Source organism: Streptomyces sp. NPDC005722, assembly GCF_040630935.1.
Lineage (GTDB): Bacteria > Actinomycetota > Actinomycetes > Streptomycetales > Streptomycetaceae > Actinacidiphila.
On the sequence record NZ_JBEXYN010000022.1, the window covers coordinates 54,811 to 110,617 of the forward strand.

Below are 55,807 nucleotides of genomic sequence, written 5' to 3' on the forward strand. Positions count from 1 at the left end.
GCCCCTCGGGGGGCGCGGGAGGAGGTCAGCAGTGGGTGCCGGGCGGCTGGGGGTCGTGCGCCAGCCGGCAGCGGCGGAAGGTCTGCTGCGATTCCGTGAGCATGGAGGTGTGCGGTCCGTTGCAGGAGGGGCGGGTCTCGCTTCGGGGCACGAGACTCAGATGGCGTGGGCCCTCAGCGTGCACACATTCGACACATACGACGAACACCGGGCGTCATCGCCTCGGTCGCGCGGCAGCGGCGGTTCGTCGTGGTCATGGGCCCAGTAAAGCAGACGGCCGAGCGGTGTACCAATATCCGGTCCGGCAGTCCGGAATGTGGACAACCAGGGGGCCGCGGACCGCCGGCTCCGGCCCGTAATAGAGTCGCGCCATGCTCGACGCGCTCACGATCGTGGTCTCGGCCACGGCGCTGCTCCTGGCCGCCTGGTGCGGCTTCGCGGCCTTCCGCGACCAGCCGACCAAGGACTGGCACTTCATCGGCATGGTCCTGGTGGCGGTGCTCGCGCTCGTCCAGCTGGTGATAGGTGTGGTCAAGCTCACCGGCGGCGAGAAGCCGGTGGACGGCACGACGATCTTCGTGGCGTACCTGGTCGGCGCCGCCTGCACCGTCCCGGCGGCGGGCTTCATGTCGCTGACCGAGCGCACCCGCTGGGGTTCGGCGATCGTGGCCGCGGGCGGGGTGATCCTGGCCGTGCTGGAGGTGCGGCTCCACGACATCTGGGGAGGCGTCAGTGCCTGAGAGCACGAAGGACACCGCAGCGCCCGCGACCGCCGGGCCCGGCATCGGCCGCGGGCCGGGCAGGCTGTTGCTCTCCCTGTACGGCGTCTTCACCGTCGCCGCGCTCTCCCGCGCGATCGTGCAGATCAGCATGCAGTTCGACGAGGCGCCGCTGGCCTACCTGCTCTCCCTGCTGGCGGGCGTCCTCTACGCGGTGATCACGGTGGCCCTGTGGCGGGGCGGCGAGGGTGCCCGGAAGGTGGCGCTGGTCAGCTGCGCGCTCGAACTGGCAGGTGTGCTGACGGTGGGCACCCTGACGCTGGTCGACTCCGGGGCGTTCCCCGACCAGACCGTGTGGTCCGACTACGGCATGGGCTACCTGTTCCTGCCCGTCGTCGTGCCGGTGACCGGCCTGCTGTGGCTGCGCCGGCAGGCGCGGCCACAGCAGGCCTCCGAGCAGGACCCCGCGTCCTGACGCGAGGTCAGGCGCTCGCGGCGTAGGTCTCGGGCCGGGCGGCCGGCTTCTCCATGTGCACCAGGCTCAGCTGCCGGGTGACCGGTTCGACGCTGCCGACCTGCGCGTACCCCAGCTTGCGGTACAGCCGCAGGTTGAACTCGCTGCGGTGCCCGGTGAACAGCCGGTACCGCTTGGCCTCGCTCTCCTCGGCCAGGCGCTCCTCGATGGCCCGCAGCAGACGGCCGCCGAGTCCGTGCCGCTGCATGCGGGGGTGGACGATCAGCTTGGCGATCCGCGCGGTGCCGTCCTCGTCCACGGAACCGCGGACCGAACCCACCACCTCCTCGCCCAGCCGGGCCACCACCACGATCCCGCCCTCGAGTTCGGCGCGCAGCGCCTCGAGGGTCTGGGTCAGCGGTTCTATGCCGTAGTCCCCGTACAGTGCGGCTTCGTCCTGGTAGCAGAGGTACTGCAGTTTGAGGATCTTCTCGGCGTCGTCGCCGGTAGCCGCAGAGATGGTCACGCTCATGCCCATGTGCGCTGGCCTCTCCTTCGAGTCCGCCCGGGCCGCGGGGGGTGAGGGTGCGGCGCGGGACGTTGCCCTGAATCGTTTCCGGAAGGCGGCGCGGCCGTGCACAAGCGTCCATACGCCGACTGTTTACGGTGCATTACCCCGTCGTACGGGTGATGCAACCCCGGTTCCGAGGATCGTACGCAGGCAACTCAGGCACCGGGAACGCATCGGGCCGAGGCTGCCCTGTGAGATACCCAACTCCCGGGAGATTTCCCGGTACGTGGGGTCGGAACGGGAGATCAGGGCGGACACCAGTTCCGGGCAGCGGCCGGGCAGCCGGCGCGCGGCGGCCAGCAGGGTGCGGCGCTGCTCGGCGGCGAGCACCTGCTGTTCGGTGCTCGGCAGGGCCTCGGCGGCCAGGTGGCGGCCGGGGCCGTACGGCGTCTCCCGGCGGGCCCGGCGCACGGCCAGGCGGGCCTCGGCCCGCACCGCCCGGCGCAGCCAGCGGGCGGGGTCGGCGGGCGGCTCGGGGAGCTCCAGCAGCCGCAGCCACACCGACTGCTCGAGGTCGGCCGCCTCGACGCAGGCGGGGACCGCCTCGGCCGCGGCCTCGGCGGCGAGCAGCGGGCGGATGGCGGTCAGTTCTTCGTGTCGTACGCGCGGGGTCATGCCCGCCGGGACACCCGTGCCGCGCCGGGTGGTTGCCCCCTGGCGGGGGAACCACCCGTGCGCGGGAGGAGGATCACCCGGTGTTGACGATCACCTCCGGGCGAGGAACTCCGCGCGGGCCAGGAGCGCGGTGTCGCAGTTGTCCGAGAAGATGCCGTCGATGCCCTGCTCGAAGTAGACCTTGAAGGCGCCGAAGGCGTCGCCGTAGGCGTTGGGGTCCGTGCCGACCCGGAAGTCGGCGGGCAGGAAGCTGTTCTCGTTGCGCATCGTGTAGGGGTGCAGGATCAGCCCGGCCTTGTGGGCGTCGCGCACCAGGGTGGTGGGCTTGCCGAGCTTGCCGGCCGCGTCGCGCGGGATGATCAGGTTCAGGGTGGGGCCGATGCCCTGCGCGAAACCGGCGATCCACTTCAGGCCGGCCGGGGTGACCAGGTCGGCGACGGTGCGCGGGTCACCGGCGGCGACGAAGTCGTACGGGCGGGTGGTCGCCGCGTCCAGCAGGACGACCTTGGGGTTGCGCAGGCCGAGCGCGCCGAGCCGCTGGATGCTGCCGGGCTCGAAGGACTGCAGGAACAGCGGCGAGTTGCGCTTGTCGCGGCCGTAGCGGCGCAGCAGCTTGGCGAGGCGCTCCTCCAGGCCGAGGCCGATGCCGCGGAAGTAGGTGGGGTGCTTGGTCTCGACGTGCAGCCACACCGCCTTGCCGCGGCGGCGGCCCTGCTCGTCGGCCCAGCGCAGCACCTCCTCGAAGGTGGGCACCTCGAAGTGGCCGTTGTAGAGGGTGTTGTGCTGCCGCTGTGCGGGCAGGCGCTCGACCGCGCGCAGGGTCTTCAGCTCGGCGAGGGTGAAGTCCTCGGTGAACCAGCCGGTGGTGGCTACCCCGTCGATGGTCTTGGTGGTCCGGCGGGCGGCGAACTCGGGGTGGTCGGCGACGTCCGTGGTGCCGCCGATCTCCGGCTCGTGGCGGCAGACGAGGTGGCCGTCCTTGGTGGGGACGACGTCCTGCTCGATGACGTCCGCGCCGAGGTCCAGGGCGAGCTGGTAGGAGCCGAGGGTGTGCTCGGGGCGGTAGCCGCTCGCGCCGCGGTGGCCGACGACGGTCGGGACCGGCAGCGGGAGGACGGGGACGGAACCGTGCGAGGAGCCGTGCGAGGAGTTCCGCTCGCCGGCCGCGGCGGTGCCCGCGCCGCCGAGCACGGTGACGCCGGCGCCGAGCGCCGCGGCCCCGATCAGCGCCCGGCGCCCGGGCCCCCTGCCCTGCTCCCGGCCGGCCTGCTGCTCGTGCGTCATGTGCGCTCCCTCGTGTCGGGCCGAACGTTCGTCCGGAACCTGCCAAGCGACGGGCGCATCGTAGGCGGGCCCGTGTTGCCCGCGGGCGGCGAGCGACGGAACGTGACGGGAACGCACGTCAACAATGCGTACCGGTCGTGTGAACCCGGTGTGCGTGTCGCGCCGTGGCGGAAGTATCGTCCTCACCGGGGGAGGCGCACACTGGTGAGCGAAACCCCGCGGGCGTCCGGCCGACTCCCGCCGACCACGACCGGAGGACCCGTTGTTCCGCATCATCCTCAAGGCACTGCTCGGAGTACTGATGCGCGTACTGTTCCGCCCCAGGGTCGAGGGCGCGGAGCACATCCCGGGCGACGGACCCGTGATCCTCGCCGGCAACCACGTCACCTTCATCGACTCGATGTTCCTGTCGCTGGTCGTGAAGCGTCAGGTCTTCTTCATCGGCAAGGACGAGTACGTCACCACCCCCGGGGTCAAGGGCCGGCTGATGGCGGCCTTCTTCACCTCGGTCGGCATGATCCCCGTGGACCGCGACGGCGGGCACGGCGGGGTCGCCGCGCTCATGACCGGCCGTCGCATCCTCGACGAGGGCCGGGTCTTCGGCATCTACCCCGAGGGCACCCGCTCCCCCGACGGCCGCCTCTACCGCGGCCGTACGGGCGTGTCACGGCTGGCGCTGATGACCGGGGCGCCGGTCGTCCCGTTCGCGATGGTCGACACCGACCGCATCCAGCCCGGCGGCGCCGGCGTCCCGCGGCTGCACCGCTTCACCGTCCGCTTCGGCAAGGCGCTGGAGTTCTCCCGCTACGAGGGCATGGACCGCGACCGCTACGTGCTGCGCGCCGTCACCGACGAGGTGATGAGCCATGTGATGCGGCTGTCCGGCCAGGAGTACGTCGACATCTACGCGACGAAGGCGAAGGCGACCAAGGCCGGGGACCACGCGACGGCGGCGTAGCCGCCACCGTTTCCGCCGCACCCCCGCGCGCGACCGCACCGCCCCCTGCCCCGCTCACAGACGCGGCATCCGGCCGGCCGGCCCGTTGCCGGCGGGCGTCCGCGCCGGGGTGAGCGCGACCTCTCCGCGCGGGCCCCGGGAGATCTGCCCGATGCTCGCGGACAGGTCGGCCTCCATCCCGCCGGGCAGCTTGAGCCGGATCAGCACCGGCAGCAGGAAGCCGACCGCGATGAGGCCGGCCAGCACCGGGGTGAGCGTCGTGAGCATCACGGCGGTGACGTGGTGCTTCCACAGGAAGTCCACCCAGGCCGCGCCGAGCACGGCGGTCGCCACCAGCACCAGGACCGCGCTGCTCAGCCGGCTCCCCCGCGCGGCCCTGGCGTCCTCCTCCAGCAGCCGCAGCGCCCGCTGCGCGTCCTGGTGCGCCGGGTCGAGACGGCGGCAGCGGGTCAGGAAGCGCTGGGCCCGGCGCCGGTGCAGCAGTTTCAGCCGGACGTCGACGGTCTGCGTGCCCAGGCGCTGCTCCACGACGCCCGCCACGAAGTGCGGTTCGGCCTCGCGCTCGGCCAGCCGGATGGCGGCGCGGGCCTCCTGGCCGGCGTCGCGGTAGCGGTCGGCGTCCTGCTCGGCGTCGCCGGCCTGCACCAGCAGGCGCGCGAGGGCGAGCCGCAACTGCCAGGCCGGCTGGTCCCGCACCCCGGGCCGGGCGAGCACCCGCCGCAGTTCCTCCTCGGCGGCGCCGAGGTCACCGGTGCCCTCCGCCAGTGCGACGGCGAGCCCGAGGGCCGCGCTGCCGCTGTCCGGGTCGACCGCGACGGCCCGGCGGAACTCGCCGGCCGCCTCGGCCGTCGCCGCCGCGCCCCCGCCCTCCCGGGCCCGGTGCAGCGCGAGGCTGCCCAGTTCGACGTGGGCCTGGACGTCGTACCAGTCCAGCCCGACGGCCCGGCGCAGCACGGTCTCCGCCTCCGCGTACCGGCCGAGCTGCACGAGGAGGGCGCCCAGTTCGGTGTGCGGGCGCCCGTACGGGTCCAGCTCGACGGCGCGGGTGAAGTGCCGCTCGGCGGCGGCCGGTTCGCCGCGCCGGTGCGCGATCAGCCCGAGGCAGGTGTGGGCGGCGGCGCTGCGCGGGTCCTCCCGGGCGACCGCACGGCAGTGGGCGGTGGCGTCGGCCAGGCGCGCCTGCGCCTCGGGGGTGCCGGGGCCGAGGTCCGCCAGGCGTACCAGCGACCAGGCTCGGCCGATCCGGAAGTCGTGGTCGTGCGGCCACTCCCGCAGGACCTCCGCGAAGGCGTCCGCCGCCTCCAGCGGCCGCTGGTCCATCAGCGCGACCCAGCCGGTCGCGGCCCGGGCCTCCGCCCGCCCGAGGGGGCCGGAGGCGGATTCGAGGAGTTCGTCCAGGACCTGCCGGGCCGCGCCGTGGTCGCCGCGCTCCGCGTGCACCGCGGCCAGCTGGAACCGCAGCGACACCAGGTGCGGGCGGGCGCGGGTGAACTCCTCGGCGCGGCTCTCGGCCTCGTCCAGGCTGCCGCATTCGCGCAGGGTGGTGACGTGCTGGTCGTGGGCGGCCACGCTGTACGGGGCGTCGGCCACGGCGCGTTCGCACTGGGCCAGGGCCTCGTCGTACCGGTGCCGGGCGCGGAGCACGGCGGCGAGCCGGCACCGCACGGACGTCGCGTCCGGGACCCTGCCGAGCAGCGCCTCCGCGGCCTGTTCCGCCTCCTCGAAGCGGCCCAGCGCGGCGAGGGTGTCGACCAGCAGCCGGGTCGCCCACTCGTGCCGGGGGTCGAGCTGCAGGGCCCGTCTCAGGTGCGGCAGGGCCTCCTCGCGGCGGAAGGTGTCGGCGAGCACCTGGGCGGTCGCGACGTGCGCGGCGGCGATCTCCGGACGGCTGCCGCGCGCCTGGCGGGCGACGGCCTCCGCCTCGCTCCAGCGCCGCAGCGAGCACAGCACCTCCACCTTGAAGGTCAGCGTACGGACGCGGTCGGGCCGCAGGGCGAGGGCGCGGTCCACGCTCTCCAGGCACTCCGTGTCCTTGTCCTGGTCCCAGAGGCAGTAGGCCAGGTCCATGTGGGCGTCCGGCGCCGTGGGACGCCGGTCGGCGACGCGCCGCAGCGTCCGCTCCGCCTCGTCCCAGCGCCGTGACCGGCGCAGCAGCCAGCCCAGCAGGTCGACGGCGTCGGGGCCGTCGTCGGTGAGTTCCGCGGCGCGCCGGGCGAACGGCAGGCCCTCGCCGGGGCGTTCCATCGCGGCGTGGAGCCGGCCGACGGCGATCAGCACCTCGGGGTCGTCGGGCCGGAGCCCGGCGGCGTCCCCGGCGGCCCGCTCGGCGTCCTCCCAGCGTCCGAGCGCCCGCAGGGCGGCGAGCCTGCCGAGCAGCGCGTCGCGGTGGTCCGGCTCGCGCCGCAGCGCCTCCTCGTACGCCTCGCACTCCTCGGCCCTGCGGTCCTGCTCGCCGAAGCACTGCGCGAGCAGCGTGGGCCCCGCCCCCGAGCGGGGCGCCGCGGCGGCGGCCCGGCGGGCGGCCACCTCGGCCGCGGGCCAGTCGGCACGGCCGACGTGCGCCGTGGCGATCAGCTCCAGCGCCTCGTCGTCGTCCGGGCGCAGGCGCAGGCACTCCTCGGCCGCGGCGAGGGCCGCGTCGTGGTCGTCCCGGCCGAGGGCCGTCCTGGCGCGCTGGACGGCCACCACGTCGGCGGGCACGCCCCGGCGTACGGCCTCCTCCAGGGCGTCATCGGCCTCGCTCCAGCGTGCCGCCGCCCGGAGGCCGTCGAGCCTGGCGACGTGGGGCTCCAGTGCGTGGGCGTCGAGTCGCAGGGCGCGGTCCACGACCGCGAGTGCCTCGTCGGTGCGCTCGGCGGCGAACAGGACCGTCGCCAGGAGCGCGTGCGCCCGGGGGTCGTCGGCGGCGGCGTCGACGCCCTCCCGGGCGGCGGCTTCCGCGTCGGCGAGCCGGCCGAGGGCGTGCAGGGAACGGACGCGCAGGCGGGCCGTGAAAGCGCGTCCCGGTTCCGCCCGCAGTGCGGCCTCGCACTCCTCCACGGCCCGGGCGTGATGCTGCCGCGCGAAGGACAGGCAGGCCTGCTCCTCCAGGAGCAGCCCTTCCAGGCGGCCCGTACGGTCGGCGGCGCGCAGCGCGGCGATCGACTCCGCCGCGTCGTCCCAGCGGTGGGCGCCGCGCAGCAGGGCCAGCGCACGCTCCATCAGGGAGGTGTCGGACGGGTCGAGTTCCCTGGCGCGCGTGACGGCGTCCAGCGCCTCGTCGTACCGGCCGGCCGCGCCCAGGACCCCGGCGAGGGCGGCCAGTTCCTCCGGGTCGGCGGGCCGCAGCGCGGCACTGTGCCGGGCGACCGCGACCGCCCCGTCCACGTCGCCGCCGCGCAGGAGCAGTTCGGCCCGGACGCTCAGCCCCCAGCGGGAGCACGGGTCGAGTGCCAGGGCCTCGTCGGTGAGGGCGAGGGCGCGGTCGAGCGCCCCGACGGCCAGTTCGGCGAGGGCGAGTTCCAGCCGGACGTCGGCCGCGTACGGGCACTCCCGCACCGCCCGCCGTCCGGTCGCGCGTGCGGCCTGCGGGTCACCGCCCCGTCGCTGGGCCTCGGCCCGGCACTCCCACGCGAGGTCGGCGCGGGGTGCGAGCGCCAGCGTCCGGTCGCAGGCCGCGACCGCCTCGTCCGTGCGTCCGAGGCCGATCAGGCGGCGGGCGTGTTCGACGTGCGCCTCGGGCCGTCGCGGGTAGCGGGCGACGAGGCGCTCGGCGGCCTCCAGCGCGGCCCGGGCGTCCCCGCGGCCGCTCTCGTACCGGACCTGCGCCGTCAGCACGGCGACGTCGTCGGTGTCGAGGGAGCGGGCGGAGGCCATTTTGGCGTCGGCGAGTTCGTTCCCGCCCCGGCCCGCCGCGATCCGTACGGCGGCGCAGCGGACCTCGACGGGGTCGGCGAGGGCGCGTTCGGCGTCCTCCAGGCCGCGCAGGGCGGCCGCGGTGTCGCCGAGTTCGACGCGGGTCCATGCGGCGCCGATCCAGCCCTCCGCCTGGCGCGGTCCGGCGGCCGTGGCCCGTTCGAAGGCCGCCAGTGCCTCGTCCCAGCGGCATGCCCGGTGGTGCAGCCAGCCGAGCGCCGTGTGGACGTCCGCGGCTTCCGGGAGCCGCGCCGCGGCCGCCGTGCCCTCGGCCAGGGCCTCGTCCCGGCGGCCCATGCGGTCGAGCGCCGCGACGCGCCACCCCGCGGCGGGGCCGCATTCCGGGTCGTGGCGCAGGGCCTCGGCGAACTCGTCCAGCGCTGACCGGTGTTCGTGGCGCCGCAGCCGCAACCGGCCGCGGGCGACGTGCAGTCGGGCCGTCCGCACCGGGTCGTCCGCCGCGCGGGCGAGTTCGGCGCCGATGAGCGCCTCGGCGTCCTCGTAGCGGCAGTCGAGGGTGAACTCCCTCAGGACGGCCAGGGCGTCGGTGTCCTGACCGGGCCGTGCGTCCGTGCTCATGGCGCTCCCTCCCCCGCGGCGGGTACCGGCAGCATACGGAGTCGACCGGGCGCCGTGCGGCCGGAGTCGGGGCCGGCGGCCGCCGCAACCCGCCGACCGGCGCGGAGCGTCCTCCCGGATGACGGATCCACCGGGGCGGGGGGGGACCTGTGCAGTACATAGAGGTCACGGAGCTGGCGGGGGTACGGTCGGCGGTCATCCGCTTCCGCAGCCGCGGGACGGCGCTGGTCTTCGAGCTGTACCCGATGATCCATCTGGCGGAGCCGGCCTTCTACGAGGCGGTGACGGCCCGTCTGCGCGCCACGTGCGACCTGGTGATCGCCGAGGGCGTCCGGGGGAGCACGGTGACGCGTGCCCTGACCCGGTCCTACCGCAGCCTCTCGGGCAGCGAGCGTCTCGGGCTGGTCGTCCAGGACATCGACTTCACGACGCTCGGTGTGCCGGTGATCTGCCCGGACATGAGGGGCGAGGAGTTCGACGAGCGGTGGCGGCGGCTGCCGCTGCGGGAGCGGGCGGCCATTGCCGCGCTCGTGCCCGCCTACGTCGCGGGCATGCGGCTGCTGGGCACCCGCCGTTTCCTCGCCCGGCACATGCGGCTGGAGGACCTGCCGGTCGACGACGAGGAGGAGACGGAGCTCCGGACGGACGACCTGGTGCTGCACCAGCGCGACCGCCTGCTGATCGACGCCGTGACCCACCTGCACCGCTCCCGCGCCGGCCGTACCGAGCCGTTCACGGCCGGGATCCTGTACGGCGCGGCGCACATGCCCGCGGTGACCACGGCGCTGATGGACCTGGGCTACACGCCCGCGGGCGGGCAGTGGCTGACGGTCTTCACCCTCGACGACCCCGGCGGCGGCTGAGCCGGCCCCGGGCAAGGAGCGGCGGCTCCGTCCGGGGCCGCCCGGCCCTCAGGGGCCCACCGGGACCCGCCGCTCGGCCAGCCGCTGGCCGCGCAGCAGGCGCCAGGCGGCGCCGGCGGCCAGCAGCAGGACGGCGCCGCCGGCCCCGGACGCGGCGCGCAGGCCGTCGGTGAAGGCGGCGGGGTCGGCCGCGGCGGGACCGCCGGAGATGCCGGTGACGACGGAGCCCAGGAGGGCGATGCCCAGGGCCGCGCCGAGTTCGTACGCGGTCTCCGAGACACCCGAGGCGGCACCGGCCTGCTGCGGCGGGACGCTGGAGAGGATGACGTCGGCCGTGACGGTGAACGACAGCCCGGCTCCGGCGCCGACGACCAGGAGCGCGGCGCCGAGGAGGAGGTACCCCGTGCCGGGGCGCAGGGCCAGGAGCGCGAGCAGGGCGAGTCCGGTGGCGACGAGTCCGCCGGCGGCGGCCACGCGGACCGACCAGCGACGCGCCACGGCGCCGGCGGCGAGACCGGTGGCGGCGGCGCCGAGGGTCGCGGGCAGTTCGCACAGGCCCGCCTGGAGCGGGGAGCGGCCCTGGACGAGCTGGAGGAACTGGGAGAGGAAGAAGACGCTCCCGGCGAGGCCGAGCACGGTGAGCAGGTCGGCCAGCACCGCGCCGGAGAAGCCGCGGTGCCGGAAGAGCCGTACGTCCAGCAGCGGCTTGGGCAGGGCGAGTTGCCTGCGGACGAAGGCGAGCAGGCAGGCCGCGCCGAGCAGGCCGGCGCCGGCCGCGCCGGGGCCGGGGCCGTGCACGGCGAGCTGCTTGACGGCGTAGACGACGCCGAACATGCCGACCAGCGAGAGCAGGACGCTGGGCGGGTCCCAGGGGCCGGGCGCGGGGTCGCGGGACTCGGGCAGCAGCCGGGCGCCGACGACGAGCAGCAGTGCCATGACGGGCAGGTTGATGAGGAAGACCGAGCCCCACCAGAAGTGCTCGAGGAGGATCCCGCCGACGACCGGTCCGAGGGCGGCGCCCGCGGTCGAGACGGCGCCCCAGACGCCGATGGCGAAGCTCCGTTCGCGCGGGTCGGGGAAGAGGGTGCGGATCAGCGCGAGCGTGGACGGCATGAGGGTGGCGCCCGCGACGCCCATGAGGGCGCGGGCGGTGATGAGCATGCCGGGGCTCGTGGCGTACGCGGCGAACACGGAGAGCGCGCCGAAGGCGGCGGTGCCGGTGAGCAGCAGCCGCTTGCGGCCGATGCGGTCGCCGAGACCGCCCATGGAGACGAGCAGTCCGGCGATGACGAAGGAGTAGACGTCGCCTATCCACAGCAGTTGGGTGGAGGTCGGCCGCAGGTCCGCGCTGAGGAAGGGCACGGCGAGACCGAGCACGGTGGCGTCGACGGCGATGAGCAGCAGCGCGAGGGTGAGGACGCCGAGGGCGAGCCAGCGGGCGGGGTGGCCGCGGTCGTCGTGGCGCGCGCCCGTGACGGGTGCGGCGGTGGTCATGATCCGCTCCGGGGGTGGCGCAGCATCCCGCCGAGCAGCAGTTCGGTGACCATGCGGGCCGAGTCGAGGCGGGCCGTGCGGCCGTCCTGGACGGACCAGGCGGAGGCGGCGATGAGCGCGTACAGCGCCTCGACGAGCCAGGCGGGGGTCAGGTCGTAGCGGAAGGCGCCGGTCTCCTGGCCGCGCCGGAAGAGGGCGGCGACCCGGGCGTCGATGCGTGCCCAGCCCTCGTTGATCTCGGCGAAGTCGTAGATCTGGTTCTCGCCGTAGAGGAAGGCGAGGAAGCCGGAGACGGGCCCGGCCTCGGCGATGAGCCGGCGGACGGCCTCGACGGGGTCGCCCTCCTCGATCCGCGCCGCGTCCAGGCGCTCCTCGGTCTGCTCGATGCCGAGCAGACCGAGGGCCCGCACGAGCGCGTCCCGGCCGGGGAAGTGCCGGTGGAGCGTGGCGCGGCTGACGCCGGCGGCCTTGGCGATCTCGTCCATGGAGGCGGTGGCGCGCCGCGACAGCAGGTCGGCCGCGTCCCGCAGGACCTGCTCACGATCGAAGCTCATGAGACAAGGGTAACCCGAATGAGACATTGATGTCTCATCCGAGAGGACGAAGAAGCCCGGCCGGGTGGACGGACCCGGCCGGGCTCCCCGACTGCGGGATCAGCCCTTGGCCTGTGCCCAGGCGAGCTGGACGGCCAGGTCCCGCTTGACCTCGGCGAGCTGGACGACGACCGCCGACGGCGCGGTCCCGCCGCGGCCGTCGCGGGCGGCCAGCGCGCCGTGGACGTCGAGCACGGTGCGCACCTCGGCCGTGAGGTGGGGCGAGATCTTCGCGAACTGCTCGTCGGTGAGCTGGTCCAGCTCGATGCCCTCGGCCTCGCAGACCTTGACGCACTCCCCCGCGACCTCGTGCGCGACACGGAAGGGCACGCCCTGCTTCACCAGCCACTCGGCGATGTCCGTGGCGAGCGAGAAGCCGGCCGGGGCAAGTTCCTCCATGCGCTCCCGGTTGACGGTGAGCGTGGCCATCATGCCCGTGAAGGCGGGCAGCAGGACCTCGAGGGTGTCGCAGGAGTCGAAGACCGGCTCCTTGTCCTCCTGCAGGTCCCGGTTGTACGCCAGCGGCAGCGCCTTCAGCGTGGCGAGCAGGCCGGTCAGGTTGCCGATGAGCCGCCCGGACTTGCCGCGCGCGAGTTCGGCGATGTCCGGGTTCTTCTTCTGCGGCATGATCGACGAGCCGGTGGAGAAGGCGTCGTGGAGGGTCACGAAGGAGAACTCCTTCGTGTTCCAGATGATGACCTCCTCCGCGATCCGCGAGAGGTCGACGCCGATCATGGCGGTGATGAAGGCGAACTCGGCGACGAAGTCGCGCGAGGCCGTGCCGTCGATGGAGTTGGCCACCGAGCCGTGCTCGAAGCCGAGGTCCCTGGCGACCGCCTCCGGGTCCAGCCCGAGCGAGGAGCCGGCGAGCGCGCCGGAGCCGTACGGCGAGACGGCGGTGCGCGCGTCCCACTGCCGCAGGCGCTCGGCGTCCCGGGACAGCGCCTGGACGTGGGCGAGCACGTGGTGGGCGAAGAGCACCGGCTGGGCGTGCTGCAGATGGGTGCGGCCGGGCATGGCGACGTCCCTGTGCGTCTCGGCCAGCCGGACCAGGGCCTGCTGCAGCTCGGCGATCAGGCCCCCCACGATCCGGGCGTGGTCGCGCAGGTACATCCGGAAGAGCGTGGCGACCTGGTCGTTGCGGGACCGGCCGGCGCGCAGCTTGCCGCCGAGGTCGGGGCCGAGGCGCTCCAGCAGTCCGCGTTCCAGGGCGGTGTGGACGTCCTCGTCGGCGATGGTCCCGGTGAAGGAGCCGTCGGCGACGTCGGACTCCAGCTGGTCGAGGCCGGCGAGCATGCGGGTCAGCTCGACCTCGCTCAGCAGGCCGGCCTTGTGCAGCACGCGCGCGTGGGCGCGGGAGCCCGCGATGTCGTACGGCGCGAGCCGCCAGTCGAAGTGGACGGACGCGGAGAGCTTGGCCAGCGCCTCCGCGGGGCCGTCGGCGAAACGCCCGCCCCAGAGCCGGACGTCGCCGCTGTTGGTGGTCACTGCTCTGCTCGCTTCCGTCGGGGGTGGATGTGCGGCCGCCTCCCCGCCACGGGGGCGGGGAGGCGGGCTGCCGTGGTCGAGGCTACGGGCTAGGCCAGGTCGCGCTTGGCCGCGATCTTCGACGACATGCCGAAGATCTCGATGAAGCCCTTGGAGAGGGACTGGTCGAACGTGTCGCCGGTGTCGTAGGTCGCCAGGTTGAAGTCGTACAGGGACTCGGCGGACTTGCGGCCGGTGACGACGGCGCGGCCGCCGTGCAGGGTCATCCGGATGTCGCCGGTGACGTGCTGGTTGGCCTCCTCGATGAAGCCGTCCAGGGCCCGCTTGAGCGGGGAGAACCACAGGCCGTCGTAGACCAGCTCGCCCCAGCGCTGCTCCACCTGCCGCTTGTAGCGGGCGAGTTCGCGCTCGACGGTGACGTTCTCCAGCTCCTGGTGGGCGGTGATCAGGGCGATCGCGCCCGGGGCCTCGTACACCTCGCGGGACTTGATGCCGACCAGGCGGTCCTCGACCATGTCGATCCGGCCGACGCCCTGGGCGCCCGCGCGCTCGTTGAGCTGCTGGATCGCCTGCAGCACGGTGACGGGCTTGCCGTCGATCGCGACCGGGACGCCCCGCTCGAAGCTGATGACCAGCTCGTCGGCCTCGCGGGGCGCGGCCGGGTTCTGGGTGTACTCGTAGACGTCCTCGATCGGGGCGTTCCAGATGTCCTCGAGGAAGCCGGTCTCGACGGCGCGGCCGAAGACGTTCTGGTCGATCGAGTAGGGGGACTTCTTGGTGGTGGCGATGGGGAGGTTCTTCTCCTCGCAGAACGCGATCGCCTTGTCCCGGGTCATCGCGTAGTCGCGGACCGGCGCGATGCAGGTCAGCTCGGGGGCGAGGGAGGAGATGCCGGCCTCGAAGCGGACCTGGTCGTTGCCCTTGCCGGTGCAGCCGTGGGCGACGATCGAGGCGCCGTGCTTCTCGGCGGCCGCCACCAGGTGCTTGACGATGGTCGGCCGGGAGAGCGCGGAGACCAGCGGGTAGCGGTCCATGTAGAGGGCGTTGGCCTTGATCGCCGGGAGGCAGTACTCGTCGGCGAACTCGTCCCTGGCGTCGGCGACCTCGGCCTCGACCGCGCCGCAGGCGAGCGCCCGCTTGCGGATGACGTCCAGGTCCTCGCCGCCCTGGCCGACGTCCACGGCCACGGCGATGACCTCGGCGCCGGTCTCCTCGGCGATCCATCCGATGGCGACGGAGGTGTCCAGTCCGCCCGAGTAGGCGAGTACGACGCGCTCGGTCACGGGTCTCTCCTTTGGTGCGCGAGGTCGAGTGCGTATGGCGGTGGTGATGATGCATACGCTGTTGGGTATAAGTATGCACTCCTCTGCATGCTTCGTCAATCGGCGATGTCCTCGCAGGTCACCGGCGTGTCGGCGGGCGGCCGCGGCAACCGTGCCGAGGACGCCGCCGACCGCCCCGGCACGGCCGCTCCCCGGTGCGCGCGGCAATACCACAACGGCGCGCGCCACATGGGGAGAACCCGGGCTTTGAGCGGCGGCGCGGGGCCGTGCGTACCCATGCGCATGGCGGCCACGACCACGATGATCCACAACAGCAGGGCGGGCAGGCGGCAGGCCATGCGCCGGATCCGGCCCCGCCGTTCCCCCGCGATCCCGCTGCTCCTCCTGGCCTGGGCGGGCGCCGCCGGGGTCGTGTGGCTGTGGTGGGGCAACACCCCCTACGTCCAGCCGACCGCGGCCGGCCGGCTCACCGCCACGGGCCGGATCACCGGGCTGCTCGGCGGCTACGCCATCGCCCTGGTCGTCCTGCAGATGGCCCGGGTCCCCGCGCTGGAACGGCGCGTGGGCAGCGACCGGGTGGCCCGCTGGCACGCGATGAGCGGCCGCTACGCCGTCTCGCTGGTCGTCGTCCACGTCGCGCTGATCCTGTGGGGCTACTCCGAGCAGTCGGGGCAGCCGATCGCGCAGCAGTCGGTGTCCGTGGTCATGGACTACCCGCGGATGATCGAGGCGACCGCCGGCACCGCGCTGCTGCTGGTCATCGGCTTCGTCTCGGCGGGGGCGCTGCGCCGCCGGATGCGCTACGAGACCTGGTACTACGTCCACCTGCTGACCTACGCCGCCGTCTACCTGACCTTCTGGCACCAGCTCGCCACCGGCGCCGAGTTCGCGGGCAGCGCCACCGCGCGCGGCATCTGGTACGCGCTGTACGGGTCGGTGACGGCGCTGGTGCTCTGGTACCGGGTGCTGGTGCCGGTCCGGCTCAACATGCGGCACCGGATGCGGGTCGCGGAGACCGTGGAGGAGGCGCCGGGCGTGGTCTCGGTGCTGATCACGGGACGCCGGCTGCACCGCCTCGGCGCCGAGCCCGGCCAGTTCTTCCGCTGGCGCTTCCTCGCCCCGCGGCTGCGCTGGAGCGCCAACCCGTACTCCCTGTCGGCACCGCCGCGGCCCGACCTGCTGCGGATCACCGTCAAGGCGGTCGGGGGCCACAGCTCCGCGCTCGCCTCGCTCGAACCCGGCACCCGGGTGTGGGCGGAGGGCCCCTACGGCGCCATGACGGCCTCCCGCCGCCGCGGCGGCAAGGTGCTGCTGCTGGCGGGCGGCGCCGGGATCACCCCGCTGCGGGCGCTGTTCGAGACGCTGCCGGCCGCGCCCGGCGACCTCACCCTGCTCTACCGGGCCCGCAGCCGGCAGGACCTCGCGCTGTGGGCCGAGCTGGAGGAGATCGCGGCCGAACGCGGCGCGCGCCTGGTGTACGCGGTGAACGGACCCGACGGCGCCCGCCCGGAGATCACCGCCCAGGGACTGCGGCGGATGCTGCCGGACATCGACCGGCACGACGTGTACCTGTGCGGCCCGCCGGGGCTGGCCGAGGAGTCGTACTCCGCGCTGCGCGAGGCGGGCGTGCCGGAACGCCGTATCCACCACGAGTCCTTCGAGATGTGAGGTCCGAGTGAAGAAGAAGCACCCGCTGCGCCGGATCCTCCTGAGCAGCGTGACGACCGTCTCCGGGGTCGTGCTGCTGCTCGCCCTGAAGCCGACGACGGCGCCCTTCACCTCGCAGGCCGGCGGCCCGGCGCAGCCGTTGCCGCCGGTCTCCGCGGCCCCCTCGCCCGCCGGCCCCGACCCGTCGGTCCCGGTGGCCTCGGCCCCCGCGGACGGCGGCGGCTCCGGCGGCGACGGCGGTGCGCGGAAGCCGGGCGGGCAGGACGGGCAGGGCGGCGCGCCCGCGCGGAGGACCGTCACCGGCGACGTCGCGCAGACCAGCTACGGGCCCGTCCAGGTGAAGATCACGGTCGAGGGCGGGCGGATCGTCTCGGCGGCCGCCGTCCAGGCGCCCGCCGGCACCCCCACCAGCGACCAGCTGACCGCCACCGCCGTCCCGGAGCTCAACCAGGCCGCGGTGACCGCCCAGAGCGCGCAGATCGACACCGTCTCCGGCGCCTCCTTCACCAGCGAGGGCTACCGGAAGTCGCTGCAGAGCGCCCTGGACAGGGCCGGTGCCTGACGATGCCCGAGAACCCGCCGCGCCTGCGGCACGTGGAGCACTGCATGGGGACGGTGTTCTCCTTCGACGTGCGCGGCGCCCGCGACCCGCGCGTCCGGACCGCCCTGGACGCGGCGGTGGCGGGCCTGCATGCGGTCGACGCGGTGTTCTCCACCTTCCGCGCCGACAGCGAGGTCAGCCGGCTCGGCCGCGGTGAACTCGCCCTCGCCGGCTGCTCCGCCGAGGTGCGGGAGGTCCTGGAGCTGTGCGAGGACGCCGAGCGCCGCACCGGCGGCTGGTTCACCCCGCGCTACGCCGGCCCCGGCACCGCGCCCGACCCCACGGGCCTGGTCAAGGGCTGGGCCGTGGAGCGGGCCGTCCGGACGCTCACGGAGGCGGGCGCCGGGAAGGTCTGCCTCAACGGCGGCGGCGACGTCCAGCTGACCGGCGGCCCCTGGCGGGTCGGCATCGCCGACCCGCTGCGGCCGGGCGGACTGGCCACGGTGGTCGAGGCGGAGGGCGGACTGGCCGTCGCCACCTCCGGGCCCGCCGAGCGCGGCTGCCACATCCTCGACCCGCACACCGGCGCCCCGCCCGCCGGGGGACTCGCCTCGCTCACCGTGGTGAGCGCCTCCCTCACCGAGGCCGACACCTGGGCCACGGCCGGGTACGCCATGGGCGGCCGGGCCCGCGAGTGGCTGGAAGCACTCCCCGATGTGGAGGCCTTCGCCGTCGTCCCCGACGGCACGACCTGGCACACCACGGGATTCGGGCGTTTCGTGGCGAAGTTGAGCGCTTGACGATCAGCTGTTCCCAGTGGCAAGAATGCGTCACATGGATCTGCAACTGAACGGCAAGGTCGTGCTGGTCACCGGAGGGTCCGACGGACTCGGCGCGGCCCTGGTCCGACGGCTGGCCGCCGAGGGCGCCAAGGTGGCGCTGTGCGGACGTGACCCCGAACGCATCGAGCACGTGGTGAAGGAACTCGGCGCCGGCGGCGCCGACGTGCTGGGCGTACCCGCGGACGTCACCCGTCCCGAGGACCTCGAGCGCTTCGTCGCCGCCGCCGACGGGCGCTGGGGACGGATCGACGCCGTGGTCAACAACGCGGGCCGCAGCGCGGCCGGTTTCTTCGAGCGCCAGGACGACTCGGTGTGGGAGGAGGACCTGCAACTGAAGCTGCACGCCGCGGTACGGCTGACCCGGCTGGCCCTCCCCCACCTGCGCGCCGCGGGGGGCGGCGGCGTCGTCAACACCCTCGCCGTGTCGGCCAAGGCGCCCGGCGCCGGCAGCACCCCGACCTCCGTCTCCCGCGCGGCCGGACTCGCCCTGACCAAGGCGCTGTCCAAGGAACTGGGGCCGGACAACATCCGCGTCAACGCCGTCCTCGTCGGCCTGGTGGAGAGCGGCCAGTGGACCCGGCAGGCCGAGGAGCGCGGCATCCCCCTCGAGGAGCTGTACGCCACGATGGGCCGCGACTCCGGCATCCCGCTGGGCCGGGTGGGCCGCGCCGAGGAGTTCGCCGACCTGGTGGCGTTCCTGCTGTCCGACCGGGCCGGCTACGTGACCGGCACCGGCATCAACTTCGACGGCGGCCTGAGCCCCGTCGTCTGACCGCACCCCGGGGAGCCCCCGGACACGGCGGTTCCACCGGCTTCCGGCCGGGGGAACCGCCGTACGGCCCGGGGCCGGCCTAGCTGCCCGCGGCCAGGCGCAGCAGGTGGTCGGCGACCGCCTGCCCGCCGGACGGGTCGCGGCTGATCAGCATGACCGTGTCGTCGCCCGCGATGGTGCCGAGGATGTCGTACACCTCGGCCTGGTCGATCGCGGACGCGAAGAACTGCGCGGCACCGGGCGGCGTGCGGACGACCACGAGGTTGGCCGAGGCCTCCGCGGAGATCAGCAGCTCGCCGGCGAGGCGGCGCATCCGCTCCTCCTTCACCGACTCCCCGAGCGGCGCCATGGGGGTGCGGAAGCCGCCCTCGCTGGGCACGGCGTAGATCAGCTCGCCGTTGTTGGTGCGGATCTTCACCGCGCCCAGTTCGTCGAGGTCGCGGGAGAGCGTCGCCTGGGTGACGCTCAGCCCGTCGTCAGAGAGCAGCTTGGCGAGCTGGCTCTGGGACCGCACCGGCTGCCGGTTCAGGATGTCCACGATCCGCCGGTGGCGTGCCATCCGGGTCTGCGGTACGGCGGCGGCTCCCCCGCCGGCCTGCTGCTGCGCCTCGCTCATCGTCGTGTCATTCTCCGGATCGCGGTTCCTCTGCGGCGTGTACGGCGTCGAGGACACCCGGCAGCGCCCTCAGGAACGCGTCCACCTCGGCGTCACCGAGGATCAGCGGCGGGGCGAGCCGCACCGTGTCGGGTACGGCGGCGTTCACCAGGAGTCCGGCGTCCTGGGCCGCCTTCTGCACCTGCGCGGAGAACGGCCCGGTGAGCACGATACCCAGCAGGAGGCCCGCACCGCGCACGTGATCGACCAGAGGGTGGCCCAGCGCCTCGACGCCCTGGCGCAGTCGCTCGCCCTGGCGCTTGACGTTCTCCAGCACGCCCTCCTGGGCGATGGTGTCCAGGACGGCGAGCGCCGCGGCGCAGGCGACCGGGTTGCCGCCGAAGGTGGTGCCGTGCTGACCGGGCGTCAGGAGGTCGGCGGCGGGGCCGAAGGCGAGGGTGGCGCCGATGGGCAGTCCGCCGCCGAGCGCCTTGGCGAGGGTGACGACGTCCGGCTCGACACCCTGCGCCTGGTGCTCGAACCAGTGGCCGGTGCGGCCGATGCCCGTCTGCACCTCGTCCATGACGAGCAGGGTGCCGGTGGCGCGGGTGATCTCCCGCGCGGCGGCCAGGTAGCCGGCGGGCGGCACGATGACACCGTTCTCGCCCTGGATGGGCTCGAGCATCACCAGCGCCGTCTCCTCGGTGACGGCGGCGCGCAAGGCGTCGGCGTCGCCGTACGGCACATGGGTGACGTCACCGGGCAGCGGGCGGAAGGACTCCTGCTTCTTGGGCTGGCCGGTGAGCGCGAGCGCGCCCATGGTGCGGCCGTGGAAGGCGCCGTCGGTGGCCACCATGTGGGTGCGGCCCGTCAGGCGGCCGATCTTGAAGGCGGCTTCGTTGGCCTCGGCGCCGGAGTTGCAGAACAGCACGCGGCCGGGGCGGCCGGACAGCTGGAGCAGCCGCTCGGCGAGGGCGACCGTGGGTTCGGCGATGAAGAAGTTCGAGACGTGGCCGAGCGTCGCGATCTGCTCGGAGACGGCACGGACGACCGCCGGGTGCGCGGTGCCGAGGGCGTTGACGGCGATGCCGCCGAGGAGGTCCAGGTACTCGTTGCCGTCGGCGTCCCAGTACCGGGCGCCCTCGCCGCGGACCAGGGGCAGCCGCGGGGTGCCGTAGTTGTCCATCAGGGAGTCCTGCCAGCGCCGTGTGAGCGCCTCGTTCCCCTGGTTGCCGGTGCCGGTCATGCCCGTCCCCCTCCGTTGCGCGATGTGGTGCCGCGCGCGGCGTCGGCGCCGTCGGGCAGCACCATGGTGCCGATTCCCTCGTCGGTGAAGATCTCCAGCAGGATGGAGTGCTGGACCCGCCCGTCGATGACCCGGGCGGTGTGGACGCCGTTGCGCACCGCGAACAGGCACCCCTCCATCTTGGGCACCATGCCGCTGGACAGCTCGGGCAGCAGCTTCTCCAGCTCGCTCGCGGTGAGCCGGCTGATGACCTCGTCGCTGTGCGGCCAGTCCTCGTACAGGCCCTCGACGTCGGTGAGGACCATCAGGGTCTCGGCCCCGAGCGCGGCCGCGAGCGCCGCGGCGGCGGTGTCGGCGTTGACGTTGTAGATGTGGCCGTCGTCGGCGCTGCGGGCGATGGAGGAGACGACCGGGATACGGCCGTCGTCCAGCAGGGCCCGGATGGCGCCGGTGTCGATCTCGGTGATCTGCCCGACCCGGCCGATGTCGACGGCCTCACCGTCGATCATCGGGCGGTGCCGGGTGGCGCTGATGGTGTGGGCGTCCTCGCCGGTCAGGCCGACGGCCAGCGGACCGTGCAGGTTGAGCAGGTTGACCAGCTCGCGCTGCACCTGTCCGGCGAGCACCATGCGGACGACGTCCATGGCCTCCGGGGTGGTGACCCGCAGGCCCGCCTTGAACTCGCTGACCAGGCCCTGCTTGTCGAGCTGCGCGCTGATCTGCGGGCCGCCGCCGTGCACGACCACCGGCTTGAGGCCGGCGTGCCGCAGGAAGACGACGTCCTGCGCGAAGGCCGCCTTGAGCTCCTCGTCGACCATCGCGTTGCCGCCGAACTTGATGACGACGGTCTTGCCGTGGTGCCGGGTGAGCCAGGGCAGCGCCTCGATCAGGATCTGCGCCTTCGGCAGGGCGGTGTGCTTGCGGGCGCTCATGAGCTGTAGGCGCTGTTCTCGTGGACGTACTCGGCGGTGAGGTCGTTGGTCCAGATGGTCGCCGTCTCGGTGCCGGCGGCGAGGTCGGCGGTGATGTGGACCTCGCGGTAGCGCATGTCGACCAGCTCGCGGTCCTCGCCGACGGAGCCGGACTTGCAGACCCACACGCCGTTGATGGCGACGTTGAGGCGGTCCGGCTCGAAGGCGGCGGAGGTGGTGCCGATCGCCGACAGCACCCGGCCCCAGTTGGGGTCCTCGCCGTGGATCGCGCACTTGAGGAGGTTGTTGCGGGCGATGGAGCGGCCCACCTCCACGGCGTCGTCCTCGGTCGCGGCGTTGACGACCTCGATCTTGATGTCCTTGGACGCGCCCTCGGCGTCGCGGATCAGCTGCCGGGCGAGGTCGGCGCACACCTGCTCCACGGCGGCGGCGAAGGGCCCGGCGGCGGGGGTGACGCCCGAGGCGCCGGAGGCCATCAGCAGCACCGTGTCGTTGGTCGACATGCAGCCGTCGGAGTCGGCCCGGTCGAAGGTGGTGCGGGTGGCGGCGCGCAGCGCCCCGTCCAGGGCGGCGGAGTCCAGGTCGGCGTCGGTGGTGAGGACGACCAGCATGGTGGCCAGGCCCGGGGCGAGCATGCCCGCGCCCTTGGCCATGCCGCCGACGGTCCAGCCCTCGCCCTCGTGCACGGCGGTCTTGTGGACGGTGTCGGTGGTCTTGATGGCGATGGCGGCCTTCTCGCCGCCGTGGGCGGAGAGTTCGGCCGCCGCCTTGGCGACGCCCGGCAGCAGCCTGTCCATCGGCAGGCGCACGCCGATGAGCCCGGTGGAGCAGACGGCGACCTCCCCCGCGCTGTGCTCGAGGGCGTCGGCGACCGCCTCGGCGGTGGCGTGGGTGTCCTGGAAGCCCAGCGGGCCCGTACAGGCGTTGGCGCCACCGGAGTTGAGGACCACGGCGGAGACCCGGCCGCCGCTGACCACCTGCTCCGACCACAGGACGGGGGCGGCCTTGACGCGGTTGGAGGTGAACACGCCGGCCGCGGCGAGCCGCGGACCGTTGTTCACCACGAGGGCGAGGTCCGGGTTGCCGTTCTCCTTGATCCCGGCGGCGATGCCCGCCGCCGTGAACCCCTGTGCTGCCGTGACGCTCACTGTGTCGTCTCCTTGTGCGCTTCTGGGCCGGCGCACCGCAGGGGCGCGGCCTTCGCCGTGATGTCGGTGTGCGGGCCGGTCACCGGGGCCGTGCCGTGCCCGTCGGCGCCCGCGTCGCAGGGCGCGGCTCGCGTGAGCAGTTCGGCGACGGCACGGCGGGCGCGGGCGGCGGAACGGGGCGTCATGGCGCGACCCCCGCGGTGCTCAGGCCCAGCCCCTCGGGGAGGCCGAGCGCGATGTTCATGCTCTGTACGGCGCCGCCGGCCGTCCCCTTGGTGAGGTTGTCGATGGCGCTGACGACGACGACCCGGCCGGCGGCCTCGTCGTACGCCACCTGGATCAGCGCGGCGTTGGAGCCGTACACGGCGGCGGTGGCGGGCCACTGGCCCTCCGGCAGCAGGTGCGCGAACGGCTCGTCGGCCAGCGCCTTCTCGTAGGCGGCGCGGACGGCCTCGGCGGTGGTCCCGGGCGTGGCCTTGGCGTTGCAGGTGGCGAGGATGCCGCGGGGCATCGGCGCCAGCGTCGGGGTGAAGGAGACGGAGACCCGCTCGCCGGCCACGGCGGAGAGGTTCTGGACCATCTCGGGGGTGTGCCGGTGCGTGCCGCCGACCCCGTACGGGCTCATGCTGCCCATGACCTCGCTGCCCATCAGGTGCGGCTTGGCCGCCTTGCCCGCACCGGAGGTACCGGACGCGGCGACGACCACGACCTCGGGTTCCACCAGGCCCGCGGCGTACGCCGGGAACAGCGCGAGCGAGACCGCGGTGGGGTAGCAACCGGGCACCGCGATGCGCTTGGACCCCTCCAGCGCGGCACGGGCACCCGGCAGTTCCGGGAGGCCGTACGGCCACGTGCCGGCGTGCGGGGAACCGTAGAACCGCTCCCAGTCCGCGGCGTCCTTCAGCCGGAAGTCGGCGCCGCAGTCCACGACGAGCGCCGTGTCGCCGAGCTGCTCGGCGACGGCGGCGGACTGCCCGTGCGGCAGCGCGAGGAAGACGACGTCGTGGCCGGCCAGCGCCTGCGCGCTCGTGGCCTCCAGGACGCGGTCCGCCAGCGGCAGCAGATGCGGCTGCAGGCCGCCGAGGCGCTGCCCGGCGTTGGAGTTCCCGGTGAGCGCGCCGATCTCGATCTCGGGGTGGTTCAGCAACAGGCGCAGGATCTCCCCGCCCGCGTACCCGCTCGCTCCCGCCACCGCTGCCCGGAATGCCATGGACCCTCCTCTTCGATGGCATGACTATACGGCCCTCGGAACTTTTATGCAATGATTCCCGCTCCGACACCCTGCGGGATCATTCTCCTGCAGTCGACGCACGGGCCGTCGCGTCCCGCGGAGCCCCTCGTCGGATGCTCCATGAAGCTTCTGTGCCCTCCCGGGAACCGGGTCCTCCGGCCGGTGGGCCACGTGCACGGTCCAGGCGGCAGGGAAGGGACGGGCTCGTAGGTGAGGAGAACGGCGGAGCGCGGTGGTCGCCGGTGGAGCGGCGATCGTGTTCACGGGGGTGGCGGCGGTTCCGGTGCGGGCGGCGGAGGGCGGGGGCTCCTTCACCCTGGTCACGGTGAACGACGGGAAGCCGATCGTGATCGGGGACAAGGAGGAATGGCGGTACATCGACCCGCGGTATCCCGGCTTCGGGAACGAGGACGCCGGTGGCTGGAAAACTGCCGCTCGGCTCTTCCTTTCCGGTGACGCCCACGACACCGGCGGCGAGAACCTGCCGTTGCAGATCGCGTTACGCCGCGACCTTCTGACGCGCGGTGAGCGTCGGCCGGATCCGGGCAGCACGGTCCGTACCAGCAGCACCGCGTCCTGATCGACGCCCTCGGAGCAATCCACGACGGGGATTCCGGAGACCGCCCCGACCCCCCGACACGGCCTTCGAGCAGTGCGTCCCGTCCTGCGTGAAGAGCCGCCGGACTGTCATGGCGGAGGTGCCATCCCCCCGGTCACGATCGCCGGCGGGGCTTCCCGCGCTTCGCGGTGGGCCGGGGCGTCTTCGTGGACGCACGGCCGGACGACTTGGCGGTGGCGGGTTTGCGTCGCGCCGCCCCCTCCTCCGGGCGCTGCTTGCTCGACTGCGCCTGGGGCTGGGTTCGGCCGCGCGTGCTGTTGACGGTGCGGCCGCGCACGATGCCGATGAAGTCCTCGACGTGGTCGGTCGTCGTGTCCTCGCGCCAGGACAGGGCCACCCGCGACTGCGGGGCGTCGCTGACCGGGCGGTAGGTGAGGTCCCGGCGGTGGTGCAGGCGCGCCAGCGACTGCGGCACGACCAGCAGCCCCACGCCCGCCGCGACGAGTTCGACCGCGTCCCCGGTCGTGGCGGGCCGCTCGACGGCGGGCCGCCCGGGGAACGCCGACTCCGCCCAGTCCAGGGTGTCGTCGAGGGGGTGGAAGACGACGTCCTCGGCCAGGTCCGCCAGGGACACCTCTTCGGCCGCCGCCACGAGGTGGTCCTTGGGCACGACGACCACCGTCGTCTCGGTGTACAGGGGGATGGCGCTGAGGTCCGTCCGGTCGATCGGCAGCCGTACGAGGCCCGCGTCCGCGTCGAGGCCGCGGAGCTTCCCCGGGGCTTCGGCGGCCGTGACCATCACGAGCTCCAGCGGGACGTCCGGCAGCCGCTCCTGCCAGATCCGCACCCACTTGGCGGGGGTCACACCCGGGACGTAGGCGAGGCGGAACGAGGAGGGAGCTACCGAGCCGGTCATCCGGCCAGGCTACCCCGGCGCCGGTCGGGGGCCGCGCCGGCGCTCGATATCCTTGGGGCATGACGTCGCACCACTCCACCCAGACCATGAAGCCCGCCACCGCGGCGAAGAAGCTGGGTGTGTACCTCGAGGCCACCCCCACCGAGTTCAGGGAGGGCGTCGTCTCGCGCGACGAGCTGAACGCGCTCCAGGCCGACCCGCCCGAGTGGCTCCGGGAGCTCCGCCGCGACGGCCCGCACCCGCGCCCGGTGGTCGCCGCGAAGCTGGGCGTCTCCATCTCCGGCCTCGCCCGCGGCGGGGTCACCGAGGCGCTCACCACGGAGCAGATCGAGGCGCTGAAGCAGGACGCCCCGGAGTGGCTGCAGAAGGAGCGCGCCACCCAGGCCGAGGTCCGCAAGGAGACCGCCCGCCTCAAGGAGCGCGACGCCGAGCGCGCCCGCCGCGACGACGCCTGACGCCCCCCGCGACACCGCAGGCCGTCACCTGGGCGCGGCGACGCTTGGTCCGCTCCTTGGTGACGTGCCGTGCGCGGCAGCCGTTCGGAGTGGGAAGCGGCGCCGTACGCAGCGTGGCGGGCCGCCGTGTGCCGCCGGGCGTGCGGTGCCGCGCGGTGATCAGCGCGGCTTCGCGAACACGCCGACGCTCCGAAGCACCCGCACCGGCACGCAGCCGTCCGTCGCGCACGGCGCCGCAGGCGCCGGCGGCCCCTCGCGCCGCCTCCCGCACGCTGTGGGGCGAGGCTTTGGCGTCGCCGCAGGCGTCGGCCTTACCGACGGGGACAGGACACGCCGCCCCGGACTCGGCGCACAGCGGCCGGGCCCGGCGCCAGAACCCGTGAACGGCAGGAGTTCTGCGCGCGGCCGGTAGGCGCGCGCCGTGCCCGACCCGCAGCACGGCGGGTCCGCGTCCCGCAGCCGAGCCACGGAGCCGCGACAGCGTCCGCGACCTCCGCCCCGCACTCCCTCCCCCCGCTCCCCCGCACCCCCGCTCCCCGTGCACAAAGCGCGTCCCGGTCCGTTGACAGCTCGGAGGGCGCGTCGCAGACTCAGTGCCCGAACGGTCGATGAACGATAGTTCACTGTGCGAACGCAGATGTTCGCGCGCCAGAACAGGGGCTGCCATGACCATCTCCCGCGAACTGCTGATCGGCGGCAAGGACGTCCCGGCCGTCTCCGGACGCACGGCCGAGGACGTCAGCCCCTTCACCGGGGAGGTGTACGCGACCGTCGCCGCCGGGGGCGCCAAGGACGTCACGCGGGCGGTGGACGCCGCCGAGGCCGCGTTCCCGGAATGGGCGGCGCTCAGCCCGTTCGCGCGGCGCAAGATCTTCCTGACCGCCGCCGACCTCCTGGAGGCCCGCACGGAGCAGGCCGCCGGGATCATGGCGCTCGAGGCCGGGGGGACGCGTCCCTGGGCGTACTTCAACGTCGGGCTGGCCGCCAACATCCTGCGCGAGGTGGCCGCCGCCATCACCGCGCCGCGCGGCGAGGTGCTGAGCGCGCAGGAGGAGGGCGTCCTCGGCATGGCGGTGCGCGAGCCGGTCGGCGTCGTCGGCGCCTTCGCACCGTGGAACGCCCCGCTGATCCTCGGGGTGCGCGCGGTCGCCGCTCCGCTGGCGGCGGGCAACACGGTCGTGGTGAAGCCGAGCGAGGACGCCCCGGTGGCCTGCGGGCTGTTCGTCGCGGACGTGCTGCGCGAGGCCGGGCTGCCGGACGGCGTGCTGAACGTGGTGACCAACGCCCGCGAGGACGCCGCCGAGGTCGCGGAGGCGCTGATCGCCGACCCGAGGGTCCGCGTCGTCAACTTCACCGGCTCGACGGAGGTCGGCCGGATCATCGGCACGCACGCGGCGCGCCACCTCAAGCCCGCCGTGCTGGAGCTCGGAGGCAAGAACGCGATCGTCGTGCTCGACGACGCCGACGTGGACTACGCCGTCGACGCGGCCGTCTTCGGCGTCTTCCTCAACTCCGGGCAGATCTGCATGTCCGGTGACCGCGTCCTGGTCCACGAGAGTCTCGCCGAGGAGTTCACGGCCAAGTTCGCCGCCAAGGTAGGCACGCTGCCCTCGGGCGACCCCTCGCACCCGCACACCGTCATCGGGCCGCTGGTGAGCGAGGCCTCCGCGCGGCGCGTCGCCGCGCTGGTACGGGACGCCGTCGCCAAGGGCGCCACCGTGCTGACCGGTGGCGGCGAGCCGGAAGGCGCGGTGCACCCGGCCACCGTGCTGCGGGACGTGCCCAAGGACGCGGAGATCTACTACGGCGAGGCCTTCGGCCCGGTCGTCACCGTGACCTCCTTCGCCGACGACGACGAGGCCGTGGCCCTGGCCAATGACACCGACCACGGTCTGACCGCGGGTGTCATCACCGAGAACGGCACCCACGGGCTGGCCGTCGCCCGGCGGCTGCGCACCGGCATCGTGCACGTCAACGACCAGTCGGTGGCCGACGAACCGCAGGCGCCCTTCGGCGGCTTCAAGGCCTCGGGTCACGGCCGCTTCGGCGGCCGCTGGGGCCTGGAGGCCTTCTCCAACACCCGCTGGGTCACCCTGGCCACCCAGCAGGCGCACTACCCGTTCTGAACCCGCTGCGGAGGGCGTAGGGTCCGCGCATGGAAGATCCGCTCGGCGCGGCCCGCGCCCTTCTCGCCGACCGCTTCCCCGACGCCCTCGCCGGCTTCCTGGGCGGGTCGACCGCCCGCGGCGAGGGGACGGCGACGTCCGACCTGGACGTGGTCGTCGTCCTCGGCCCGCCCGCCGGGTGCCACGCGGAGTCGTTCGTGTGGGGCTCCTGGCCGGTCGAGCTCTTCGTGCACACCCCCGAGTCGGCCCGGGCCTTCATGGGCTGGGACCGCGACCGGGGCAGCGGCACGATGGCGTTCATGTGCGCGCGCGGCGCCGTCCTGCTCGACCGCGACGGGACCGCCGCCCGGCTGCGCGACGCCGCGGAGCGGATCCTCGCCGCCGGGCCGCCGGCGGTCACGGACGCGGCGCGCGACCACCGGCGCTACTCCGTCACCGACCTGCGCGACGACCTGCTCGGCGCGCGGGACGAGGACGAGCTCCTCGCCGTGGCCGCCGCCCTCCTCGACGGTGCCGCCGAGCTCCTGCTCGTCACCCGCGGCCACTGGCGCGGTGGCGGCAAATGGCTGCCCCGCCGGCTGCGCGAGGCCGACCCCGAACTCGCGGGCGTGCTGCTCGGCGGCTACCGCGACCTCGTCCGCGGCGGCCCGCCCGAGGAGTTCGCCGCGGTGGTGGACGTGGTGCTGGACGCCTGCGGCGGCCCGCTGTGGGCGGGCTACCGGCGCACCCCGGACCCGCGCGTTCTGGCGGAACTCGGCCTGCGGCCGGCCTGAGCCCCGGCCCGTTCCCGGGGGTGCGGAGCGGACGCCCGAACCTAGACTGGAGGGGCAAGGGCTGCGGACCGCCGAGTTCTCAGGAGGTCGACCGATGCACGCGAACAAGGGTGACCGGGTCAGGCAGCACGGGCGGGTCGTCGGCCAGCACGACAAGGTGGCCGAGATCGTCGAGGTCATGGGGCAGGGCGGCGAGCCGCCGTACCGGGTCCGTTACGACGACGGGCACGAGTGCATCCTGTCCCCCGGACCGGACTCGACGGTGGAGCACGGGCGGGGCGCGGCCCCCACCCGCTGAGCCGTCCCGTACGCGATCGTGCGGACCGCGGCCGTCGCTCCGCGCGGCCGCGGCCACAGGCGTGCGCTCCTACGCCCCCGGCCCCCGGCCGGGGGTGCGGACGCGCGTCGGGTAGTGGTCGGCGACGACCCGGGACATCGCCCCGATGGGGTCGGCGGCGACCTCCTTGGCGGAGAAGAAGACGTTGCCGAGCACCTGGGGATGGTCGCGGTCCAGGTCGAGGTGGCGGGAGAGCTCCCCCGGGTCCCGCCAGGCCGCCGCCTCGCCGGCGCCACCCGCGCGGTACAGGGCCTCGCCGATGTAGAGCTGGACGCCCGTGCCGTCGACGACGTCGGCCCACCAGGGCACGAGTGTGGCGTAGTCGGCCACGTCGAAGCCGATGTGCCAGTACACCTGCGGCACGACGTAGTCGATCCAGCCCTCGCGGACCCAGCCGCGCGTGTCGGCGTAGAGGTCGTCGTAGGTCTGGACCCCGCCGCGGGTGGCGGAGCCGCGGGGGTCCGTGCCGCGGTTGCGCCAGACGGCGAAGGGGCTGATGCCGAAGCGGGTGGCGGGGCGGAGCTCGCGGACGCGTGCGGCGGTCTCGCTGACGAGCAGGTCGATGTTGCCGCGCCGCCAGGACGCGAGGTCGGCGAAGTCCGCCCCGTACCGGGCGAAGGCGTCGTCGTCGGCGAAGTGCTGCCCTGCGACGGGATAGGGGTAGAAGTAGTCGTCCCAGTGCACGCCGTCGACGGGGTAGCGGCGGACGGCGTCGAGCATGGCGTCCTGCACGAAGCGACGGACCTCGGGGAGCCCGGGGTTGTAGTGGAGCTTGCCGCCGTACGCGACGGTCCAGTGGGGGTTGAGGCGGGCCGGATGGTCCGGGGCGAGGCGTCCCGGGTCGTCGTGGGTGGCGACGCGGAACGGGTTGAACCAGGCGTGCAGTTCCAGCCCCCGCGCGTGCGCCTCCGCGACGGCCGTGCCGAGCGGGTCCCATCCGGGGTCGCGCCCCTGCACCCCGGTCAGGTACTCCGACCAGGGCTCGTACGGGCTCGGCCAGAACGCGTCGGCGGTCGGCCGGACCTGCATGACGACGGCGTTCAGCCGTCGCTCGACGGCGAGGTCGAGGTAACCGAGGAGTTCGGCGTGCTGCTGACGGGCCGACAGCCCGCGGGCGGTGGGCCAGTCGCGGTTGGCGACCGTCGCCAGCCACATGCCGCGGAACTGCGCCGGCGCGCCGGGACCGCCCGCCGCCGCGGCCGGCGCCCCGGCCGTCCCCGCCCTCCCGGCCGTTCCCTCCGCCGCCCGCGCGGCCCCGCCGGCGGCCACCGTGCCGATCGCCCCGGCGGCGCCCGCGGCGAAGGTCCTGCGTGAGAGTCGGCGCACGGCTGTCCCCTGATTCCCCGTCATATCCATGTTTCGCCGATACTGGGTCGAACCGGCCCGTCCGGCAACCTACCGGGGCCGGAAGGGCCCGGGCGCGCGGCGGACGCGTCCGTCCCGTACGGCTCCCGCGTCGCCTCCGGCACACGGGTGTCACCGGGCGGCGCAGGACCCGGTCAGCGGGCGTCCGTGGCCGGCCGGGCGGCCCTCGCGGGGACCCGGACCGGTAGGCCGGCCGGGTGTAATGTCGAGCGGGCTGGTCCGGACCTCACGACGGTCCGGGTCTCCATCTCGCGATCAGGGAGAGGCTGGGCGTTGAACGACGACATCCGTTGTGTCGGTGTGGTGGGCTGTGGCCAGATGGGCGCGGGTATCGCCGAGGTGTGCGCCCGGGCCGGACTGGACGTCCGGGTGGCCGAGACCACCGGCGAGGCCCTGGAGCTGGGCCGCACCCGGCTGACGAACTCGCTGCACAAGGCGGCGGAGCGCGGCAAGATCACCGAGGAGGAGCGCGACGCGACGCTTGAGCGCCTCACCTTCACCACCGACCTGGGCGACTTCGCCGACCGCGACCTCGTCATCGAGGCCGTCGTCGAGAACGAGCAGGTCAAGACCGAGATCTTCCAGGTGCTCGACCAGGTGGTGACCCGGCGCGACGCGATCCTGGCCTCGAACACCTCCTCCATCCCGCTGGTGAAGCTCGCCGTGGCGACCTCCCGCCCGGAGCAGGTCATCGGCATCCACTTCTTCAACCCGGCGCCGGTGCAGAAGCTCGTCGAGCTGATCCCCGCCCTCACCACGGACGGCCAGACGCTGGTGCGCGCCGAGAAGCTCGTCACCGACGTGCTGGGCAAGCACCCGATCCGCGCCCAGGACCGCGCGGGCTTCGTGGTCAACGCGCTGCTCATCCCGTACCTGCTGTCGTCGATCCGGATGTTCGAGACCGGCATCGCCAGCCGTGAGGACATCGACAACGGCATGGAGATGGGCTGCGCCCACCCGATGGGGCCGCTCAAGCTCTCCGACCTGATCGGGCTGGACACCGTGGCCTCGGTCGCCGAGTCGATGTACGAGGAGTTCAAGGAGCCGCTGTACGCCGCTCCCCCGCTGCTCCAGCGCATGGTCGACGCGGGCCGGCTGGGCCGCAAGAGCGGCCACGGCTTCTACGACTACGTGTAGTTCGGCGTCCGCGCCGTCGTCTCCCGCCGCGCGTCGAGCCGGGCCAGTTCCGCCCTGGCCCGGGCCTCGACCGGGGCCGCGCCGACGGCGGAGCTGATCTCCAGCGCCTCGACCAGGGCGCCCCGGGCCGCCGCCGCCCGCCGCGGACGGCGCTCGGCGGCGCCCAGCACGATCAGCGTGCGGGCGAGGTCGATGGGCAGCGAACGGCCGCGCAGCCGCTCCGCGGCGGCCTGGATGCGGGTGACGCCCCGCTTGGAACGGCCCAGTACGCAGTCCCGCAGCCCCTCGGCACGGTCCAGGGCCGACAGCACGCTCGCGGAGGGCCGGACCCCGGCACGGCGGCGGGCCGCCCGCAGCACCTCGGCGGCCGAGTCCGTGTCACCGAGGATGACGGTCGCCTCGGCGAGGTCCCCGTACCAGCGCAGCATCACCGGGTCGGCGATGCCCATCGTCTCCCCCAGCCTGCGCACCTGACGCAGCGTCTCGACCGCGGACGTGGTGTTCTCCCGCCCCCCGGCCAGGAGTTGGGCCCGCCCGCGGACGCCCAGGGCCCGCAGCAGGAAGAGCTGGTCCCCGTCGGTCATGCAGGCCCGGATCGTACGGTCGGTGAGCTCCAGCGCGCGCTCCAGGCGCCCCCCGGCGGTCTCGGCGAGCGCGGCGGCGTACAGCACGGGCGGGGAGTCGTTCCCGGCCCGGACGGGCAGCACGGCGCAGCGGGCGACGTTGTCCAGGGCCTCGCGGCACCGTCCGGACCGCACCTGGATACGGACCAGTGCCACCAGCGTCGCGGCGGTCTCCTCAACGGAGGCGTACTCGCCGGTCCTGCCGAGGAGACGGGCCATCTCGTTCTCGGCGTCGGTGATGCGGTCGGCGTCGGCCGCCAGGATCGCCCGGGTGCGCACCAGTTCCCGGGCGCCGGGCCCGTCGGGCGGCACGGGGAGGGCGAACGCCTCGCCGAGCGCGGCCTCGGCGGCCTCCGCCTCGCCGTGCAGCGCGTGCAGCCGCGCGAGCAGCGCCAGGGCGGCCACACGGGTGTCGACGGCGTCCGGCCGGACCGCCATGTCGGCGGCGCGGCGGGCGTGGGCGGAGGCCTGCGCGGGCCGGCCGCCGATGAGGTGGCGCAGGGCGGCCCACTGGTGCAGCCGGGCCTCCAGTTCGGGGTGGCCCTCGGCCTCCACCAGGCCGTCCGCGATGAGACGGCCCGCGGCGGCCAGCGCCTGACCGGCGTTGCCCAGCATGGTCAGCCGGGCGAGCACGCGCTGCCGTGGCGAGGCGGCCTCGGCGAGCACGGTCTCCGCGGCGCGGTCGGCGTCGCCCCGCAGGCCGGCGTCGCTGGCGTACTCGGCGGCGGCCAGCAGCCGGTCGGCGCGCTCCTCCGGCCGGTCCTCGGGGGTACGGCGGGCCGCCAGGGCGGCCAGTTCGGCGGCGGTGGCGGGGGCGCCGCGGCGGCGGGCGGAGCCGGCGGCGGCCGTAAGCGTGGCCGCGGTGGTCTCGTCGGCGTGCGGGTGGGCCAGGGCCAGGTGCCGGGCCTGCTCCACGGGCTCGGGCACGACCTTGGACAGCAGCTTGTGCGCGGTGCGCCGGCCGTGCTCGGGGGCGTCGGTGTACACGGCGGCGCGGATCAGCGGGTGCTGGAAGCGAATCGTTCCCTCGGCGTCCGCCACGGCGACCCCCAGGGTCTCCGCGGTGCCCAGGTCGCCCTCCGGGTCCGGGACCCCCGCGGCCGCGAGCAGCGGCAGCGTGGGGCGGGCGGCGGCGCTGGCGACCAGCAGCGTCTGCCGTGCGGAGGCGGGCAGCAGCCGTACCCGGTCCAGCAGCAGGTCGCGCAGCCGCGGCGGCACGGAGAGCACGTCCCCGGCCTCGAACGGCGTGCCGTCCCGCAGCAGGGCGCGGCCGAGCTCCAGGGCGTACAGCGGGTTGCCCGCGGCCGTGTCCTGGACGGCACGCACCGCACGTTCGGGCAGCTCCGCCCCGGCGCCGTCCAACGCGAGCAGCAGCTCGGCCACGTCGCCGTCGGACAGCGGCGGCACCGGCAGCGCCGCGGTGCCCGGCGGGCAGCACCGCAACCCGAGCGGCTCCTCGCCCTCCACGACGCGCTCGGCGGCCAGGAACCGTACGTCCTCGCCCGGCGGGAGGCGGCGCAGCGCGAGCGACAGCACCTCGGCGCTCGGCGTGTCGAGCCACTGGAGGTCGTCGACGACGATCAGCACGGGGCCGGCCGCCGCGAGCGCCCGCAGCAGCTCCACGGCCGCGTCGCGCACGGCGAGCCGGCTCTGCGTCGCGACCGGCTCGTGCCCCCGCAGCAGCGCCGCCCGCAGCGCGGCACGGGGGCCCGCGCTCAGGGCGTCGACGTACGCCTCCGGCACGCGGGCGAAGAGGTCCATCAACGCGACGAAGGGCAGCTTGGCGTCCTCCTCGACGGGGACGGCCCGCAGCGCGAAGCCTTCCGGCGGGACCTCGTCGGCCAGCACCGCGAGCAGGGCGGACTTGCCGATCCCGGCCGCTCCGTGGAGCAGGACGCCCGGACCCGCGGTCAGCTGTGTCCGGGCTTGGTCGAGGATCTCCCGACGCCCGATGAGGGACGGCATATGCTCATGACAACGTTTGGCCAACTGCCTTGTCAATGGCCGCGTGTTCGGCTGCGCCGTGCCGCCCGGTGGTTGTGTGCGGGTGCGTCGTGGTTTCTGTTGGGGCTCTTTCCCGCCCTCCCGCCCGATTGCCCGGCGCGATTGGTGCGGGCCTCGCACCTCGTTGTGGGGTCGGCGCCGCGCCGGCGCACGTCCTCAACGCTCGCGGTTTACCCCCACATCATTCGGCACCGCACTTAACCGCTCGTCGTCTCCGGGCGCACCCCGACACACCCCCTCCCGAGGTATGGGCGCACGACGGCCGGTGGGGGGGGTATGGGGGCGGTCCGGGGTTGGCGCACGTGACTTGCTGAACCCCCACAGCCCCGCCGCTCAAGCCCACGTCACCGGGTCCGCCGCTCGTCCTTCCCCGGCCTTCGGCCAGGGGGAGCACCCCGACACACCCCCTCCCGTCGTATGAGCGCATCACGGCAGGTGGGTGGTCAGAAGGCAGTCCGGGGGCACCGCGTGCGCAGTCTGAACGCCTCATCGGACGTCATGCATCAGCACAGGGCGGGTTAACGGGGGGGGAGGTGCTGCTTCTCCGGCCGAAGACTGGGCGACGCGAGCGGCGGACCCAGTGCTGAATGATGCGGGCTTGCGCCGTGGCGTCGTGGGGTCAGAGAACGGTTCGGGGCGCGCTGGACCGCCCCCATACCCCCCCACCGGCCGTTGTGCGCGCAAACCGGCCGGAGGGGGTGTGGCGGGGTGCGCCCGGAAACGACGAGCGGCGAACGCGGCGCCCAAGGATGTGGACGTAAACCGCGAGCGTTGAGGACGTGCGCCGGCGCGGCCCCGACCCCAACACAACGTGCGCAGGCCCGCACCTACCGCGCCGGGCAAACGGGCGGGAGGGTGGGGGAGAAACCGCAACCCCAGCCACAAACAACCCGCACACGACAACGGGCCGCAACCACGGACCCCGGTCAGGCAACCCCGTCGGGGTCGGGCAGGAGCACCACACGGTGCGCCTCCACCCCCGCCCCCACCCCCCTGTCGCACGCCGCGACGACCGTGATCCCCGCCGCCGCCACACGCCGCAGCTCGCTCCACGCGCCGCGGCTGATGACGGTCGTCGTGACGGAAGGGCCCCGGCTCCACGGCGCGTTGTTGAGGGCGAGCTGCAGCGCGGACCGCTGCGGCCCCGGCGGCCCGACCACGGCGATGAGTTCTCCGGTGGGCGTGGACAGTTCGGCTCCGGTGACGGTGGGGGTTGCCATGCCTGCCCCTCTCCTCGTTCTGGCCGGTATACGAGCAATGGGTGTTTTGCTCGGAGTCGATCCAGGTTTACCAAGGATTGGGCGCCATCAAGGGCGCGGCACTCCGGGAACCCCGGTTGCGGTACGGGCGGGGTCGGCCTGAACGCAGGCCTGGGCGGGCACCCTCGGGGCGTCCCGGTGGAGCACGAGCAGCGCCATGTCGTCGGTGAGCCGCCCCCGCGTGTGCCGCAGGAACGAGGCGCGCACGGCGTCGACCAGGGCACGCGCCGACAACGCGCCGCCGTGGGAGGCCGTCCGGGCGGCCCCTTCGAGGGCCGGCAGCAGGGGGAAGAACTCCCCGGCGCCGTCCCGGCCGTCCATCACGCCGTCGGTGTGCAGGAACAGCGCCTGGCCGGGCAGGAGTTCCCCGCAGGGGACGGCCTTCGCGTCGGGACCGGGGTCGAACAGGCCGAGCGGCGGGAACGGTTCGCCGGCCTCCAGCGGAAGGGCGCTCGGCTGCCCGGGGCGGTCGGGGCAGAGCCGGTACGGCTGCGGATGGCCGCAGTTGATGACCTGGACGCCGCAGTCCTCGTCCAGTTCGAGCAGCATCAGCGTCACGAACTCCTCGGCGGCGTGCGGCCGCCCCAGCAGGTGCCGGTGGAGCGCGCGGTCCAGGCGGTGGAGCACGCCACCGAGTTCCGGTTCGTCGTGCGCGGCCTCGCGGAAGCTGCCGAGCAGCGCGGCGACGGTGCCCATGGCCTCCAGGCCGTGGCCGCGTACGTCGCCGATGACCGCGCGCGTCCCGTAGGGCGTGGCGAGCACCTCGTACAGGTCGCCGCCGACGCGGGCGCCGCGGCTGGCGGAGAGGTGGTCGCCGGCCACCGCGAGGCCGCCGACGCGTGGCGGCAGCGGGGGCAGGAGGACGTGCTGGGCGGCGACGGCGACCTCCCGGGTGCGGTCGAGTTCGGCGGCGAGGCGGCCCCTGCGGTCGGCGAGCCGGAAGGAGACCACCAGGACGGCGAGGACGGCGACCTCGGTGCCGAGCCGCTGCCCGGTGTCCGGCACCGCGACGGCCGCTACGGCGAGACCGCCGCCGGCGAGGACGCAGCGGCGGCGTCCCGTGCCGGCGCAGGCGATCACGGGGGCCGCGACCGCGGCGGGCGCCCACTGGACTCCCCCGGGCATCGCGTACACCAGACCCAGCACCGCGGCCACCCACAGACCGGGAAGCGACAGGATCGCCAGCCCCCGTGCCCTGTTGCCGCTCCGGCGGATCACCGCCCTGGGTCGGATCATGCCTCGGGGCTCCCCCTGAAGCCGTTGACGCGGTGGGCGACGACACAGCCCCCGCGTCGAGTGGGCCCTGGTTCCGATCGATTGTGGCGACTCGGCGCGACGAACCCGATACCCAGCGGAATCATTTCACCCGATCGGACTACGTGACCGCCGGAACGCCGAAGGGGCGCCCCCGGCGGACCGGGGACGCCCCACGAGCGAGGCGAGGGCTCAGGCGCCGCGCAGGGCCGCTCCCGTGCGCTCCGCAGCGGCGGCGACGGCCGCGTCCCGGGCCGCGGAGGCCTCCTCCGCGGTGAGCGTGCGGTCCGGGGCGCGGAACCGCAGGCTGTACGCCAGCGACTTCCTGCCCGCGCCGATCTGCTCACCCGTGAAGATGTCGAACAGCCGCAGCGATTCGAGCAGTTCGCCGGCGCCGGAGCGCAGGGCGCCCTCCACCTCGGCGGCCGGGACGGCGGCGTCCACGACCAGGGCGACGTCCTGGGTGGCCACCGGGAAGGCGGACACGCGGGGCGCGACGACCGGGCCGCCGGAGGCGCGCTCCAGGCGGTCGAGGTCGATCTCCATGGCGGAGGTGCGCTCCGGCAGGTGCAGTGCCTTGGTCACCCGGGGGTGCAGCTCGCCGGCGTTGCCGACCAGCACCTCCTCGCCGTCGACGACCGCGAGGAGCGCGGCGCAGCGGCCCGGGTGGAAGGGGGCCTGCTGGTCCTGGCGGACGATCAGCTCGACCCCGGCCTCGCCGGCGACGACCCGTCCGGCCTCGACGGCGTCGGCCCACTGCGTGGGACGGCCCTGGCCCCACCAGCCGGCCTGCTCACGGGCACCGGCCAGGACGACCGCGACGCGCCGCGGCTGCCGCGGCAGGGCGGCGTCGAGCGCGGCGATCTCGGCGTCGGTCGGGCGCCGGTCGACGGGCAGCCGCGGGGGCGCGGGCTCCTCGCCGCTGGGGCGGAAGACCAGGCCGGTCTCGAAGAGCGCGAGGTCGTGCGCGCCGCGTCCGACGTTGCGGCGCAGGGCGCCGAGCAGGCCGGGGAGCATGGTCGTGCGGAGCGCGGGCTCCTCGTCCGACAGCGGGTTGGCCAGCTTGACCGTGATGCGGCGCGGGTCGTCCGCGTCGAGGCCGAGCTGGTCGAAGACGGCCTCGCCGAGGAACGGGTAGTTCTGCACCTCGACGTAGCCGGCCCCGGCGAGCGCCCGGCCGACCCGGCGGCGCAGCTTCTGCGACTCGGTCAGACCGCGGCCCGAGGGCAGGTTCGGCAGGGTGGAGGGCAGGTTCTCGTAGCCCTCCAGCCGGATGACCTCCTCGGCGAGGTCGTTGGGGTCGCGCAGGTCGGGCCGCCAGGACGGCACGGTGACGATCAGCTCGTCGGCGCCGTAGACGTCGCAGCCCACCTGCTGCAGCCGGCGCACCACGGTCTCGCGGCCGTACGCCATGCCGGCCACCTTGTCCGGGTGGTCGGCGGGGATCGTGATGGTGTGCGGCGCGGAGGGCGCGATGACCTCGGTGACGCCCGCGTCGGCGGTGCCGCCCGCGAGCAGCACCAGCAGGTCGACGGTGCGCTGCGCGGCCGCGGACGCGGCCTGCGGGTCCACACCGCGCTCGAAGCGCTTGGACGCCTCGGAGGAGAGCTTGTGGCGGCGCGCGGTGCGGGCGATGGCGACCGTGTCGAAGTGCGCGGCCTCGATGACGACGTCGGTCGTCGAGGCGCCGGTGTCGTCGATCTCGGTGTTGGCGCCGCCCATGACACCGGCCAGGCCGATCGGCCCGCGGTTGTCGGTGATCACCAGGTCCTCGGCGTCGAGGACGCGGACCTGGCCGTCGAGCGTGGTCAGCTTCTCACCCGGCTGCGCCCGGCGGACGCCGATGGCGCCCTCGATGCGGTGCCGGTCGTACGCGTGCAGGGGCTGGCCGAGCTCCAGCATCACGTAGTTGGTGACGTCCACGGCGAGCGAGATCGGGCGCATGCCGGCCTTCTGCAGCCTGCGCTGCAGCCAGATCGGCGAGCCGGCCTCCGGGTCCAGCCCGGTGACGGTGCGCGCGGTGAAGCGGTCGCAGCCGACGGGGTCGGAGACCTTCACCTCGTAGCCGTAGGAGTTCGGGCCGGGCACGTCGAGCAGCGCCGGGTCGCGCAGCGGCAGGCCGTAGGCGATGGCTGCCTCGCGGGCGACGCCGCGCATCGACAGGCAGTAGCCGCGGTCGGGGGTGACCGCGATGTCGAGCACCTCGTCGACCAGTTCCAGCAGCTCGACGGCGTCGGTGCCGGCCTCGTGCTCCGGCGGCAGGACGATGATGCCGTCGTGGTCGTCGCCCATGCCGAGCTCGCGGGCGGAGCAGATCATGCCGTGCGAGTTGCGGCCGTAGGTCTTGCGCGCGGAGATCTCGAAGTTCCCGGGCAGGACGCCGCCGGGGAGGATGACGACGACCTTGTCGCCGACGGCGAAGTTGGTCGCGCCGCAGACGATCTCCTGCGGCTCACCGGTGCCGTTGGCGGTGCCGACGTCGACGGTGCAGAAGCGGATCGGCTTCTTGAAACCGCTCAGCTCCTCGATGGTGAGCACCTTGCCGACCACCAGCGGGCCCTTGAGGCCGGCGCCGAGCTGCTCGACGGTCTCGACCTCGAGACCGGCGGAAATGAGCTTGGCCTGGACGTCGCGGCCGGACACGCCGGCGGGCAGGTCGACGTACTCCCGCAGCCAAGAAAGCGGGACCCGCATCAGATCTCCATCCCGAACGGAAGGGTGAAGCGCACGTCACCCTCGACGATGTCTCGCATGTCCTCGACGTTGTGACGGAACATCAGCATGCGCTCGATGCCGAAGCCGAAGGCGAAACCGCTGTACTTCTCCGGGTCGACGCCGCAGGCGGTGAGCACCCGGGGGTTGACCATGCCGCAGCCGCCGAGCTCGATCCAGCCCTCGCTGCCGCAGGTGCGGCAGGGGCGGTCCGGGTCGCCGACGGACTCGCCGCGGCAGACGTAGCAGACCATGTCCATCTCGGCGGACGGCTCGGTGAAGGGGAAGTAGTTCGGGCGGAGCCGGGTGGTGATGTCCTCGCCGAAGAGCGACTGGACCATGTGGTCCAGGGTGCCCTTGAGGTCCGCCATGGTCAGGCCCTCGTCGACGGCGAGCAGCTCGACCTGGTTGAACACCGGGGTGTGCGTGGCGTCCAGTTCGTCCGAGCGGTAGACCCGGCCGGGGCAGATCACGTAGACCGGCGGCTCGCGGTCGAGCAGGGAGCGGATCTGCACCGGGGAGGTGTGCGTGCGCAGCACGACGCCGCTCTCCTCCGGGCCGGAGCCCGCGGGCTTGTCGCCCTCGACGAAGAAGGTGTCCTGCATGGTGCGGGCCGGGTGGTCCGCCCAGATGTTGAGGGCGTCGAAGTTGAACCACTCCGCCTCGACCTCGGGGCCCTCGGCCACCTCGTAGCCCATGGCCACGAAGACGTCCTCGATGCGCTCGGAGAGCGTGGTCAGCGGGTGCCGGGCGCCGCGCGGGACACGGTCGTACGGCAGCGTGACGTCCACCGCCTCCTCGACCAGCACGCGCTCGTCGCGCTCGCCCTCCAGCACCTCCTGCCGGGCCTTGAGCGCCTGGTTGACCGCGCCGCGGGCCTGGCCGACGCGCTTGCCGGCGTCCGCCTTGGCGTGCGGCGGCAGTGCGCCGATCTCACGGTTGGCGAGGGCGAGCGGCGAGCGGTCCCCGGTGTGGGCCACCTTGACCTCGCGCAGCGCGTCGAGGTCGGCGGCCTCGGCGATCGCGGCGAGCGCCTCGTCGCGCCGGCGCTCGATCTCTTCCGGTTTCAGTGCCTCGACCTCGACAGGGTCGTACGACTTGTTCGGTGCCGACATTTCTTCCCGTTCCGATGTGGGTGGTGGCGTGGCCGACCTGCCTGCCCGACCGCTGAATGCCAAGGGTCGAGTCTATCGGGGCCACGGGGAAAGGCTGGTCACGCCCGTCGGGGCCGGTGGATCACCACGCGATGCTCAGGCCGTGAAGGCCGGCGCCCCGACGGGCAGGGTAAATCGGAACTGGGCGCCCTTGCCGGGCGCGCGGCCCACGGTGATCGTGCCGCCGTGGGCCTCGACGATGCCCTTGACGATGTAGAGCCCCAGGCCCGTGCCACCGCGTTTGCTGCCCCGCCAGAAGCGGGTGAAGACGCGGTTCATGGACTCCTCCGGGATGCCGGGTCCCTCGTCGCTCACGGTCACCGCCGTTCCGGACCATCCGCGCTCGCGCGGCGACGACGAGGGTGCTACGTCAATGGTGACAGTTCCCTCGCCGTGGCGCACGGCGTTTTCCAGCAGGTTCCCCAGGATCTGGTCGACCTTGTCGGGGTCGGCCCACAGCGACGGCAGTGCCCCCGTGACCCGTACGGCGAAGCGGTCCGCGGGCTGTCCTGCGGCGACGAGGGCGTCCACGTGGCGCCGCACCGCCGCGGCGATGTCGACGGGCTGGCGGCGCACCTCCAGGCGGCCGGAGTCGATGCGGGAGATGTCGAGCAGTTCGGCGATCAGCCGGGTGACGCGGTTGGCGTCGGCGTGCACGGTCTCCAGCATGAGCTTCTTCTGGTCCTCGGTGAAGCGTTCCCACTTCGCCAGCAGGGTGGCGGTGAAGCCCTTGACGGAGGTGAGCGGGGAGCGCAGCTCGTGCGCGACGGTGGCGATGAGCTCGGCGTGGCTGCGCTCGGTGCGCCGCCGCGCCTCGGTGCCGCGCAGCGCGACGACCAGCCGGCGCACCGGCCCGGTGGGGTGGTCGCGGACGTACCGGGCGGAGACCAGCACCTCGCGGCCGCCGGGGAGCAGCAGGTTGCGCTCGGGCTGCCCGGTGCGGGTGGCCAGTCCCCGGTACGGGTCGGTCAGCTGCCACCAGCGGCGTCCGTCCAGGTCCTCCAGGGGCAGCGCCTGCTCGATGGGGTGGCCGAGGACGTCGGCGGGGTCGAGCGCGGTGATCCGGGCGGCGGCGGCGTTGAAGCAGCGCACGAGGCCCTGCTCGTCGGCGACGACGAGGCCGTCCGGCAGCTCGTCGGCCGTGACGCCGAGTTCGGTCAGGACAGTCGGCCAGCCCTCCGGCGCGCTCGGCGGCGTACCGCCGGTCGTCCTGACGTCCATCCCCGTAACCCCCTCTCCAGGGCGGTCCCCGAGGGCGTCACATTACTAGCTCAGTGTCACGGAGCGGCACCCTCCGGGAGCACGCTGCGCGCGGGCGGAGGCGTAGAGGCACACGGCGGCGGCCGTGGCGAGGTTGAGGCTCTCGGCGCGGCCGTGGATGGGGACGCGCACCACCTCGTCCGCGAGTGCGCGGGTCTCCTCCGGCAGGCCCCAGGCCTCGTTGCCGAAGATCCAGGCGGTGGGCCCGCCCATGGTGCCCTCGTCGAGTTCGGCGTCGAGGTCGCGCTCCCCCGCGCCGTCGGCGGCGAGCAGCCGCACACCGGCCGCGCGCAGGCCGTCCACGACGGTCTCCATGGGGACGCCGACGGCGACCGGGAGATGGAAGAGGCTGCCGACGGAGGCGCGCACGGCCTTGGGGTTGTACAGGTCCACGGAGGCGTCGGTGAGGACCACCGCCTCCGCCCCGGCGGCGTCCGCGCAGCGCAGCACGGTGCCGGCGTTGCCGGGGTCGCGTACGTGGGCGAGGACGGCGACGAGCTTCGGCCGGGCGCGCAGCACCTCGTCGAACGGGGTGTCCAGGAAGCGGCACAGGCCGATGATCCCCTGCGGGGTGACGGTGTCCGACATCTCGGCGACGACCTCGTCGGTCGCGGTGAGCACGGGCACCCGGGCGGCACGGGCCGCAGCGACGATCCCCTCGTGCCGGGCGGCGGCCTCGGGGGTGACGTAGACCTCGACCAGGTGGGCCATCGCCTCGCGCACGGCCTGCGGTCCCTCGGCGAGGAAGCGCCGCTCCTTGCCGCGGAAGCTGCGCCTGGCCAGGCGCCGCGCGGCGACGACGCGGGGGGATCGCAGGGAGGTCAGCTCGGGGCCGGGCATGGGGGGTGCACTCACTTCGGGTCGTGGTCCGGCCGGAAGCGCGGCGGCGGCGCTCCGGAACACAGCACGGACCCGCAGGCACGGGGCCTGCGGGTCCGGAGGAGCGTGGGTCAGGCCGCCTTGGGGGCGTTGACGTCGCTCGGCAGGGCCTTCTGGGCCACCTCGACCAGCGCGGCGAACGCGTTGGCGTCGTTCACGGCCAGCTCGGCGAGGATCTTGCGGTCCACCTCGACGTTGGCGGCCTTCAGACCCTGGATGAAGCGGTTGTAGGTGATGCCGTTGGCGCGGGCAGCGGCGTTGATGCGCTGGATCCACAGCTGACGGAAGTCGCCCTTGCGCTTCTTGCGGTCGTTGTAGTTGTAGACGAGGGAGTGGGTGACCTGCTCCTTCGCCTTGCGGTACAGGCGGGACCGCTGGCCGCGGTAACCGCTGGCCTGCTCGAGGATCGCCCGGCGCTTCTTCTGGGCGTTGACTGCCCGCTTGACGCGTGCCACTAGATAACTCCTTCTAAGGGACCGTGGGGGTGCTCACACGGCCCGAAAACGAATGGGTCCCGGTCCAGCATCGCGCCCCCTGGGGAGGGGGCGTGACGTCACTTGCCGAGAAGCTTCTTGATCTTCTTGGCGTCGGGCTTGGCCAGGACGACAGTGCCGGTGAGGGCACGGGTCTTCGTCGACGGCTTGTGCTCAAGCAGGTGGCGCTTGCCGGCGCGCTCGCGGACCACCTTGCCGGAGCCGGTGATCTTGAATCGCTTGCTCGCACCGCTGTGGGTCTTGTTCTTCGGCATGCGCCGTAGTCTCCTCGTCGCTGGCCCTCCCGTCCGCCCGGGGGCGGACGGAGAGCGTCAGTCCTTCATTGCGTCACCCGGAGGGGAACTCCGGGTCCTGGCAACGCCGTCAGACGGCGTCAGCTGGCATCGGCGGGAGCGTCCTGCTCGTCGTGCTCGAGGTCGTCCCCGAGCTCGTGCTCCTGCTCCTGCTCGTCGGGGTCCTTCGGCAGGCGACCGGCCTTGCGGGCGGCCTGCGCCTCGCGGGCCTCGGCCATCGCCTCGGTCTTCTTCTTGTGCGGACCGAGAACCATGATCATGTTTCGGCCGTCCTGCTTCGGCGAGGACTCCACGAAGCCCAGGTCCTGGACGTCGTCGGCGAGCCGCTGCAGCAGTCGGAAGCCCAGCTCCGGGCGCGACTGCTCACGACCGCGGAACATGATCGTGATCTTGACCTTGTCGCCCTGCTTGAGGAACCGGACGACATGACCCTTCTTGGTGTCATAGTCGTGCGGATCGATCTTCGGCCGGAGCTTCATCTCCTTGATGACCGTGTGCGCCTGGTTCTTGCGCGCCTCACGGGCCTTCATGGCCGACTCGTACTTGAACTTGCCGTAGTCCATGAGCTTGCAGACCGGCGGGCGTGCGGTCGCCGCCACCTCGACCAGGTCGAGGTCGTACTCCTGCGCAAGCTCCAGTGCCTTGGCAAGCGGCACGATGCCGACCTGCTCGCCACTGGGACCGACGAGTCGCACCTCGGGGACGCGAATCCGGTCGTTGATGCGGGGCTCGGCGCTGATGGGGCCTCCTCGGTAGCACCACGCGACTGACTGGATCGACAGCCGCGCAACGTCTGAAACTTGGTCCGGCCCGTGAGGAGGCGTGAAAAAACGCCCCATACGGGTCACAGGCGGATGCTCCTCACAACCGGGAGCACCGCCGCGGAATTCCCGCGGGGCGCGTCGGGAGCCGCGTCCTCGTCCGGGGACACGGCACCTGACCGGTGACCCGCCGCCCTCGGAGGGGCCGGCAAGGTGGGAGATCGGAGCCTCCACTTGTGGGCTGGAGCGCTCCGTTTCCATGACGTCCACGGGGTGTCCAGCCGGTCGATCGTCAAGCATACCAGTGTCCGACCGCAGACCGTAATCGGACGACGTGGGCCTATCGTGTGATGCATGAGTGACGCCAGCCCCCAGCACGAGTCCCCTTCCGCGGACCGCCCCGACTTCGACACGCTGACCCGCGACATCGCGGACGTCCCGGCGGTCGAGGTGATCACCACGGTCGCGGTGCACCTGATGAGCGCGGCGGCGGTGAACCTCGGCCTCGCGGAGGACGGCGAGCGGCACAAGGACCTCGACGAGGCACGCAAGCTGATCACCGCGCTGGCCGGCCTGGTCACCGCCGGTGCGACCGAGATCGGCTCCTACCACGCCGCCCCGCTGCGGGACGGCCTGAAGTCGCTGCAGCTCGCCTTCCGCGAGGAGTCCGTCGTCCCCGACGCCCCGGGCGAGGGACCGGGCGAGAAGTTCACCGGTCCCGTCCACGGCTAGGACCCCCGCGGATCCCCGCGCCCGTACACGTGCTGACGGCGTCGCCCCGGTGGGGCGGCGCCGTCAGCGCGTGAAGAGCGGTTCGCCGGGGAGCCGGGTGTCGGCGGGGAGCAGCGCCAGTTCGATGCCGCGCACCAGTGCGCCGCGCAGCACCTCGTCCGCCGCGAGCGTCGCCGAGACGCGCTGTGCCACCTGGCGCACGTCGGCGTCCGGGTCCAGGACCAGCCCCAGCGTGCCGTCCGCGTCCGCGGAGGGCACGAGGTGCGCGCGGACGACTTCCGGTGCCGCCCCGGCCGCGGACCGCAGGGCCTCGCGGACCGCGGGGTCGGCCAGCGGGTCGGCACCCGCCCGCCCCGACGCGACGGCGCGCAGCGCGGCGCCGGTCAGCGCGTACGGCACGGGCCCGGCCATGTCGATCAGCAACGTGCCGGCCTTCTCGTGCGCCAGCGCCTGCAGCGCCTGCCCCAGGGGAACGGCCACCGGCCGCGCGTCCGGCCGCCAGCGGGCGAGGGCCTCGGTGGAGGTGAACGCGGGGAGCGCCTTGCGGCCGTCGGCGGCCTGGATGGTGGGCACGGCCATGTCGCTGGTCTTCTCGCGGCGCAGTCCGTCCGGGCCCTCCTCGACCTCACCGAGCAGCGCCACCACCGGCACCAGGAAGCGGGCGCCCGGCAGCGCCGCCAGCACCTCGGGTTCGGCCGACGGATCGGCGTCGTAGGCGGCGAGCGCCGCGGCGAGCCGGGGGTCGGCGCTGCCGTCGTCGTCGGAGAAGCCGGGGTCGGGGATGTTCTTGGGAGCCACCTCCCGAGGGTATCGGGGGTGCCGGGCGGCGACTTCCCACGCCCCCTTCATCCGCTTCTCACCGGCCGCGCAGTTTCCGTCCCTGGCTTGCCTGGGCATGGCTTCCGAGAACCCCGCCGCACGGCCTCCCGGCCGTGCGGGCGTCCCCGGCCGTGTCCACCGTGCGCCGCGCGGCGTCGTGCGCGGTGTGACCGCGACCGCGCTGCCGGCGTGCGCCGTGCTCGGCACGGTGACGTACGGGGCCGCGGCGCCGCCGCGCACGGCGGCGGTGACCCCGGTCGTGGCCGGCCAGGCGGCGGTGGGAAAGGTGAGCGAGGAGCCCCGGATGGTGTGGAGCGAGGTGCTGGCGACGGCGCTGCGGGACGTGTCCGGGGACCCCGGGGCGCGCTACTCGGTGGCGGTCCTGGACACCGCGACGGGCGCCAGGGCGGTGCACGGCGACGGGCCGTACGACACGGCGAGCATCGTCAAGGTCGACATCCTGGCGGCGCTGCTGCTCAGGGCCCAGGACGCGGGCCGGGAGCTGACGGCCCGGGAGGAGTCCCTGGCCGCGGTGATGATCGAGGAGAGCGACAACGCGGCGGCCAGTGTGCTGTGGCGGGCGATCGGCCTGGGCCCCGGGCTGGACGCCGCCAACCGCCGCCTCGGGCTCACCGCGACCACCGCCGGCGGCGGGCTCCTGTGGGGGCTGACCCGGACCACGGCCGCCGATCAGCTCACCCTGCTGCAGCGGGTGTTCGGCACCGGCGGCGCCCTCGACGAGGCGTCCCGTGCCTACGTGCGGCGGTTGATGGGCCGCGTCACGGCCGCCCAGGCCTGGGGCGTGCCCACCGCGGCCGACGACGGCTCCTTCGAGGTCAAGAACGGCTGGCTGCAGCGGAGTACGACCGGGCTGTGGGTCGTCAACAGCATCGGGCGGGTCCGGGCGGACGGCCGGACGTACCTGGTCGCCGTGGTCTCCCGCGGCAGTACGACGCAGGCGGCGGGCATCACGCTGGTGGAGCGGGCCGCGCGGGCGGCGGTGGCCGCGTTCAGCCGCGCCGCCGGCCGTTCCGGGAGTTCGTGAGCCGGGGCCGCAGCCACAACAGCGCCGCCGCCGCGACCAGTCCGGTGCCGGCGACCGCGAAGGCCACGGCGATGCCGTCGCCGAGGGTGTCCCCGTCGGCGGCCGCGGCCGTCTTCACCGCGTCGGGGCCGGCGCCGAAGTACTTGCGCGTGGAGGGGACGGCGCGCGGCACGGTGCCCTCGGGCTTCAGCTTCGCCGCCGCCTTCAGCGCGGCCGCGGGGTCCACCAGGCCGTGGCCCACGGCGTCGTCGCGGCCGCCGCTCGGGGTGCTCCGGGCGGTGTCCGCCAGCAGCCGCTTCACCTGCGCGGGGCTGAGCCGGGGGTAGGCGGAGCGGACGAGGGCGGCCGTGCCCGAGACGTACGCGGAGGCGGTGCTCGTGCCCCAGCCCTCGTAGTAGCGGCGGTTGGGGTCGGCGATCACGACGTCGACGCCGGGCGCGGCGACCGTCGCGTACCAGCGGCGGGTGGAGAAGGCGGCGCGGGAGCCGTAGCGGTCCACGGCGGCCACCGCGATGACGCCCGGGTAGGCCGCGGGGTAGGAGGCCCGGTTGCCCTGCTCGCCGCCGTTGCCGGCGGAGGCGACGACGACCACGCCCTTGCGCAGGGCGTACTGGATGGCGTCGTCCTCCTGCGCCTCGGGGTGAGCGGTGCGGCTGTCGTCGCCGAGGGAGAGGTTGATGACGTCGGCGCCGTGGTCGGCGGCCCAGCGGATGCCGTCGGCCAGGGCGCTGCCGCGGGTGGTACGGGCCTTCTTCCGCTGCGGGTCCTTGTCCTCCAGGATCACCCGCACCGGCAGGATCCGGGCCTCGGGGGCGATGCCCAGCACGCCGTCGGTACCACCGGGTCCATGGCCGTGGCCGGCGATGATCCCGGCCATGCCGGTGCCGTGCCGGGCCCATGCGGCGTCCCCGCGGCGGGCCCCGAAGCCGACCATGTCCTTGCCCTCCAGGACCTGCCCCGACAGGTCCGGGTGGGTGGCGTCCACGCCCGTGTCGAGGACGGCGACGGTGACGCCCTCGCCCTTCGTCCGCTGCCAGGCCTCCTGCGCGTGGAGGGCGTCCAGCGCCCAGTCCGCGTCGCGCACGGCGTCGGCTTGGGCCGGGACGACGGGCAGCAGGGCGAGGGCCGCGGCGGCCGCGGCGGTGGCCACGCGCCTCATCCGGAACCTCCCGTCGGGGTGGCGGTCAGCGAGCGCGCGGCGGCGCGGGCCCGGCTCTCGACGGCGTCGGCCAGCGCGTCCGCATCGTGACCGAGTCCGGCCTGGGCGGGCGCCGCCGTGGCGCCCGCGGTGACGGCCGAGGCGGCGGGCTGCGGGACGGCGACCTCGCGGCCGTCGGCGAAGCCGCTCACCGCGTACACGACGACGGGCAGGTCGGCGGCGACGCCGACCGTCCAGCTGGCGCGCTGGCGGTCGCCGAAGCCGTCCGAGACGGTGCCCGGGAACGCCACCGGACGGGGCATCAGATCCCCGCGTGAGCCGAGGCGTTCGGTCGTCCAGCGGTCGTGCAGCTTACGCATCGCGGGAGCGTCGGCCTTGGTGACGAGCAGGCCGACGGTGGTCACGGCACTGGACGTGGCGTCGGCGTAGGTGGCGCGCAGGAGCTTCACACAGCCGGCCGGGGCCAGCACCTTCGCCAGCAGCGGGTCGAAGGCCTCCCGGCAGTCACCGGCCGGTGCCACGCCGACCCGCGTCCAGGTGCGTTCGGCGCCTCCCGGGCCGAGCCCCTTGCCGTGCAGGGTGGGCGGGAAGAGCGTGTCGACGGGCGTGCTGTGCCACAGGCCGCGGGCTAGGGCGAAGTCGCGCCTGCCGGCCTCCGCCGCCGTGGGCGTGGGGGCGGCCGGTTCGTGGTTGATCCACACGCCGGCCCCGGCGCCGCCGAGGAGGCCGAGGCCCAGCACCAGGCACAGGGCGGCGGCCGCCGTGCGGGGCCGCGCCTGGGCGGCGTGCGAGGGGGTGTGCGGCGGCCGGGGCGGGTACGGCGGCGGCGCGGAGTGCGGTACGGGCGAGGTCCAGGCCGCGGCCGGGGGGTGCGCGGGCGCGGGCGGGACACCCGGAACGGCGGCGGGCGGCGGGGGCGGCACGGGCCCGGCCGGGTAGGCGACGCCGACAGGGCCCCGTTCGCCCGCGGGACGCGGGTACGGCGCCGTCGGCGCGGGGACGGTGCCGTACAGCTCCGGGGGCAGCCCGCCCTCCGGCTCGCCGCCGGCGGCGGGGCCCGCGGCGGCCCAGGGCACGGCCGCGCGGCCGGGGGCGGCGCCGGCGGACCGGTGGGCGGGCGCGGAGGTGTGCGGGACGGGGGCGTGGGGCGGCGGTATCGGGCGCGGTGGGGACCAGCTCGGCCGGGGGGTCGCTCCCCCGCTGTCGAAACCGGCGCTCACCCGGTGCCCCCTCACGGCCGCACGGCGGACGGCCCGTTCACGCGATGGACTGCGGCGTCACTCTACTGGGCGCGGCGACGTCACGACGCGTCAGTACGGATCACTTGCCCCTACCGCTCGGTAGGGGCATTCTGGCAAGCTTCGCGCATGTCTGATCGCGGAGCAGCCCGCGCCCGGTACGACCGGGCCACCGCCCACCTCGACGCGCCGGTGGCGATCGTGGACCTGGAGGCGTTCGACGCCAACGCGGACGACCTGGTCCGCAGGGCGGGCGGCAAGCCGGTCCGGGTGGCGTCCAAGTCGGTCCGCTGCCGTGCGCTCCTGGAGCGCGTGCTCGAGCGGGACGGCTTCGAGGGGATCATGTCGTTCACCCTCGCCGAGTCGCTGTGGCTGGCGCGCTCGGGCTTCGACGACGTCCTGCTGGCGTACCCGTCGGCGGATCGTTCCGGCTACGCGGAGCTGGCCGCGGACCCGAAGCTGGCGGCCGCGGTGACCGTCATGGTCGACGACGTGGCGCAGCTCGACCTCGTCGACTCCTCGCGCGCGGGCGGCTCCGAGATCGTCCGGGTCTGCCTGGAACTGGACACCTCGCTGAGGATGCTGGGGGGCCGGCTCCGCATCGGGGCGCTGCGCTCCCCGCTCCACCAGCCGGAGCAGATGGCGACGCTGGCCCGCGAGGTGTCCCGGCGACCCGGCTTCCGGCTGGTGGGGATCATGGCGTACGAGGGGCACGTGGCCGGCGTCGGCGACTCGATCGACGGCCGGCCGCTGCGCTCGCGCGCGGTGCGGCTGATGCAGGCGACGGCGCGCCGGGAGCTGGCGGCGCGGCGCGCGGAGGTCGTGCGGGCGGTGCGGGAGGTGGCGCCCGGGCTGGAGTTCGTCAACGGCGGCGGCACGGGCAGCGTGCAGAGCACGGCCGCCGAGGACGCGGTGACGGAGATCGCCGCCGGGTCGGGCCTGTACGTGCCGCGGCTCTTCGACAACTACACCTCCTTCCGGGGCCGTCCGGCGGCGCTGTTCGCGCAGCCCGTGGTGCGGCGCCCCGGGGTGGGCGTCGTCACCGTCCTCGGCGGCGGCTACCCGGCCTCCGGCGCGGCGGGCCGGGACCGGCTGCCCGTCCCCTACCTGCCGGAGGGGCTGCGCTACGACGCCCAGGAGGGCCCGGGCGAGGTGCAGACGCCGCTGGTCGGGTCGGCCGCGGACGACCTGCTGATCGGCGACAAGGTGTGGTTCCGGCACGCCAAGGCGGGCGAACTGTGCGAGCGCTTCGACACGCTGCAACTGGTCGAGGGCGACCGGGTGGTGCGGAGCGTGCCGACCTACCGCGGCGAAGGCAAGACGTTCCTGTGACGCGCGGACGCCCCGGCCGGACGGACCGGACCGGGGCGCCCGTGGACGGGGTGCGCGGTCACACGCCGGTGCCGCCGCCGGAGCCCGCGGCCTTGATCCCCTCGGTGATGTCGTCCATCACGTCGGGACCGGGCGCCTTGGGGTTGATGTCGAAGCCGTAGCGGACCAGGACGAGCCTGTCCGGGTCCGACGGCGAGGGGAACACCAGCGACTGGACGTAGCCGTCGTCGCCCCGCTGGGTGACGACCTTCCAGCGCACCAGGTAGCCCTGCTCGCCCGCGACGGTGACCTTCTTCGACAGCAGCTGCGTGTGCGAGGTGATGTCGCCGTAGATCTTGCCGCCGTAGGCGCCCTCGGCGTTGCCGGCGATGTCCTCCTTGGCCGCGGCCTCGGCGGTGGTGGACTTCAGCTTCACCGACGCGGCGGGCATCGAGAAGACACCGCCGCGCAGGCAGTTGCTGGAGGTGTCGCCGGGGCAGGCGTACTCGCCCACGGTGAGCTCCGCGAGCCCGTACCGGCTGGTGGCGCCCTTCCAGCCGTCGGGCACGGGCAGGCTGATGCCGTCGACGAGGTCGAGGGCGAAGCCGGGTTCGCTCTTGGGCACGTCCGGCAGGCCGCCGTCGCCGGGGCCCCCGCCGTCCGGGCCCGCGTCCTCGCCCTCCCGGTCCGGCCCGGGGGCCGTGACGGAGGGGGCGGGGCGGGCCGAGTCCGTGCTGCCGCCGCTGCTCCTGCCCAAGGCGACGACGCCTCCGACCACCGCGCCGGCCACCACCACCGCGGCCACCACCGCGATGGCTATCAGGCCGCCGCGCCGCTTGCGGGGGGCCGGGGGGAACGCGCCGGGGTACTGCGGGAGGCCCGGCGCCCCGGCGCCGAACGCCGGGGCGGGGGGCTGGGCGGTGCGGGTGTACTCGGTCCACTCGGTCCCGTCCCACCAGCGCTCCAGGGCGGGCCCGTTGCCAGTCTGCCCGGGTTCTGGGTACCAGCCGGGCGGGGTCGTCATCGTCACGGCGTCACCCTAAGGCCCCGACCTTAAGATTCCCGTCAGACCACCGGTCACAGAGGGGTCACGTACGCCCCCGCGATCCCTCCGTCGACCAGGAACTCCGCGCCCGTGATGAAGGACGCGTCGTCGCTGGCGAGGAAGGCCACGGCAGCGGCGATCTCCTCCGCCTCCGCGAAGCGGCCCACCGGGATGTGCACCAGACGGCGGGCGGCGCGCTCGGGATCCTTGGCGAACAGCTCCCGCAGCAGCGGGGTGTTCACCGGCCCCGGGCACAGCGCGTTGACGCGGATGCCCTCCCGGGCGAACTGCACGCCCAGCTCGCGGGACATCGCGAGCACGCCGCCCTTGGACGCGGTGTACGAGATCTGCGAGGTCGCCGCGCCCATGACGGCGACGAAGCTCGCGGTGTTGATGATCGAGCCCTTGCCCTGGCGCTGCATGTAGGGCAGCGCGGCCTTGCAGCACAGGTAGACCGACGTGAGGTTGACCTCCTGCACGCGGCGCCAGGCGTCGATGCCGGTGGTGAGGATCGAGTCGTCGTCCGGGGGCGAGATGCCCGCGTTGTTGAAGGCGACGTCGACCGAGCCGTAGGTGTCGTACGCCGCCTTGAACAGCGCCTCGACCTGCCCGGCGTCGGTGACGTCGGCCTCGACGAACAGCCCGCCGGTCTCCTCGGCGGCCGCCTTGCCCGCGGCCTCGTCGATGTCGGCGCACACCACGTTCGCGCCCTCGGAGGCGAGCCGGCGGGCCGAGGCGAGCCCGATGCCGCTGCCGGCGCCGGTGACCACCGCCGTCCGGCCCACCAGGCGGCGGCACACCACTGCTTCTGCTTGCGTCATTGCCGGGATCACTCCTCCGTGCTGATGAAGACGTTCTTGGTCTCGGTGAAGGCGGCCAGCGCGTCCGGGCCGAGCTCGCGGCCGAGCCCGGACTGCTTGAAGCCGCCGAACGGTGTCCAGTAGCGCACCGAGCTGTGGGAGTTGACCGACAGGTTGCCGGCGGCGGTGCCCCGGGCCAGTCGCAGGGCGCGGCCGACGTCCCGGGTCCAGATCGAGCCCGACAGTCCGTAGGGGGTGGCGTTGGCCAGGCGCAGCGCGTCCGCCTCGTCCTCGAAGGGCAGGACGACGGCGACCGGGCCGAAGACCTCCTCCACCGCGACGCGCTCGGCCGGGTCGGCGGGGGTCAGCACGGTGGGCGGGTACCAGAAGCCCTTGCCCTCGGGGGCGGTGCCGCGGATCGCGACGGGCGCGTCCGGCGCCACGTAGGCGCGGACCCGCTCCCGCTGCACGGCGGAGATGAGCGGGCCCATGTCGGTCGCGGGGTCGGCGGGGTCGCCGACCCCGACGGCCAGGACGGCGGGCTCCAGCAGTTCCATGAAGCGCTCGTAGACCTGGCGCTGGACCAGCACGCGGGTGCGGGCGCAGCAGTCCTGCCCGGCGTTGTCGAGGAAGGCCATGGGGGCCGTCGCGGCGGCCTTCTCCAGGTCCGCGTCGGCGAAGACGATGTTGGGCGACTTGCCGCCGAGCTCCAGGGTGACCCGCTTGAGCGTGCCCGCGCACGTGGCCATGATCTGCTTGCCGACGCGGGTCGACCCGGTGAACACGATCTTCGCGACGCCCGGGTGCTCGACCAGGGCCGCCCCCGCGACGGGGCCCTCGCCCGGCAGCACCTGGAAGAGGTGCTCGGGCAGGCCCGCCTCCAGCGCCAGGTCCGCCAGGCGCAGCGCGGTCAGCGGCGTGGTCTCGGCGGGCTTGAGGATCACCGCGTTGCCCGCCGCGAGGGCCGGGGCGGTCCCCCAGGCGGCGATGGGCATGGGGAAGTTCCAGGGCGCGATGACGCCGACGACCCCGAGCGGTTCCAGGAACGTGAGGTCGATCCCGCCGGGCACCGGGATCTGCCGGCCGCTGAGCCGTTCGACCCCGCCCGCCGCGTAGTCGAGCAGGTCGCGGACGTTGCCGGCCTCCCAGCGGGCGTTCCCGGCGGTGTGCCCCGCCTCGCGGACCTCCAGGGCGGCCAGTTCCTCGGCGTGGGCGTCCACGGCGGACGCGAAACGGCGCAGCAGCCGCGCCCGGTCGGCCGGGGCCAGGGCCGCCCAGGCCGCCTGGGCGCGGGCCGCGCGGGCGACGGCCGCGTCCACGTCCTCCCGGCCCGCGGCGGGGACGGTGGCGACGACCTCCTCGGTGGCCGGGTTGAGCACGTCCAGCGTTTCGAGCGGTTCGGGGGCTTCGAGCGGTTCGGGTGCTTCGGGGCGTGCTTCGGGCACTCGCTGCCTCACATGCGTTCGAAGGAGCGGTAGCGCTCCCAGTCGGTCACGGCGGTGTCGTACGCGTCCTGCTCGACGCGGGCCATGTTCAGGTAGTGCTCGACGACCTCGTCGCCGAAGGCCGCGCGGGCGATCGGGCTGGCCTCCCACAGCTCGGCGGCCTCGCGCAGCGTGGCCGGCACGTGCGCCACGCCGTCGCTGACGTAGGCGTTGCCCGTGACGGGCTCGGGGAGGGGGAGCTTCTGCTCGACGCCGTGCAGGCCGGCGGCGATCATCCCGGCGACGGCGAGGTAGGGGTTCACGTCGCCGCCCGGGACACGGTTCTCCAGGCGCAGCGCGGAGGGGCTGTGGCCGACGACGCGCAGCGCGCAGGTGCGGTTGTCCGGGCCCCAGGCGACGGCGGTCGGCGCGAAGGAGCCGGGCCGGAAGCGCTTGTAGGAGTTGATGTTGGGCGCGTACAGCAGCGAGAAGTCGCGCAGCGCGGCGAGCTGCCCCGCCAGGAAGTGCCGCATCGTCTCCGACATGCCGCCCGGCTCGACGCCGGGTCCGCCGTGGGCTCCGCCGCCGGGTCCGCCGCCGAGTCCGCCGCCAGCCCCGTCGTCCGCGAAGACCGGCTGACCGTCCTCGTCGCGGAGCGAGAGGTGGATGTGGCAGGAGTTGCCCTCGCGGTGGTCGTACTTCGCCATGAACGTCAGGGCGTAGCCCTCCTGCGCGGCGATCGACTTGGCGCCGGTCTTGTACACGCTGTGCTGGTCGCAGGTGACCAGGGCCTCGTCGTAGCGGAAGGCGATCTCGTGCTGGCCGAGGTTGCACTCGCCCTTGGCGGACTCCACGCGCATCCCCGCCGCGCCCATCTCGTTGCGGATGCGGCGCAGCAGCGGCTCCACGCGGCCGGTGCCGAGCAGGGAGTAGTCGACGTTGTACTGGTTGGCGGGGGTCAGGTCGCGGTAGCCGTTCGTCCAGGCCTGCTCGTAGGTGTCCTTGAAGACGATGAACTCCAGCTCGGTGCCCGCGTACGCCGACCAGCCGCGCTCCGCGAGCCGCTCGGTCTGGCGGCGCAGGATCTGCCGGGGCGAGGGCGCGACCGGGGTGGACCCGTGGTCCAGCAGCCGCAGGTCGGCGATGACGAGCGCGGTGGCGGCGTCCCAGGGGGTGACCCGCAGGGTGCCGAGGTCGGGGTGCATCGCGAAGTCGCCGTAGCCCCGCTCCCAGGAGGACAGGGCGTAGCCGTCCACGGTGTTCATGTCGGCGTCGACGGCGAGCAGGTAGTTGCAGCCCTCGGTGCCGTGCTCCAGGACGTCGTCGAGGAAGTGCCGGGCGGCGAAGCGCTTGCCCTGGAGGCGCCCCTGCATGTCGGTGAAGGCGACGACCACCGTGTCGATCTCGCCGGAGTCGACGTGTCGTCGCAGGTCGTCGGTGCTGAGCGGGGCTGTTCGGTGCACCACGGGTGATCACCTCTCCTACCGTCCGACAGGTGATCCAAAAGTACGGGCCCGGGGCCCAGTTGGGTACGGTGCAAGAAGAAATCCGCGCGTCGCAGGAGGCTCCCGTGGCCCGTCCGCTGATCGGTGTCAGCACCTACTGGGTCGACTCGGCCCGCTTCGGCGGCTGGGACCTGCCCGCCGCCCTGCTCCCCGCCGGGTACCCGCTGCTCGTCCGCCGTTCCGGCGGCCTCGCCGCGCTGCTCCCGCCGGACGACCCCGCCCACGCCGCGGAAGCCGTGGCCCGGCTGGACGGGCTGGTGGTCTCCGGCGGGCCCGACGTCGAGCCCTCCCGGTACGGTGCCGAGCGCGACCCGCGCACGGACCCGCCCGCGCGCGAGCGCGACGCCTGGGAACTGGCCCTCATCGACGCCGCCCTCACCGCCGGGGTGCCCCTGCTGGGCATCTGCCGGGGCATGCAGCTGCTCAACGTCGCCCTCGGCGGGACGCTCGTGCAGCACGTCGACGGGCACCGCGGCCCCCGGGTGGGCGTCTTCGGCGGCCACACCGTCAAGCCGGTCCCCGGCACGCGCTACGCGGACGCGGTGCCGGAGGCGATGACGGTGCCCACGTACCACCACCAGGCGGTGGACGCCCCCGG

General features: G+C 74.2%; 51 protein-coding genes (1 of these 51 cut by a window edge). 18 read left to right on the forward strand and 33 right to left on the reverse strand.

Annotation, left to right across the window (positions count from 1 at the left end):
• Positions 1-371: 371 nt before the first annotated feature.
• Positions 372-740, forward strand: coding sequence for a hypothetical protein (locus ABZ479_RS24185; protein WP_500463512.1), 369 nt, complete (start codon positions 372-374; stop codon positions 738-740).
• The gene (locus ABZ479_RS24190) at positions 733-1,194 is read left to right on the forward strand and encodes a hypothetical protein (protein WP_500463513.1); all 462 of its coding nucleotides are present in this window, start codon (positions 733-735) and stop codon (positions 1,192-1,194) included. Before ABZ479_RS24185 ends, ABZ479_RS24190 begins: the two co-directional genes overlap by 8 nt.
• Before the next feature lie 7 nt (positions 1,195-1,201).
• On the opposite strand, the gene ABZ479_RS24195 is transcribed toward ABZ479_RS24190, so the two are convergent.
• From ABZ479_RS24195 to ABZ479_RS24205, 3 genes are all read right to left on the reverse strand, one after another.
• Entirely contained in the window at positions 1,202-1,711 is a 510-nt protein-coding gene (locus ABZ479_RS24195) for a GNAT family N-acetyltransferase (RefSeq protein WP_499603429.1), read from the reverse strand.
• Between the two features lie 123 nt (positions 1,712-1,834).
• Entirely contained in the window at positions 1,835-2,359 is a 525-nt protein-coding gene (locus tag ABZ479_RS24200; RefSeq protein ID WP_499603431.1) for a sigma-70 family RNA polymerase sigma factor, read from the reverse strand.
• Positions 2,360-2,449: 90 nt separating this feature from the next.
• Positions 2,450-3,643 carry a glycerophosphodiester phosphodiesterase gene (locus tag ABZ479_RS24205; protein ID WP_500463514.1) on the reverse strand — a complete coding sequence of 398 codons (1,194 nt, stop codon included), beginning with the start codon at positions 3,641-3,643 and terminating at the stop codon, positions 2,450-2,452.
• 301 nt (positions 3,644-3,944) lie between these two features.
• Between ABZ479_RS24205 and ABZ479_RS24210 the strand changes: the two genes are divergently transcribed.
• On the forward strand, positions 3,945-4,601 hold the full coding sequence (locus ABZ479_RS24210; protein WP_500463574.1) for a lysophospholipid acyltransferase family protein: 657 nt from the start codon (positions 3,945-3,947) through the stop codon (positions 4,599-4,601).
• A gap of 54 nt (positions 4,602-4,655) precedes the next feature.
• Here ABZ479_RS24210 and ABZ479_RS24215 read toward each other — a convergent pair whose 3' ends face one another.
• On the reverse strand, positions 4,656-9,074 hold the full coding sequence (locus ABZ479_RS24215; RefSeq protein WP_500463515.1) for a tetratricopeptide repeat protein: 4,419 nt from the start codon (positions 9,072-9,074) through the stop codon (positions 4,656-4,658).
• A gap of 149 nt (positions 9,075-9,223) precedes the next feature.
• Here ABZ479_RS24215 and ABZ479_RS24220 point away from each other — a divergent pair, with 149 nt between their 5' ends.
• Complete coding sequence (locus ABZ479_RS24220) at positions 9,224-9,937, forward strand: hypothetical protein (protein WP_500463516.1); 714 nt, start codon at positions 9,224-9,226, stop codon at positions 9,935-9,937.
• 48 nt (positions 9,938-9,985) lie between these two features.
• On the opposite strand, the gene ABZ479_RS24225 is transcribed toward ABZ479_RS24220, so the two are convergent.
• The 4 genes from ABZ479_RS24225 to ABZ479_RS24240 all read right to left on the reverse strand — a co-directional run bounded on the left by ABZ479_RS24225 (position 9,986) and on the right by ABZ479_RS24240 (position 14,795).
• The gene (locus ABZ479_RS24225; protein WP_500463517.1) at positions 9,986-11,431 is read right to left on the reverse strand and encodes an MFS transporter; all 1,446 of its coding nucleotides are present in this window, start codon (positions 11,429-11,431) and stop codon (positions 9,986-9,988) included.
• A complete protein-coding gene (locus tag ABZ479_RS24230) occupies positions 11,428-11,985 on the reverse strand; it encodes a TetR/AcrR family transcriptional regulator (protein WP_500463518.1) in 558 nt (185 codons plus the stop codon). The genes ABZ479_RS24225 and ABZ479_RS24230 overlap by 4 nt, the downstream gene beginning before the upstream one ends.
• A gap of 99 nt (positions 11,986-12,084) precedes the next feature.
• A complete protein-coding gene (gene argH, locus ABZ479_RS24235; RefSeq protein ID WP_500463519.1) occupies positions 12,085-13,512 on the reverse strand; it encodes an argininosuccinate lyase in 1,428 nt (475 codons plus the stop codon).
• An 89-nt stretch (positions 13,513-13,601) separates the two neighbouring features.
• The gene (locus tag ABZ479_RS24240) at positions 13,602-14,795 is read right to left on the reverse strand and encodes an argininosuccinate synthase (RefSeq protein WP_500463520.1); all 1,194 of its coding nucleotides are present in this window, start codon (positions 14,793-14,795) and stop codon (positions 13,602-13,604) included.
• 282 nt (positions 14,796-15,077) lie between these two features.
• On the opposite strand from ABZ479_RS24240, the gene ABZ479_RS24245 reads away from it, so the two are divergent.
• Genes ABZ479_RS24245 through ABZ479_RS24260 form a run of 4 tightly spaced genes read left to right on the forward strand, consistent with a single transcriptional unit; the run spans position 15,078 to position 18,618 of the window.
• A complete protein-coding gene (locus ABZ479_RS24245; protein WP_500463521.1) occupies positions 15,078-16,463 on the forward strand; it encodes a ferredoxin reductase family protein in 1,386 nt (461 codons plus the stop codon).
• Between the two features lie 7 nt (positions 16,464-16,470).
• Positions 16,471-17,025, forward strand: coding sequence for an FMN-binding protein (locus ABZ479_RS24250; RefSeq protein WP_500463522.1), 555 nt, complete (start codon positions 16,471-16,473; stop codon positions 17,023-17,025).
• A gap of 2 nt (positions 17,026-17,027) precedes the next feature.
• The gene (locus ABZ479_RS24255) at positions 17,028-17,804 is read left to right on the forward strand and encodes an FAD:protein FMN transferase (RefSeq protein ID WP_500463523.1); all 777 of its coding nucleotides are present in this window, start codon (positions 17,028-17,030) and stop codon (positions 17,802-17,804) included.
• 34 nt (positions 17,805-17,838) lie between these two features.
• Positions 17,839-18,618, forward strand: a complete 780-nt coding sequence (locus ABZ479_RS24260; protein WP_499603453.1) for an SDR family oxidoreductase — start codon at positions 17,839-17,841, stop codon at positions 18,616-18,618.
• Between the two features lie 79 nt (positions 18,619-18,697).
• On the opposite strand, the gene ABZ479_RS24265 is transcribed toward ABZ479_RS24260, so the two are convergent.
• From ABZ479_RS24265 to argC, 6 genes are read right to left on the reverse strand one after another with little or no spacing between them, the layout of a single operon-like run.
• Complete coding sequence (locus ABZ479_RS24265; RefSeq protein ID WP_499603455.1) at positions 18,698-19,234, reverse strand: arginine repressor; 537 nt, start codon at positions 19,232-19,234, stop codon at positions 18,698-18,700.
• A gap of 7 nt (positions 19,235-19,241) precedes the next feature.
• Positions 19,242-20,459, reverse strand: coding sequence for an acetylornithine transaminase (locus ABZ479_RS24270; protein ID WP_500463524.1), 1,218 nt, complete (start codon positions 20,457-20,459; stop codon positions 19,242-19,244).
• Positions 20,456-21,391, reverse strand: a complete 936-nt coding sequence (gene argB, locus ABZ479_RS24275; RefSeq protein ID WP_500463525.1) for an acetylglutamate kinase — start codon at positions 21,389-21,391, stop codon at positions 20,456-20,458. Before argB ends, ABZ479_RS24270 begins: the two co-directional genes overlap by 4 nt.
• The gene (gene argJ / locus ABZ479_RS24280) at positions 21,388-22,539 is read right to left on the reverse strand and encodes a bifunctional glutamate N-acetyltransferase/amino-acid acetyltransferase ArgJ (RefSeq protein ID WP_500463526.1); all 1,152 of its coding nucleotides are present in this window, start codon (positions 22,537-22,539) and stop codon (positions 21,388-21,390) included. Before argJ ends, argB begins: the two co-directional genes overlap by 4 nt.
• Positions 22,536-22,724, reverse strand: a complete 189-nt coding sequence (locus ABZ479_RS24285) for a hypothetical protein (protein ID WP_499603463.1) — start codon at positions 22,722-22,724, stop codon at positions 22,536-22,538. The genes argJ and ABZ479_RS24285 overlap by 4 nt, the downstream gene beginning before the upstream one ends.
• The gene (argC, locus tag ABZ479_RS24290; protein ID WP_499603464.1) at positions 22,721-23,749 is read right to left on the reverse strand and encodes an N-acetyl-gamma-glutamyl-phosphate reductase; all 1,029 of its coding nucleotides are present in this window, start codon (positions 23,747-23,749) and stop codon (positions 22,721-22,723) included. The genes ABZ479_RS24285 and argC overlap by 4 nt, the downstream gene beginning before the upstream one ends.
• A 277-nt stretch (positions 23,750-24,026) precedes the next feature.
• On the opposite strand from argC, the gene ABZ479_RS24295 reads away from it, so the two are divergent.
• Positions 24,027-24,350, forward strand: coding sequence for a hypothetical protein (locus ABZ479_RS24295; protein WP_500463527.1), 324 nt, complete (start codon positions 24,027-24,029; stop codon positions 24,348-24,350).
• Between the two features lie 133 nt (positions 24,351-24,483).
• On the opposite strand, the gene ABZ479_RS24300 is transcribed toward ABZ479_RS24295, so the two are convergent.
• Positions 24,484-25,245: a LysR family substrate-binding domain-containing protein gene (locus tag ABZ479_RS24300; RefSeq protein WP_500463528.1), complete on the reverse strand. Its 762-nt coding sequence runs from the start codon at positions 25,243-25,245 to the stop codon at positions 24,484-24,486.
• A 59-nt stretch (positions 25,246-25,304) separates the two neighbouring features.
• Between ABZ479_RS24300 and ABZ479_RS24305 the strand changes: the two genes are divergently transcribed.
• The 4 genes from ABZ479_RS24305 to ABZ479_RS24320 all read left to right on the forward strand — a co-directional run bounded on the left by ABZ479_RS24305 (position 25,305) and on the right by ABZ479_RS24320 (position 28,897).
• On the forward strand, positions 25,305-25,700 hold the full coding sequence (locus ABZ479_RS24305; RefSeq protein WP_500463529.1) for a DUF5997 family protein: 396 nt from the start codon (positions 25,305-25,307) through the stop codon (positions 25,698-25,700).
• Positions 25,701-26,365: 665 nt separating this feature from the next.
• Positions 26,366-27,826: an aldehyde dehydrogenase family protein gene (locus tag ABZ479_RS24310; protein WP_500463530.1), complete on the forward strand. Its 1,461-nt coding sequence runs from the start codon at positions 26,366-26,368 to the stop codon at positions 27,824-27,826.
• Positions 27,827-27,855: 29 nt separating this feature from the next.
• Positions 27,856-28,599, forward strand: coding sequence for a nucleotidyltransferase domain-containing protein (locus ABZ479_RS24315; protein WP_500463531.1), 744 nt, complete (start codon positions 27,856-27,858; stop codon positions 28,597-28,599).
• Between the two features lie 94 nt (positions 28,600-28,693).
• The gene (locus tag ABZ479_RS24320) at positions 28,694-28,897 is read left to right on the forward strand and encodes a DUF1918 domain-containing protein (protein WP_329188854.1); all 204 of its coding nucleotides are present in this window, start codon (positions 28,694-28,696) and stop codon (positions 28,895-28,897) included.
• 69 nt (positions 28,898-28,966) lie between these two features.
• On the opposite strand, the gene ABZ479_RS24325 is transcribed toward ABZ479_RS24320, so the two are convergent.
• Positions 28,967-30,286 carry a glycoside hydrolase family 10-like protein gene (locus tag ABZ479_RS24325; protein ID WP_500463575.1) on the reverse strand — a complete coding sequence of 440 codons (1,320 nt, stop codon included), beginning with the start codon at positions 30,284-30,286 and terminating at the stop codon, positions 28,967-28,969.
• A 288-nt stretch (positions 30,287-30,574) separates the two neighbouring features.
• Between ABZ479_RS24325 and ABZ479_RS24330 the strand changes: the two genes are divergently transcribed.
• On the forward strand, positions 30,575-31,438 hold the full coding sequence (locus tag ABZ479_RS24330) for a 3-hydroxybutyryl-CoA dehydrogenase (protein WP_499603474.1): 864 nt from the start codon (positions 30,575-30,577) through the stop codon (positions 31,436-31,438).
• On the opposite strand, the gene ABZ479_RS24335 is transcribed toward ABZ479_RS24330, so the two are convergent.
• The 10 genes from ABZ479_RS24335 to infC all read right to left on the reverse strand — a co-directional run bounded on the left by ABZ479_RS24335 (position 31,429) and on the right by infC (position 44,146).
• Positions 31,429-34,026 carry an AAA family ATPase gene (locus ABZ479_RS24335; protein WP_500463532.1) on the reverse strand — a complete coding sequence of 866 codons (2,598 nt, stop codon included), beginning with the start codon at positions 34,024-34,026 and terminating at the stop codon, positions 31,429-31,431. The two genes, ABZ479_RS24330 and ABZ479_RS24335, sit on opposite strands and share 10 nt — an antisense overlap.
• Before the next feature lie 965 nt (positions 34,027-34,991).
• Complete coding sequence (locus tag ABZ479_RS24340) at positions 34,992-35,285, reverse strand: hypothetical protein (RefSeq protein ID WP_500463533.1); 294 nt, start codon at positions 35,283-35,285, stop codon at positions 34,992-34,994.
• 87 nt (positions 35,286-35,372) lie between these two features.
• Positions 35,373-36,560, reverse strand: coding sequence for a PP2C family protein-serine/threonine phosphatase (locus tag ABZ479_RS24345; RefSeq protein ID WP_500463534.1), 1,188 nt, complete (start codon positions 36,558-36,560; stop codon positions 35,373-35,375).
• 210 nt (positions 36,561-36,770) lie between these two features.
• Complete coding sequence (gene pheT, locus ABZ479_RS24350) at positions 36,771-39,272, reverse strand: phenylalanine--tRNA ligase subunit beta (protein WP_500463535.1); 2,502 nt, start codon at positions 39,270-39,272, stop codon at positions 36,771-36,773.
• A complete protein-coding gene (gene pheS, locus ABZ479_RS24355; protein ID WP_499603492.1) occupies positions 39,272-40,405 on the reverse strand; it encodes a phenylalanine--tRNA ligase subunit alpha in 1,134 nt (377 codons plus the stop codon). The genes pheT and pheS overlap by 1 nt, the downstream gene beginning before the upstream one ends.
• Positions 40,406-40,540: 135 nt before the next feature.
• Positions 40,541-41,665, reverse strand: coding sequence for a sensor histidine kinase (locus ABZ479_RS24360; protein WP_500463536.1), 1,125 nt, complete (start codon positions 41,663-41,665; stop codon positions 40,541-40,543).
• A 45-nt stretch (positions 41,666-41,710) separates the two neighbouring features.
• Entirely contained in the window at positions 41,711-42,544 is an 834-nt protein-coding gene (locus ABZ479_RS24365; RefSeq protein ID WP_499603496.1) for a TrmH family RNA methyltransferase, read from the reverse strand.
• Positions 42,545-42,654: 110 nt separating this feature from the next.
• Entirely contained in the window at positions 42,655-43,038 is a 384-nt protein-coding gene (rplT, locus tag ABZ479_RS24370) for a 50S ribosomal protein L20 (protein ID WP_018564305.1), read from the reverse strand.
• A gap of 98 nt (positions 43,039-43,136) precedes the next feature.
• Positions 43,137-43,331, reverse strand: coding sequence for a 50S ribosomal protein L35 (gene rpmI / locus ABZ479_RS24375; protein ID WP_319135076.1), 195 nt, complete (start codon positions 43,329-43,331; stop codon positions 43,137-43,139).
• Positions 43,332-43,450: 119 nt separating this feature from the next.
• Positions 43,451-44,146: a translation initiation factor IF-3 gene (gene infC / locus ABZ479_RS24380; protein WP_499603888.1), complete on the reverse strand. Its 696-nt coding sequence runs from the start codon at positions 44,144-44,146 to the stop codon at positions 43,451-43,453.
• Positions 44,147-44,485: 339 nt separating this feature from the next.
• Between infC and ABZ479_RS24385 the strand changes: the two genes are divergently transcribed.
• Positions 44,486-44,863 (forward strand): DUF1844 domain-containing protein, encoded by a 378-nt coding sequence (locus ABZ479_RS24385; RefSeq protein ID WP_431960495.1) that lies wholly within the window; start codon positions 44,486-44,488, stop codon positions 44,861-44,863.
• 63 nt (positions 44,864-44,926) lie between these two features.
• On the opposite strand, the gene ABZ479_RS24390 is transcribed toward ABZ479_RS24385, so the two are convergent.
• Entirely contained in the window at positions 44,927-45,661 is a 735-nt protein-coding gene (locus ABZ479_RS24390; protein WP_500463537.1) for an SseB family protein, read from the reverse strand.
• 97 nt (positions 45,662-45,758) lie between these two features.
• Here ABZ479_RS24390 and ABZ479_RS24395 point away from each other — a divergent pair, with 97 nt between their 5' ends.
• Positions 45,759-46,727, forward strand: a complete 969-nt coding sequence (locus ABZ479_RS24395) for a serine hydrolase (RefSeq protein WP_500463538.1) — start codon at positions 45,759-45,761, stop codon at positions 46,725-46,727.
• Here ABZ479_RS24395 and mycP read toward each other — a convergent pair.
• Positions 46,693-47,886 (reverse strand): type VII secretion-associated serine protease mycosin, encoded by a 1,194-nt coding sequence (gene mycP / locus ABZ479_RS24400; protein WP_500463539.1) that lies wholly within the window; start codon positions 47,884-47,886, stop codon positions 46,693-46,695. The two genes, ABZ479_RS24395 and mycP, sit on opposite strands and share 35 nt — an antisense overlap.
• Positions 47,883-49,106, reverse strand: coding sequence for a hypothetical protein (locus tag ABZ479_RS24405; RefSeq protein WP_500463540.1), 1,224 nt, complete (start codon positions 49,104-49,106; stop codon positions 47,883-47,885). The genes mycP and ABZ479_RS24405 overlap by 4 nt, the downstream gene beginning before the upstream one ends.
• A gap of 147 nt (positions 49,107-49,253) precedes the next feature.
• On the opposite strand from ABZ479_RS24405, the gene ABZ479_RS24410 reads away from it, so the two are divergent.
• Positions 49,254-50,456 (forward strand): amino acid deaminase/aldolase, encoded by a 1,203-nt coding sequence (locus tag ABZ479_RS24410; protein WP_500463541.1) that lies wholly within the window; start codon positions 49,254-49,256, stop codon positions 50,454-50,456.
• 58 nt (positions 50,457-50,514) lie between these two features.
• On the opposite strand, the gene ABZ479_RS24415 is transcribed toward ABZ479_RS24410, so the two are convergent.
• From ABZ479_RS24415 to ABZ479_RS24430, 4 genes are read right to left on the reverse strand one after another with little or no spacing between them, the layout of a single operon-like run.
• The gene (locus ABZ479_RS24415; protein ID WP_500463576.1) at positions 50,515-51,459 is read right to left on the reverse strand and encodes a DUF2510 domain-containing protein; all 945 of its coding nucleotides are present in this window, start codon (positions 51,457-51,459) and stop codon (positions 50,515-50,517) included.
• Positions 51,460-51,512: 53 nt separating this feature from the next.
• Complete coding sequence (locus ABZ479_RS24420) at positions 51,513-52,301, reverse strand: 3-oxoacyl-ACP reductase (protein WP_089229012.1); 789 nt, start codon at positions 52,299-52,301, stop codon at positions 51,513-51,515.
• 8 nt (positions 52,302-52,309) lie between these two features.
• Positions 52,310-53,725: an aldehyde dehydrogenase family protein gene (locus ABZ479_RS24425; protein ID WP_500463542.1), complete on the reverse strand. Its 1,416-nt coding sequence runs from the start codon at positions 53,723-53,725 to the stop codon at positions 52,310-52,312.
• 8 nt (positions 53,726-53,733) lie between these two features.
• Positions 53,734-55,170: a glutamine synthetase family protein gene (locus ABZ479_RS24430; protein ID WP_500463543.1), complete on the reverse strand. Its 1,437-nt coding sequence runs from the start codon at positions 55,168-55,170 to the stop codon at positions 53,734-53,736.
• Positions 55,171-55,274: 104 nt separating this feature from the next.
• Between ABZ479_RS24430 and ABZ479_RS24435 the strand changes: the two genes are divergently transcribed.
• Positions 55,275-55,807: the 5' portion of a gamma-glutamyl-gamma-aminobutyrate hydrolase family protein gene (locus ABZ479_RS24435; protein ID WP_500463544.1), read on the forward strand. The gene runs 190 nt beyond the window's last position; 533 of the gene's 723 nt are visible here — the first part of the coding sequence; its start codon is at positions 55,275-55,277; the stop codon falls past the right edge of the window.

Excerpts from the sequence above, each read along its gene's own strand:
- ABZ479_RS24410 (WP_500463541.1), top strand. The coding sequence starts at position 49,254 with ATGTCTGATCGCGGAGCAGCCCGCGCCCGGTACGACCGGGCCACCGCC.
- ABZ479_RS24305 (WP_500463529.1), top strand. The coding sequence starts at position 25,305 with ATGACGTCGCACCACTCCACCCAGACCATGAAGCCCGCCACCGCGGCG.
- ABZ479_RS24420 (WP_089229012.1), bottom strand. The coding sequence starts at position 52,301 with ATGACGCAAGCAGAAGCAGTGGTGTGCCGCCGCCTGGTGGGCCGGACG.
- ABZ479_RS24260 (WP_499603453.1), top strand. The coding sequence starts at position 17,839 with ATGGATCTGCAACTGAACGGCAAGGTCGTGCTGGTCACCGGAGGGTCC.
- ABZ479_RS24325 (WP_500463575.1), bottom strand. The coding sequence starts at position 30,286 with ATGACGGGGAATCAGGGGACAGCCGTGCGCCGACTCTCACGCAGGACC.
- ABZ479_RS24200 (WP_499603431.1), bottom strand. The coding sequence starts at position 2,359 with ATGACCCCGCGCGTACGACACGAAGAACTGACCGCCATCCGCCCGCTG.
- ABZ479_RS24395 (WP_500463538.1), top strand. The coding sequence starts at position 45,759 with ATGGCTTCCGAGAACCCCGCCGCACGGCCTCCCGGCCGTGCGGGCGTC.
- ABZ479_RS24335 (WP_500463532.1), bottom strand. The coding sequence starts at position 34,026 with ATGCCGTCCCTCATCGGGCGTCGGGAGATCCTCGACCAAGCCCGGACA.
- ABZ479_RS24255 (WP_500463523.1), top strand. The coding sequence starts at position 17,028 with ATGCCCGAGAACCCGCCGCGCCTGCGGCACGTGGAGCACTGCATGGGG.
- ABZ479_RS24385 (WP_431960495.1), top strand. The coding sequence starts at position 44,486 with ATGAGTGACGCCAGCCCCCAGCACGAGTCCCCTTCCGCGGACCGCCCC.
- ABZ479_RS24340 (WP_500463533.1), bottom strand. The coding sequence starts at position 35,285 with ATGGCAACCCCCACCGTCACCGGAGCCGAACTGTCCACGCCCACCGGA.
- pheS (WP_499603492.1), bottom strand. The coding sequence starts at position 40,405 with ATGTCGGCACCGAACAAGTCGTACGACCCTGTCGAGGTCGAGGCACTG.
- pheT (WP_500463535.1), bottom strand. The coding sequence starts at position 39,272 with ATGCGGGTCCCGCTTTCTTGGCTGCGGGAGTACGTCGACCTGCCCGCC.
- ABZ479_RS24285 (WP_499603463.1), bottom strand. The coding sequence starts at position 22,724 with ATGACGCCCCGTTCCGCCGCCCGCGCCCGCCGTGCCGTCGCCGAACTG.
- ABZ479_RS24185 (WP_500463512.1), top strand. The coding sequence starts at position 372 with ATGCTCGACGCGCTCACGATCGTGGTCTCGGCCACGGCGCTGCTCCTG.
- mycP (WP_500463539.1), bottom strand. The coding sequence starts at position 47,886 with ATGAGGCGCGTGGCCACCGCCGCGGCCGCCGCGGCCCTCGCCCTGCTG.
- ABZ479_RS24300 (WP_500463528.1), bottom strand. The coding sequence starts at position 25,245 with ATGACCGGCTCGGTAGCTCCCTCCTCGTTCCGCCTCGCCTACGTCCCG.
- ABZ479_RS24205 (WP_500463514.1), bottom strand. The coding sequence starts at position 3,643 with ATGACGCACGAGCAGCAGGCCGGCCGGGAGCAGGGCAGGGGGCCCGGG.
- argC (WP_499603464.1), bottom strand. The coding sequence starts at position 23,749 with ATGGCATTCCGGGCAGCGGTGGCGGGAGCGAGCGGGTACGCGGGCGGG.
- ABZ479_RS24415 (WP_500463576.1), bottom strand. The coding sequence starts at position 51,459 with ATGACGACCCCGCCCGGCTGGTACCCAGAACCCGGGCAGACTGGCAAC.
- ABZ479_RS24210 (WP_500463574.1), top strand. The coding sequence starts at position 3,945 with ATGCGCGTACTGTTCCGCCCCAGGGTCGAGGGCGCGGAGCACATCCCG.
- ABZ479_RS24270 (WP_500463524.1), bottom strand. The coding sequence starts at position 20,459 with ATGACCGGCACCGGCAACCAGGGGAACGAGGCGCTCACACGGCGCTGG.
- ABZ479_RS24195 (WP_499603429.1), bottom strand. The coding sequence starts at position 1,711 with ATGGGCATGAGCGTGACCATCTCTGCGGCTACCGGCGACGACGCCGAG.
- argB (WP_500463525.1), bottom strand. The coding sequence starts at position 21,391 with ATGAGCGCCCGCAAGCACACCGCCCTGCCGAAGGCGCAGATCCTGATC.
- ABZ479_RS24360 (WP_500463536.1), bottom strand. The coding sequence starts at position 41,665 with ATGGACGTCAGGACGACCGGCGGTACGCCGCCGAGCGCGCCGGAGGGC.
- ABZ479_RS24215 (WP_500463515.1), bottom strand. The coding sequence starts at position 9,074 with ATGAGCACGGACGCACGGCCCGGTCAGGACACCGACGCCCTGGCCGTC.
- ABZ479_RS24265 (WP_499603455.1), bottom strand. The coding sequence starts at position 19,234 with ATGAGCGAGGCGCAGCAGCAGGCCGGCGGGGGAGCCGCCGCCGTACCG.
- ABZ479_RS24230 (WP_500463518.1), bottom strand. The coding sequence starts at position 11,985 with ATGAGCTTCGATCGTGAGCAGGTCCTGCGGGACGCGGCCGACCTGCTG.
- ABZ479_RS24225 (WP_500463517.1), bottom strand. The coding sequence starts at position 11,431 with ATGACCACCGCCGCACCCGTCACGGGCGCGCGCCACGACGACCGCGGC.
- ABZ479_RS24315 (WP_500463531.1), top strand. The coding sequence starts at position 27,856 with ATGGAAGATCCGCTCGGCGCGGCCCGCGCCCTTCTCGCCGACCGCTTC.
- rpmI (WP_319135076.1), bottom strand. The coding sequence starts at position 43,331 with ATGCCGAAGAACAAGACCCACAGCGGTGCGAGCAAGCGATTCAAGATC.
- ABZ479_RS24310 (WP_500463530.1), top strand. The coding sequence starts at position 26,366 with ATGACCATCTCCCGCGAACTGCTGATCGGCGGCAAGGACGTCCCGGCC.
- ABZ479_RS24320 (WP_329188854.1), top strand. The coding sequence starts at position 28,694 with ATGCACGCGAACAAGGGTGACCGGGTCAGGCAGCACGGGCGGGTCGTC.
- ABZ479_RS24345 (WP_500463534.1), bottom strand. The coding sequence starts at position 36,560 with ATGATCCGACCCAGGGCGGTGATCCGCCGGAGCGGCAACAGGGCACGG.
- ABZ479_RS24365 (WP_499603496.1), bottom strand. The coding sequence starts at position 42,544 with ATGCCCGGCCCCGAGCTGACCTCCCTGCGATCCCCCCGCGTCGTCGCC.
- ABZ479_RS24245 (WP_500463521.1), top strand. The coding sequence starts at position 15,078 with ATGGCGGCCACGACCACGATGATCCACAACAGCAGGGCGGGCAGGCGG.